General features: G+C 59.4%; 37 protein-coding genes and 2 tRNA genes. 8 read left to right on the top strand and 31 right to left on the bottom strand.

Annotated elements, in window-relative coordinates:
- Positions 1-644: 644 nt before the first annotated feature.
- Positions 645-1,745, top strand: coding sequence for an ATP-binding protein (locus tag G1C95_RS11095; protein WP_169173022.1), 1,101 nt, complete (start codon positions 645-647; stop codon positions 1,743-1,745).
- A gap of 62 nt (positions 1,746-1,807) precedes the next feature.
- On the opposite strand, the gene G1C95_RS12810 is transcribed toward G1C95_RS11095, so the two are convergent.
- The 7 genes from G1C95_RS12810 to G1C95_RS11130 all read right to left on the bottom strand — a co-directional run bounded on the left by G1C95_RS12810 (position 1,808) and on the right by G1C95_RS11130 (position 9,364).
- Entirely contained in the window at positions 1,808-1,933 is a 126-nt protein-coding gene (locus tag G1C95_RS12810) for a DUF6199 family natural product biosynthesis protein (RefSeq protein ID WP_417852276.1), read from the bottom strand.
- Between the two features lie 324 nt (positions 1,934-2,257).
- A complete protein-coding gene (locus G1C95_RS11105; RefSeq protein ID WP_169173023.1) occupies positions 2,258-5,005 on the bottom strand; it encodes a polyribonucleotide nucleotidyltransferase in 2,748 nt (915 codons plus the stop codon).
- 292 nt (positions 5,006-5,297) lie between these two features.
- Positions 5,298-5,567, bottom strand: coding sequence for a 30S ribosomal protein S15 (rpsO, locus tag G1C95_RS11110; protein WP_169173024.1), 270 nt, complete (start codon positions 5,565-5,567; stop codon positions 5,298-5,300).
- A gap of 163 nt (positions 5,568-5,730) precedes the next feature.
- Positions 5,731-6,411 (bottom strand): hypothetical protein, encoded by a 681-nt coding sequence (locus tag G1C95_RS11115; protein WP_169173025.1) that lies wholly within the window; start codon positions 6,409-6,411, stop codon positions 5,731-5,733.
- A 73-nt stretch (positions 6,412-6,484) separates the two neighbouring features.
- Positions 6,485-6,558, bottom strand: a tRNA-Gly gene (locus tag G1C95_RS11120).
- 266 nt (positions 6,559-6,824) lie between these two features.
- The gene (locus G1C95_RS11125) at positions 6,825-8,678 is read right to left on the bottom strand and encodes an alpha-amylase family protein (protein ID WP_169173026.1); all 1,854 of its coding nucleotides are present in this window, start codon (positions 8,676-8,678) and stop codon (positions 6,825-6,827) included.
- A gap of 146 nt (positions 8,679-8,824) precedes the next feature.
- On the bottom strand, positions 8,825-9,364 hold the full coding sequence (locus G1C95_RS11130; RefSeq protein WP_169173027.1) for a holo-ACP synthase: 540 nt from the start codon (positions 9,362-9,364) through the stop codon (positions 8,825-8,827).
- 679 nt (positions 9,365-10,043) lie between these two features.
- Between G1C95_RS11130 and G1C95_RS11135 the strand changes: the two genes are divergently transcribed.
- Entirely contained in the window at positions 10,044-11,108 is a 1,065-nt protein-coding gene (locus G1C95_RS11135; protein WP_169173028.1) for a LacI family DNA-binding transcriptional regulator, read from the top strand.
- 207 nt (positions 11,109-11,315) lie between these two features.
- Here G1C95_RS11135 and G1C95_RS11140 read toward each other — a convergent pair whose 3' ends face one another.
- From G1C95_RS11140 to G1C95_RS11165, 7 genes are all read right to left on the bottom strand, one after another.
- Positions 11,316-13,295: a glycoside hydrolase family 32 protein gene (locus G1C95_RS11140; protein WP_169173029.1), complete on the bottom strand. Its 1,980-nt coding sequence runs from the start codon at positions 13,293-13,295 to the stop codon at positions 11,316-11,318.
- A 63-nt stretch (positions 13,296-13,358) separates the two neighbouring features.
- A complete protein-coding gene (locus tag G1C95_RS12440; RefSeq protein WP_205832824.1) occupies positions 13,359-14,279 on the bottom strand; it encodes a carbohydrate ABC transporter permease in 921 nt (306 codons plus the stop codon).
- Positions 14,280-14,288: 9 nt separating this feature from the next.
- On the bottom strand, positions 14,289-15,272 hold the full coding sequence (locus G1C95_RS12445; RefSeq protein WP_205832825.1) for an ABC transporter permease: 984 nt from the start codon (positions 15,270-15,272) through the stop codon (positions 14,289-14,291).
- 74 nt (positions 15,273-15,346) lie between these two features.
- On the bottom strand, positions 15,347-16,957 hold the full coding sequence (locus tag G1C95_RS11150) for a type 2 periplasmic-binding domain-containing protein (protein WP_169173030.1): 1,611 nt from the start codon (positions 16,955-16,957) through the stop codon (positions 15,347-15,349).
- A gap of 405 nt (positions 16,958-17,362) precedes the next feature.
- On the bottom strand, positions 17,363-26,914 hold the full coding sequence (locus G1C95_RS11155; RefSeq protein WP_169173031.1) for a type I polyketide synthase: 9,552 nt from the start codon (positions 26,912-26,914) through the stop codon (positions 17,363-17,365).
- A gap of 161 nt (positions 26,915-27,075) precedes the next feature.
- Positions 27,076-28,704, bottom strand: coding sequence for an acyl-CoA carboxylase subunit beta (locus tag G1C95_RS11160; RefSeq protein ID WP_169173032.1), 1,629 nt, complete (start codon positions 28,702-28,704; stop codon positions 27,076-27,078).
- Positions 28,697-30,580 carry an ATP-binding protein gene (locus tag G1C95_RS11165; protein WP_169173033.1) on the bottom strand — a complete coding sequence of 628 codons (1,884 nt, stop codon included), beginning with the start codon at positions 30,578-30,580 and terminating at the stop codon, positions 28,697-28,699. The genes G1C95_RS11160 and G1C95_RS11165 overlap by 8 nt, the downstream gene beginning before the upstream one ends.
- A 142-nt stretch (positions 30,581-30,722) precedes the next feature.
- On the opposite strand from G1C95_RS11165, the gene G1C95_RS11170 reads away from it, so the two are divergent.
- Complete coding sequence (locus G1C95_RS11170) at positions 30,723-31,325, top strand: biotin transporter BioY (RefSeq protein ID WP_169173034.1); 603 nt, start codon at positions 30,723-30,725, stop codon at positions 31,323-31,325.
- Between the two features lie 24 nt (positions 31,326-31,349).
- On the opposite strand, the gene G1C95_RS11175 is transcribed toward G1C95_RS11170, so the two are convergent.
- Positions 31,350-32,273, bottom strand: coding sequence for a biotin--[acetyl-CoA-carboxylase] ligase (locus G1C95_RS11175; RefSeq protein WP_169173035.1), 924 nt, complete (start codon positions 32,271-32,273; stop codon positions 31,350-31,352).
- Positions 32,274-32,548: 275 nt separating this feature from the next.
- On the opposite strand from G1C95_RS11175, the gene G1C95_RS11180 reads away from it, so the two are divergent.
- Both G1C95_RS11180 and G1C95_RS11185 read left to right on the top strand, forming a co-directional pair.
- Positions 32,549-34,585 carry a DUF6020 family protein gene (locus G1C95_RS11180; protein ID WP_169173101.1) on the top strand — a complete coding sequence of 679 codons (2,037 nt, stop codon included), beginning with the start codon at positions 32,549-32,551 and terminating at the stop codon, positions 34,583-34,585.
- Entirely contained in the window at positions 34,582-35,562 is a 981-nt protein-coding gene (locus tag G1C95_RS11185; protein ID WP_169173036.1) for a PucR family transcriptional regulator, read from the top strand. The genes G1C95_RS11180 and G1C95_RS11185 overlap by 4 nt, the downstream gene beginning before the upstream one ends.
- Before the next feature lie 180 nt (positions 35,563-35,742).
- Here the strand turns inward: G1C95_RS11185 and G1C95_RS11190 are convergent, their stop codons facing one another.
- Positions 35,743-38,610, bottom strand: a complete 2,868-nt coding sequence (locus G1C95_RS11190; protein ID WP_169173037.1) for a glycoside hydrolase family 3 protein — start codon at positions 38,608-38,610, stop codon at positions 35,743-35,745.
- 199 nt (positions 38,611-38,809) lie between these two features.
- Here G1C95_RS11190 and G1C95_RS11195 point away from each other — a divergent pair, with 199 nt between their 5' ends.
- A complete protein-coding gene (locus G1C95_RS11195) occupies positions 38,810-39,517 on the top strand; it encodes a LytR/AlgR family response regulator transcription factor (RefSeq protein WP_169173038.1) in 708 nt (235 codons plus the stop codon).
- Positions 39,518-39,531: 14 nt separating this feature from the next.
- Positions 39,532-40,818 carry a sensor histidine kinase gene (locus tag G1C95_RS11200; protein WP_169173039.1) on the top strand — a complete coding sequence of 429 codons (1,287 nt, stop codon included), beginning with the start codon at positions 39,532-39,534 and terminating at the stop codon, positions 40,816-40,818.
- Between the two features lie 88 nt (positions 40,819-40,906).
- Here the strand turns inward: G1C95_RS11200 and rplA are convergent, their stop codons facing one another.
- The 12 genes from rplA to dapE all read right to left on the bottom strand — a co-directional run bounded on the left by rplA (position 40,907) and on the right by dapE (position 53,537).
- Entirely contained in the window at positions 40,907-41,599 is a 693-nt protein-coding gene (gene rplA, locus G1C95_RS11205) for a 50S ribosomal protein L1 (RefSeq protein WP_169173040.1), read from the bottom strand.
- A gap of 15 nt (positions 41,600-41,614) precedes the next feature.
- Positions 41,615-42,046 carry a 50S ribosomal protein L11 gene (rplK, locus tag G1C95_RS11210; protein ID WP_169173041.1) on the bottom strand — a complete coding sequence of 144 codons (432 nt, stop codon included), beginning with the start codon at positions 42,044-42,046 and terminating at the stop codon, positions 41,615-41,617.
- A 320-nt stretch (positions 42,047-42,366) separates the two neighbouring features.
- Positions 42,367-43,278 (bottom strand): transcription termination/antitermination protein NusG, encoded by a 912-nt coding sequence (gene nusG / locus G1C95_RS11215; protein WP_169173042.1) that lies wholly within the window; start codon positions 43,276-43,278, stop codon positions 42,367-42,369.
- Between the two features lie 28 nt (positions 43,279-43,306).
- Complete coding sequence (secE, locus tag G1C95_RS11220; protein WP_169173043.1) at positions 43,307-43,534, bottom strand: preprotein translocase subunit SecE; 228 nt, start codon at positions 43,532-43,534, stop codon at positions 43,307-43,309.
- Positions 43,535-43,573: 39 nt separating this feature from the next.
- Positions 43,574-43,649, bottom strand: a tRNA-Trp gene (locus tag G1C95_RS11225).
- Positions 43,650-43,769: 120 nt separating this feature from the next.
- A complete protein-coding gene (locus G1C95_RS11230) occupies positions 43,770-44,987 on the bottom strand; it encodes a pyridoxal phosphate-dependent aminotransferase (RefSeq protein WP_169173044.1) in 1,218 nt (405 codons plus the stop codon).
- Positions 44,988-45,048: 61 nt separating this feature from the next.
- A complete protein-coding gene (gene proB, locus G1C95_RS11235) occupies positions 45,049-46,182 on the bottom strand; it encodes a glutamate 5-kinase (RefSeq protein ID WP_169173045.1) in 1,134 nt (377 codons plus the stop codon).
- Entirely contained in the window at positions 46,182-47,879 is a 1,698-nt protein-coding gene (gene obgE, locus G1C95_RS11240) for a GTPase ObgE (protein WP_169173046.1), read from the bottom strand. Before obgE ends, proB begins: the two co-directional genes overlap by 1 nt.
- Before the next feature lie 119 nt (positions 47,880-47,998).
- A complete protein-coding gene (gene rpmA, locus G1C95_RS11245; protein ID WP_169173047.1) occupies positions 47,999-48,250 on the bottom strand; it encodes a 50S ribosomal protein L27 in 252 nt (83 codons plus the stop codon).
- A gap of 22 nt (positions 48,251-48,272) precedes the next feature.
- A complete protein-coding gene (gene rplU / locus G1C95_RS11250) occupies positions 48,273-48,581 on the bottom strand; it encodes a 50S ribosomal protein L21 (protein WP_169173048.1) in 309 nt (102 codons plus the stop codon).
- Between the two features lie 151 nt (positions 48,582-48,732).
- Positions 48,733-51,936 (bottom strand): Rne/Rng family ribonuclease, encoded by a 3,204-nt coding sequence (locus G1C95_RS11255; RefSeq protein ID WP_417852277.1) that lies wholly within the window; start codon positions 51,934-51,936, stop codon positions 48,733-48,735.
- A gap of 407 nt (positions 51,937-52,343) precedes the next feature.
- Positions 52,344-53,537: a succinyl-diaminopimelate desuccinylase gene (dapE, locus tag G1C95_RS11260; protein WP_169173049.1), complete on the bottom strand. Its 1,194-nt coding sequence runs from the start codon at positions 53,535-53,537 to the stop codon at positions 52,344-52,346.
- Between the two features lie 120 nt (positions 53,538-53,657).
- On the opposite strand from dapE, the gene G1C95_RS11265 reads away from it, so the two are divergent.
- Positions 53,658-54,602 carry an AEC family transporter gene (locus G1C95_RS11265; protein ID WP_169173050.1) on the top strand — a complete coding sequence of 315 codons (945 nt, stop codon included), beginning with the start codon at positions 53,658-53,660 and terminating at the stop codon, positions 54,600-54,602.
- A 33-nt stretch (positions 54,603-54,635) separates the two neighbouring features.
- Here the strand turns inward: G1C95_RS11265 and G1C95_RS11270 are convergent, their stop codons facing one another.
- The 3 genes from G1C95_RS11270 to G1C95_RS12815 all read right to left on the bottom strand — a co-directional run bounded on the left by G1C95_RS11270 (position 54,636) and on the right by G1C95_RS12815 (position 57,664).
- Positions 54,636-56,090: an FtsX-like permease family protein gene (locus G1C95_RS11270; protein ID WP_169173051.1), complete on the bottom strand. Its 1,455-nt coding sequence runs from the start codon at positions 56,088-56,090 to the stop codon at positions 54,636-54,638.
- Entirely contained in the window at positions 56,087-56,947 is an 861-nt protein-coding gene (locus tag G1C95_RS11275; RefSeq protein WP_417852278.1) for an ABC transporter ATP-binding protein, read from the bottom strand. The genes G1C95_RS11270 and G1C95_RS11275 overlap by 4 nt, the downstream gene beginning before the upstream one ends.
- A 216-nt stretch (positions 56,948-57,163) precedes the next feature.
- Positions 57,164-57,664, bottom strand: a complete 501-nt coding sequence (locus tag G1C95_RS12815; RefSeq protein ID WP_417852279.1) for an NUDIX domain-containing protein — start codon at positions 57,662-57,664, stop codon at positions 57,164-57,166.
- Between the last annotated feature and the right edge of the window lie 7 nt (positions 57,665-57,671).

The following is a 57,671-nucleotide window of genomic DNA, read 5'->3' on the forward strand; positions in this document are numbered from 1 at the left end:
CAAAAACCCCAACCCCCATCAACGCCCCTCGGCGACTCCCACCAACAGGCAGGAGCGGGGATCGGACTGGCAATCATTGACTATAAAGAAGTAGTACAAACACACTCTTGAGTTCTCAAACCACCACCACAACAGGCGCACAACACCCCGGAAACAATCAAGAACCGGAACCCCAGCGCCAAGCGGCAACAGATGAATAACCTACACCACCCCAAACCAAAACGCAAACCCACCCAACCAAAACAACCCCAAAACCACTGGAAACACTCACATCCACCGGCGTGTCGAAAACGGCCTTCTAAGAGCACACTCACACTCAAACAACGCCACCAAGCCACAAAAACCATCAAAAAACAAACCCAGGCATGTCAAATACGCCGAATAAAGGTCAATCCAGCACTTCTCCAGTAGCCACAGAGCGGCCCGCCATTGGTTCTCCACTTGAAACAAAAGGAACAATCATGTCAGCAAGTACGTTCTATTCGTTCTATTCGTTCTATTCGTTCTATTTCTGGCATCAGTAGTCTCAGAATCTTTGCTTAACAACACCACCAACACGAGTATTGGTTTTATCACCACATGTATTCTATTATTCTTCTAATTATTCTATTACGGTAGCAAACACGGATGGAAAGGATTCCTGTATGTCATTCCCGGCCAACCCATTCAAGCCAACAGCAGGCGTAATGCCACCCGTGCTCATCGGCCGAAGCCTGATATGTGAAGACTTTTCCGAAGGACTGGACGACGGCCCCGGTGCCCCAGATCGCCTCATGCTGATATCAGGCCCTCGTGGCAGTGGCAAAACCGTGATGTTAATAGAATTGCGCAAACTTGCCGAGCAACGTCATTGGTTCGTCATTGACGAAACCGCTAGTAGCGGCCTATGTGATCGGCTAATCGCACAAATCGCTCCGGATCATGGCATCTTCGCTGGCACCACCATCAAACCCTCACTCATGGGAGCAAGCCTCGGCGAGGTGTCAATCGCACCGGCCCTCCGCCCCTCCACGCTGCGCGACGCCATGAATGCCAGATTAAAAACGCTGGGGAAGGGCAAGGGATTGTTGATCACTATCGATGAAATCCAAGATGCCGACGACACAGACATCACTGCCATCGCAACAGCTGCACAGCATATGTTTCGTGAAAACGCAAATGTTGCGTTTGCGTTCGCAGGACTCCCTCAGGTTATTTCTGACTTGTTGAACGCCAAAGTAGTCACGTTTCTTCGCCGAGCATCCTTGAAAAAACTCGGTGATGTCCCACTGGATGACGTGCGCGAGTCATTTGCACATACCATCCGCAGCAGGGGCATCACGATAGACGACACCGCACTGGAAGAAGCCACGCAAGCTACGGAAGGATATCCGTACATGATTCAACTCGTTGGCTATCACATGTGGCGGGCAGCTCGGCGTCGCAAGACAAATGCCTCCAATGAAATCACGGCGGAAGACGTACAAACAGGCATTATCCAGGCAAGGGCCCGTCTTGGGGAAGGAGTGTGTGCACCGGTAATCGACAAGCTGCCTGAACGCGCGGTCGATTATCTCAAAGCCATGGCTAAAGACAACGGCCCCTCACGCACTCAGACCATCGCCAAACGCATGAATGCAACCATGGATTATGCCAACCAATATCGCGTCAAACTCATTGAAGAAAAAATCATCAACGCACCAGAACGCGGCACAGTGGACTTCACTATCCCCTATCTACGCGAATATCTGAGAATACGCGAGTAGTCTCACACTGCCGCTCAGCGACTGACCGGATGATATGACCTGCCTGCATCTATTGTCAGGTATTAAAAAAAGAAAATGGCTGAAGCAATGGCACAAATAATAAATATTATTCCACCTATGCGCATTGCAGCGATATAGAAATCAGTCGGCTCTCCATTCTTTACCCATAGAAAATTTCTATTTTCCATAACTTTTCAGGAAAACAAAGCATACCTATGCCCAATATTCCCAAAATAATCATCAAGATAACAGCCGGCATTAGGCCCATCCTTTCAGCTTGAAATCCCACCGTTGATCCCAAAACTAAAGTAAAAATAACCACTATAACAACAGTGTTATCTGTTTCAGTTTTTACCTGTTAATCGTTAATGATACAGCTGTATGTCTGGTATGGCAAAGCAATTATTGTCTGCGCTCTTATAGTTGTGGGACAACAAAAAATGGGCAACCCGTTGGGGTTGCCCATGGTGTTATCGCTTAGCGGCTAGGCTGCGATAGTAATCCGAAAGGACTCAGTCCTCGAACGGATCAAAGTCGCGACGCACGCGGCGACGCGGACGCTCGGAGCGCTCCTCGCGATCGGCGCGGTAATCGTCATAGTTGTCATCGGTGGCATAGCGCGGGTTACGATCCGAACCACGGCCACGGCCGGAGGAACGACGCTCGGAACGATCGTCATCGCGGTCAGCGGCGCGACGGCGACGCGGACGATCATCCTCATGGTCATCGCGGTCAAAATCACGATCATCACGGGAGCTGCGGCGATCGTCGCGATCATAGTCGCGGTCATCGCGGTCGGCACCACGACGACGGCGCGGACGATCATCACGATCATCGAAATCACGATCGTCACGATCAGAACGGCGACGACGCGGACGATCTTCGAAGTCATCATCGAAGTCATCGGAGCGGCGGCGACGCGGACGATCATCACGATCATCGAAATCACGATCGTCACGATCAGAACGGCGACGCTCCGGGCGACCACCACGGCGATCATCGCGACCGCCACGACGGTCGTCACGACCACCGCGACCGCCACGGGCACCGGATTCCTGATCCTCGAAACCGGGGATGGCCAGCGAAATCTTGCCGCGATCATCTACGCCCTGCACGACGACCTCAACGGTGTCGCCTTCCTTGAGCACATCCTCAACGGCGTCGATACGCTCACCGTTGGCGAGGTTGCGGATCTGGCTGATGTGCAGCAGACCATCGGTGCCGGGGGTGAGGTTCACGAACGCACCGAAGGAGGTGGTCTTAACGACCTTGCCGTTGTAGGTTTCGCCGGCTTCGGGAACGTGCGGGTTGGCGATGGAGTCGATGATCTCCTTGGCCTTGAGCGCAGCCTCGCCACCTTCGGAGGAGATGTAGACGGTGCCGTCATCTTCAATGGCGATTTCAGCGCCGGTATCTTCCTGGATCTGGTTGATCATCTTGCCCTTCGGGCCAATGACTTCGCCGATCTTGTCCACAGGCACGGTGGTGGTGATGATGCGCGGAGCAAACTCGCTCATCTCAGCCGGGCCGTCGATGCACTCGTTGATGACCTCGAGGATCGTGGTACGGGCTTCCTTGGCCTGCTGCAGGGCTGCGGCCAGGATGTCAGCGGGGATACCGTCAAGCTTGGTGTCAAGCTGCAGGGCGGTGATGAACTCGGCGGTGCCGGCCACCTTGAAGTCCATATCGCCGAAGGCATCCTCAGCGCCCAAGATATCGGTCAGCGTCTTGAAGATGTGCTTGCCATCCACATCGCCGGAGACCAGACCCATGGCGATGCCTGCGACCGGGGCCTTCAGCGGCACGCCGGCGGCCAGCAGCGACAGGGTGGAGGCGCACACGGAGCCCATGGAGGTGGAACCGTTGGAGCCGATAGCCTCGGAGACCTGGCGGATGGCGTAGGGGAACTCCTCGCGACCCGGCAGCACCGGCACAAGGGCCTTCTCCGCGAGGGCACCGTGGCCGATTTCACGACGCTTCGGGGAACCGACACGACCGGTTTCACCGGTGGAGTACGGCGGCATCTCATAGTTGTGCATGTAGCGCTTGGACTGCGGGCCGGACAGCGCGTCAATCTGCTGCTCCATCTTGAGCATGTTCAGGGTGGTGACGCCCAGAATCTGGGTTTCGCCGCGCTGGAACAGAGCGGAGCCGTGCACGCGGGGCACAATATCCACTTCGGCGGACAGGGTGCGGATGTCACGCAGGCCACGGCCATCGATGCGGTAGTCCTCGGTCAGGATGCGGCGACGCACAATCTGGCGCTGCAGCTCCTTGAAGGCGTTGCCGAGTTCCTTCTCCTTCTCGGCGTCGTCCATATCCTCGAACTCATTGGCGATGGTCTCGCGCACCACTTCCTTGATTTCGGCGATGCGGTCCTGACGCGGCAGCTTCTCGGCGATGGAGAGGGCCTCGTCGAGATCCTTGTGGGCGATCTCGTCGATGCGGGCGTACAGCTCGTCGGTGTACTCCGGGAAGAGCTGGAATTCCTTGGTCTCCTTGGCGGCGATCTTCTTGAGCTCGTTCTGGGCTTCGCAGATCACCTTGATGAACGGCTTGGCGGCTTCCAGACCACCGGCGACGACTTCCTCGTCCGGCTTGGTCTGGCCCTCGTCATAGATGAGGTGCCAGGCGTTCTTGCCAGCACCAGCCTCAATCATGGCGATGGCAACATCACCATTGTCGATCACACGGCCGGCAACAACGATTTCGAACACGGCGCGTTCGCGCTCGCTCCAGCGCGGGAAGGCAACCCACTGGCCGTCGATCAGGGCCAGACGAACACCGGAGACCGGGCCTTCGAACGGCAGACCGGAAATCATGGTGGAGGCGGAAGCGGCGTTCAGCGCGATCACATCGTACGCATCGTCAGGGTTGACGGCGAGCACGGTTTCGACGACCTGCACTTCGTTGCGCAGCGTGTGCGGGAACAGCGGGCGCAGCGGGCGGTCGATGATGCGGCAGGCAAGGATGGCTTCGGAGCTCGGACGGCCTTCGCGGCGGAAGAACGAGCCCGGAATCTTGCCGGCGGCGTACATCTTCTCTTCGACGTCGACAGTCAGCGGGAAGAAGTCATAGTTCTCCTTCGGGCTGGAGCCAGCGGTGGTGGTGGACAGAATCATGGAATCGTCGTCAAGATAAGCGGCCACAGCACCATCAGCCTGCTGTGCCAGACGACCGGTTTCGAAGCGCAGAGTGCGCGTACCGAACGATCCATTGTCGATTACGGCCTCAACGGCCTTGATTTCGGGACCCTCCATGGGGTTCCTCCTTCTTGAATTATCAGTGTTTCCTACATACTTGTCTCGCGGCTTGGCTTACAACCCCATGGCCGCGACTGTCCTCTTCAGCGGACAAAACATACCTTGGTTCCTTGTTTCGGCAGCCCCTTGGCCGCCGCCCCTCGTGTCAACCCCTCATTCGGGTTCTCTGTCGGCCTCGTCCTCACGTCTGTTCAGGCCTATCCTCTAACCCTCTTGCCGTTGTTGCCGTTGGCAGGCGATATGTAAAACGCCCGAGCACCATCCGGGGTGCTCGGGCGGAAGTCTTGAATTATCGACGCAGGCCCAGACGCTCAATCAGGGAACGATAACGGTTGATGTCGTTCTTCTTGAGGTAGTCAAGCAGACGACGACGGGAACCGATCATCAGCTGCATACCACGACGGGAGTGGTGATCGTGCTTGTGCTCCTTGAGGTGCTCGGTCAGGTCGGAGATGCGCTTGGACAGCAGGGCCACCTGAACCTCCGGGGAGCCGGTGTCGCCTTCGTGCGTTGCGTACTCGTTGATGATCTGGGTCTTTTCTTCAGCCGTCAGTGCCACGGCATCCTCCTTATGGTCGTTGCGCGGTGTCCCGAACAGGCTGCTCGAAACGCTCTCTATCCGCGGGCGTTTTACGCCAAAGGGAAACTATACGGTGAGGTCGCGACTAATCCTGCGAACTTGCGCGGCACCATACAAAACTGCACGGAAGTTACGTGGCTGCCTACACCGTGGTCAGCAGACCACCAAACAATACAACCAACAACGCAACGGCTTCGATAACAAAGCACAGGATGAAGCTGGCCCAACTTTTAGTCAGTACATTGAGTCGCGACTGCTTTTTAATCACCACCAGCAATCCGACGAACACTACGGCATACACGGCGATGCCGATGGCGGCGGCCATAATACCTATATTCGCGGCGTTCGCCAGATTGGCCTGATCGCCGTACACCACATAGGTCGAATACCAAAAGTTGAGTTTGAGCATGCTCAGACCGGCGACGAATTGCTCGGCGGCTAGCCCCGCGATAAAGACGATGAGCCACGGCCAGGAAGGCGAGACGACCACGGCCATCGCCAACCCCACATAGGCAACCAGAACCGTAACCCATCCGACGAAGGCGATGCCCTGCGGATTGAGGCCTCCCAACACAGCAATAACGGAAGCGGTGTCATGCACCGCCATCGTGCGACCTAACCAGTAGGGCGCGATAATGGCGACCAGCACAGCAAGCACAATTATGGCCCAGCGCAGTGGGTGGGAACGTCCGCGCTCGATATCTGCCAGCGACAAATCAGTTTCAGGAATGGATGCCTCGGGATGCTTGGATACCTTGACGGTTTCGATGCCGCCCCCGACAATTTCAGTAGCTGTATTGTTGTCGTTGCGTTCGCCGGTCATAGCGCCACCGTCCTCCGCAGTATCAATTCAGTTGCCCGATATGAAGAAAGCCGGATTGCTCCGGCCTCTCCCTTGGAGCGGATGACGGGAATCGAACCCGCGTAATCAGTTTGGAAGACTGAGGCTCTACCATTGAGCTACATCCGCGTATGGTGTCGCTTTTGGCGACTTCGATATTATACATGAGGGGCGGAGAACGTGCGAACATACGACACGTTCGGCAAATTATTCACGCATTTTTGCCACGTTGCTGTCACCTTTGCCGCCGCACACACAGGCTTGCCGACAGACGTAATAATGCTGCGATTACGCAGTATTACGCCATTTCACCATTGCATACGAAAAGGGCTTGGCGCACTGTTGCTCACACAACACGCCAAGCCCTTCTAGCGATGGCTCAGATCAACTGCAGATCAGCTGCAGACGATGACCTTCTCCTCATAGGCACCGAGCTCCACACGGGCAGGCAGATTCACGCCTTCGATGCTGATGAGTTCAGCAGTCTGCGCTTCTCCCGTGAAGTTGAACAGGCCCACGATCGTCCGCTCCCCCGCCTTGCGTACCACGGCCAGCACACCGTCATTGTCGGTATCCCACGTGGTCACCCAAGCGTCGGGCGCAAAGCAGGGATCGTTACGCATCGCACGCAGCGATGCCATGCCTTCCCACAACTCGTTCTGCAAAGTGCCAGGCTTGTTGCGTTCGGCAGCCTTGGTCCAATCGAACTTGCTGCGGTGCAGGTTGCGGCTATCGGCGATACGATCGGGATCCTCCTTATAATCCCAGCCGTTGAGCTGGCCGATTTCGTCGCCGCAGTTGAGCATCGGGAATCCACGCAGGAAGGCCATGGCATGGTGCAGCAGCAGATCGCGGCTCACTGCTGTTTCCAGCGCTGGCTTGTCATGCGTGATAATCGCCTTTTCAATGCCGCACAGGGAGGCTGCGGTGCCGCAGCTGCGGGCGTCTTTGCTGGCCTCGTCGTAGTTGTAGAGCTCACCCATGGCCCAGCTGCCGGGCATGGCACCCTCATAGAAGTGGTACAGGAATTCCTTGTGCTTGAGCGGATCGATGCTCAGGCGCACTTCCTCGTCCTCGTCAAGGCCCCAGCCGATGTCATCATGGCAGCGCAGATAGTTGACGAACCAGCAGTTGCTGGGCAGCGCGTTGAGCTTGTCGAGCTGATTCTTCAGCAGACGCACGTCGCCGCTGGCAAGTGCGCTCCACAGGTTGACCATGATGGACACGTTGTACAGCATGTGGCATTCAGGATGTTCGGGGGTGCCGAAGTAGGCGGCGAGCTCCTTTGGCGCCATGACGACCTCACCCTTGAGCACCACGGCCGGACAGACGATCTCCAGCATCATGCGCATCATGCGCACGATGGTGTGCACCTGCGGCAGGTTACGGCAGTTGGTGCCCAGCTGCTTCCAGATATAGGGCACGGCGTCAAGTCGCAGCACTTCCACACCAAGGTTCGCTAGGTTCATAACGCTTTGCATCATGGACACGAACACCTTGGGGTTGCGGTAGTTGAGATCCCACTGGAACGGGTAGAACTGGGTCATCACCCACTTGCCCATGCGTTCGTTCCAAGTAAAGTTGCCGGGTGCAGTGTTCGGGAACACCTGCGGTACGACGGCATCGTAGCGATCGGGCACAGTGCGATCGTCATAGCAGAAGTAATAGTCCTGGTACACCGGGTCGCCCGCCTGCGCGGCCCTGGCCCAACGGTGTGAGGATGCGGTGTGGTTCATGACGAAATCAAGGCACAGGCTGATGCCGGCTTCGCGCAGTTTGGCAGTGAGCGCAGCCAGATCCTCGTTGGTGCCGAACATTGGATCGACGGTGTCGAAATCCTCGACCGCGTAGCCGCCATCGTTATCGGGGTGCGGCATTTTCAGCAGCGGCATGAGGTGCAGATAGGTGAGCTTCTGCTCTTTGAAGTAGTCAATCTTGCCTGCCAGCTTCTTCAGATCGCCGGCGAACAGGTCGGTGTACATAGTCATACCGAACATGTCACCGCGCATGTACCATTCGGGATCGGCTTCACGAGCCAGATCAAGCTGTTTGAGATCGGCAGGGCGGGCGGCGAAGGCGTCGGCCATGGCACGCTCGAATGTGGAGAGTTCCGGCGAATCGCCGTAGATCATACGGAACAACGATTCGAGTTCATCACGGTGGCGGTCGAGGCGAGCGGCGAAAACGGCGTCATCAGCAGTTTCGCTTGTTGCTGCAGTGGTGGATTGAACTGTGGTCTGTTCGGCCATCGGAACTCCTTTGTGGTAGATGCCTAACTTCGTTGTTGCTATGTAATATATCGCGCGCGGGCGCGAATATCAAACCGGTTCGACACGTCGGCGTGTTCCTGCCACGACACATACGCTTCATCAGCGAATTTGTTCGATTCCGCCCGCTATTCGAGGATTACCACAGCACTGGCAACGGGGCCGTCGTGGCTCAGCGAAATGCGAAACACATGGGGCGTCTGTACATAATCGGACGGCGCAGACGAAAACCCAGGCCGACGGATCGCGGCAGACGCGCCTGCCATAGCTCCCGGCACTGGCATCGGCAGCGAGCGCGGCGACCTCTCACTTCTCACCGGCGGCAAACTGTCACGTAAGGTGCGCGCCACATCGGCAGCAAGCATCACCTGGGGGCGACCACGATCATCATCAAGGATTTCAATGCCGCGCCAGGGAAAATTGTCCAGCGTGTACGGGCTGGGATTGTCCCCTAGTGCCTGTTCCCAAGCCTTGAGCACAGCTTCTTTGCCTGCCCATTTTGCTGCCAGATGCACGGCCTCACCATCATGCTTAGCTTGAGCACGGGCCGTGGCCTGCCGCAGTTCACGCACCGAAAACAATCCTTTGATGCGCGAACCCGGCATCGCCAGCTGCTCGGCGAACGCCTCCACATCGACCACATCATGACCCACTGCCGCAATACCCATGCCAACCACCTTACAAGCTTGTCGGCCTACCGCATCCAACGGCTGTTAGCGTGGCATCCAATCCACACGTGGACTCAAAGCCACGCTGAGTGTTCCCCAGCCGTGGCAATCGATCCATGCCGTGGCGTCGGAGCCACACTGACGCGCTCAGCGATGCTTTCAATCCACACGTGGACTCAATACCACGCTGAGCGCACCATTAGCGTGGCAACCAATCCACATGTGGACTTAAGACCACACTGAGCGGCCCAGTGAAGCTTCCACACCACCAGATGGACTCAATGCCACGCTGAGATTACCGTCAGTGTGGTCTTCAATCCACACGTGGACTTAAGACCACGCTGAGGAATACGTAATAGAGCCTAAACAGTGCTTACACCACGATGGTATTGCCCGCCACAAACCTCATACGTCAACATTTGACGTCAATAGAATCAAGAGTTTTCACATCGACACCCTGAAGCCCTCACAAGCTGTACGTCAAACGTTTGACTGACTACTGTGGTCAGCAAATGGATGTCATATGCCACCGCAACGGCGAGCAATGACTTACAACAGTGATGTACGTATCCAGCACAGGCTGGGCCCGTGACGAATCGCCGCACACGATCAGCACCGTATCGCTGACGGCTGCTGACGATTGCTGACGACCATCCGGGCAGCAAGGGGGAACAACATTATGGTTACCATGAGAAATATCGCCGAACAAGTCGGCGTCTCTATCTCCACTGTTTCCTTGGTACTCAGCGACAAGGATCGAGGACGGGTTCGCTCAGACATCGCTCAGCGCATCCGCCAAGCCGCACTTGAGCTCGGATATCAGCCGAATCGTCTTGCCAGCGGGCTTCGCACCAACCACAGCCGCATCATCGGTTTTCTTAGCAACGAAGTAGCAACCACACCATTTGCTGGCCGCATGCTCGAAGGCGCACAGGATGCTGCTCTGGCTTTAGGCTATATGCTGCTTACCATCAATGTGCACGATAACGACAGAGAAACCGACCGCGAAATCACCGCACTTAAGCAATACGGCACGGATGGGTTTATCTACGCTCGCATGTTCAACCAGTCCACCGTGCTGCCCGCGCCACTGGACGGATGCCGAACCGTAATCGCCAACGGCACCGACGCCGAAGGGCAAGCGCCATCCATCATCCCTGACGAATACCACATCGGCTTGTGTGCCACCAATCACCTAATCGAGACTGGCTGCAAACGCATTGCCTACATAGGCACCGTGCATACCATGATTGCCCAATCTGGTCGCGTTGCCGGATATCTTGACGCCTTGTCAGCACATGGCATTCCTTTTGATCCGGAAATCATGATCAATGTGGATGACGGTGCCGACGCTGCAGCACGATTGCCTGCGTTCTTCAATGCGCATACCGATCTCGACGGCTTTTTCTGTTTCAACGATACTCGCGCGTGGGGCGTGTACGAAGAAGCAGCCCATCGCGGATTGGTTATCGGCAAAGACATTGCGGTGGTTGGCGTGGACAATCACGAGGTTATCGCCGAAGCAATCGATCCGCCGCTCTCATCAGTGGAGTTGCCACACTATGAAATGGGATATTGGGCAGTCGGCAAGCTGGTTTCAATGCTGCAAGGCGAAACGCCGGAGCCGTTCCCCTGCGCCGGATACCCCATTAATCGTGCGCAGCTGCCACCGCTGACGGATAATCATGCAAAAATCACCTGCCAGCTGCGCATCAAGCAATCTTGGTTCCGTCGCAGGCCCTGAAAAACTATGTGCAATATAGCTATACGATAATCCCGCACGATAACCGGTGACTATATAGCCTGCGCTATATAGTCACCCCATATACAAAAAGGTTCCGTAACCAACCTATTTATGTTGGTTACGGAACCTAGTATGTCGCGCGTTCGGCAGGGAAACAGCACACCGCGCGACAGCTTTGATCAGTCCAGCAGCGGTTCGGGTATGGCATCACTGCCAAATACTGTTTAACGAACGCGCCGTGAACTCGTTGGCCTGACCTTTGGTGCGCAATGTGCAGCGGATAGGCCCAGCTGTTGGTTGGAACAGCATACTGCCTGCGGATTCACCGTCATTCAGAAACACTTCTGCGATATTGCGATCAAAGAACACTTCCACATGACGCACTTCGTCGATACCGCTGTCAAAGTCGACATCGTCGACGCGCAAACCATGCGTCACTATGGCGGTGGCACCATTGCGACGCGTCAGGCGCACGTATGATGCGTCGCCGTCATGCGCTGGCGCACCAGTCGCCAGCGTCATCTCGAAGTCGGCGTCATCAGCCATATGCAAATCGGCATAATAGGCACCACTGGCCGCAAGGAAGGAGCGTTCGCCATCCCCAATCTCCACATCAATCGGGGCACCGAGCAGATGCTCATACACTTCGGCGACAGGTTTGGCATACAGTCGGCCCTCCCACATATGCAGCTCGCGAGGCAACGACATCGCGCCATTGGCGGCATACAGACGTTCGGTACGAGCGCCGGGAAAGTCGGTATACCAAGCGATGACGATGCGACGGCCGCGATCATCGCGGAAGCTTTGCGTGGCATAGTAGCCACTGCCGAAATCAACCCACCCGCTGGATGTGACAGACAAGCGCGGCTTGCCTTCAACGGCCTGCAAATCGCCCGCATACCAGCGCACCGGCTGGAAACGGCCTTGCTGATCACGGTAATGCATCAACGCACCAACCGCCACAGTCGAGCCGTCCAAGGCGAACAGATCAGGGCATTCGAACGTGCGGGCAAGTGCATGGCCGGCATCGGCAAGCACCGGACCCTCATAGCGCCAGGTGGCGTTACGCGCCAGCGGCTTGGCGCTGGAATACAGCATCATCGCCGGCATGCTCGTAGTATCAGAAGGCTGCTGGCCAGCAACACCATCCTGCATGGTGGTGTACCATCCACGCGTCGAACGCGAGGCGACACCGGGCAGGCCGGGATTCTCTCGATCCTGGAACATGGGAGCCGTTGCTGCATCCAAGACATCGCCGGCACCGGGAATGCTTGCCGCCGGCAGATTCGAGGCAATCACCATATAGGCGCGATCGCCATGCACAGCATCGCCAGACAAACCGCATTCCACCTTCGGATCACGGAAATCCAAACCGCAATCATCATTCGGGCGCACCACAATCGGCGATTCGACGGAGACATGTACGCCGTCCTCACACAGGCAAGTGGTTTGGTATTCGGTGACGGTTTCCTCATGGCCGCGGTTTTCCAAATGCCTGGTGAGGAACAGTCTGATGGCCACAGCCTGATCGCCCTCACAGGGCATACCGTCGGCATCCACGGTCACTGCAGAACCAGAGAACGCTCCGCCGGTCAGTTCAGGGTCATCGGCGAACTCGGGCTGTGGTTCAAGCACCACAGGCAGGTGCGTCCAATGAACGAGATCACGGCTGACCGCATGCCCCCAGTGCATGCAGTCCCATCCCCATCCGTATGGATTGAACTGGTAGAACATGTGGTAACGGCCCTGGAATCGACATAATCCATTCGGATCGTTCATCCAATGCACGAACGGTTCGAAATGCGCCCCGGATCGGCCTTCGCCGCCATAGATTTGCGCAGTGGTCGGCAGCACTGGCCACTCGGATTCGGCCGGGTTGAGATTGACATATTGAACGCCGCGATCAATAAGGTCATCACACTCGCTGAGGTAGGCGAAACGTATATCCATATTGTCGAATGCGATTGCGATATCGGATTCGGAGGGCACCGTTATCCGGAAATGATGCCGCCGATGCCCCTCAGGCATGTAGTACATGCGCTGATTGCCATTCGCCGAGATGCCAACATATGCATCTGCGGATGCTGCGGATTCCGCAGGCTCCGCAAATCCCTTGCGTTCGACGAACAGCTCCAGCACCGTGTACGGGCCCGTGCTGAACGTGACTGTTTCGCATGTTGTAGTCATAGTTATTGTTTCCCTTTCACACCAAGTTCGCGTCAAGCCGTTCACATGCACCATGCATGCAAATCAGCCCTTGACCGCACCAAGCATCACGCCCTTGTCGAAGTACTTCTGCAGGAACGGATAGGCGACCAGCAGCGGCAGCGTCGAGACGATGATGATGCCGAATTTGATCTGATCGGCCGCCTGCTGCTGTGCTGCGGCATCCACATTCGTACCCGTGCCCTGTGCCACCAGCAGCAGCTGCTGAAGTACCACCTGCAATGGCTGTTTGGTGTCATCAGTGATGAAGATAAGACCTGTCATGAAGTCGTTCCAATGACCGACGAAATAGTACAGACCGATCACCGCCAGAATCGCGGAACTGAGCGGCAGAACGATCTTCACGAAGTAGCCGATGTAGCTCAGACCGTCGATTTGCGCAGCATCATGTAGTTCCTCAGGAATGGAGGTGTCGAAGAAGGAGCGGGCGACGATGACGTTGTACACGCTTACCGCACCGGGCAGGATGAACACCCACATGGTGTTGTTGATGCCGAGGTTCTTGTACAGAATGTAGCTCGGCACCAAGCCGCCAGCGATGAACATCGTGACGGTGAAGAGGAACATGATCAGACGCCGTGCCTTGAATTCTCGGCGGCTGAGCGCGAAGGCAACAGGAATGGTGACCAGCATATTCACCGCAGTACCGACCACGGAATAAATGATGGTGTTCACATAGCCCTGCCAGATACGTGCGTTGGCGAATACTTTTTGATAGCCAATAAATGTGACATCTTTGGGCAGCAACGTCACCGAACCGGCCGCAACCGAATTCGGATTCGAAATCGATGCCATGACCACGAACCACAACGGGTAGACGGTGGCAATCACCACCAGAATAATCAGACCATTGATAGTGACGGTCGCCGCCCAGTCGCCAACCGTTTTCTTCTGGCGAACCGGTTTGTTCCAAGGAATATCAGTTCCGGTAGTTGCAACAGACATGATGCGCTCCTAGAAAATGCTCGAATCCGAAACCCGCTTCGAAATCGCGTTCGCCGTGATCAGGAAGAGGAAGTTAATGATGGTGTTGAACAGGCCGATAGCCGTCGAGTATGAATACTGACCGTTGAGAATACCGATTTTGTACACATATGTGGAGATGACTTCGGTGGCCGGCATATTCAACGCATTCTGCATCAGGTAGATTTTGTCGAATCCGACGTTCAGCACCGAGCCCATATTCATAATGAGCAGGATCGAGCAGGTCGGCAGAATCGTCGGAAAATCAACGTAACGAATCAGCTGCATGCGCCCGGCACCGTCGATTTTGGCGGCCTCGTACAGCGACGTGTCCACCGAGCTCAGCGCGGCCAAATAGATAATCGAATTCCAGCCGACGTGCTGCCAGACTTCAGAGATCCAGTAGACGGCGGTAATCGCCGTGGTGCTGCCCATCAAACTTTCATCGCCGAAGAAGCGACCGATGATGCCGGAGCCTGGGGATAGGAAAATGTTCAGCATGGAAACGATCACCACCACCGAAATGAAGTGCGGCATATAGGTGATAGTCTGCACAAATCCTTTGATGCGCTTGGAATGAATCTGGTTGATCAGCAGCGCGAGGATGATCGGGAAGATGAATCCCATAACCAACGTCCACAACGAAATGCGGATGGTGTTGGTCATGATTTCGCCGAACAGCGGGTTATGGAAGAAGTCGAGGAAATACTGCCATCCTATGAACTTGCCTCCGGTCAGTCCCTTGCTCGGATCGAATTCGCGGAAGGCAAGCTGAATACCCCACATGGGCACATAGGCGAACAATCCCACAAAAATCAGCGCGGGCAAGCTCAGCAGCCACAGCTGCCAATACCGAGACCAATAGAAGGCAATACGATTGGCGATTCCCTTTTTGCCACGGCGTGGAGCGTTGCCTTCCAAACGTGTTGCGGCGGGCGTTCCCTGAGTATGCGAAGAAGAAGCACTGGCTGTCATGATAATCCTTAGAACCTGAGGGATGAAGCGAGGGCCGGGCCCCGGCCAATGGATGCCGAGGCCCGGCCGTAATGTCACTTGGTGTACTGGTCGTACCACTTCTGCCAAATCTGGATGTTCTCATCGAGACCCAGGCTCGGCTCGCTCACCTTGGAGACGTAGCTATCCCATTCCTTGTCGACGCCGCCGCTCTGCACCCATTTGGCGAGCTGGTTGTTCGCATAGTTGGCGATGGCAGTGTTGTTGTTCTGCAAGATATTGGTGTCTTCGGTGTTCGGACGCACATAAATCGGCACCACATCGTTGATAGGATCAACATGTTCGCGGGCGGGACGCACCGCCTGATCGGAGGCCGTTACCTGATCAGCGTTGGTATCGTTGACCATGGTCACATCATCGCGAATCCAACCGCCGAAGCGATCCTGCAGTGCGATGGAGCGAGTATCCGGGTATTCGGCGTAAGCCTTGTCTTTATTGATGGTGTACTGGTGGTTGCCATCGTTGGAGACGATATCGGGGATGGAGCCGAAGTAGCCCTGAACCGAGCCTTCTTCGCTATACATGGCATCGATGACCTTATAAATGGCATCCTGGTTGGCGGCGTTCGGGTTCACACTCAATCCGGCACCGGCGTAGGCCCAGCGTGCAGCGTTCTGCGAATAATCCCACTTCACATCCTCATCAGGCGTGGAAGCATCCTTCTTCAGCGGCGGCAACGTGACATACTGTTCGCCCAAGGCATCGCCGAATTCGCTGAAGTTGGACCAGCCGAAGGTGACGCCGGTCAGTGCAGTCTTACCGTCGCTGATGGTCTGCGCGTTATATTGTGAGGCATCACGCGTCAGCACGTCCTTGGGGATGAGGCCTCCGGCCATCAGTTCGTGCAGGTAGGAGATGACATCCTTCAGCGCGTCGGAAGTGTAGTAGCTCTTAATTTTGCCGTTCTCCACATAGAAGCCCTGTTCGGAGGCACTGCCGCCCATGAACGAAGTGACAACCCCCTCGGAGTTCATCAGCGTAAGCGGGCTCCACAGCTGGAAACCAAGGCTGCGGATGTTCATCGGAATCTCATCGGCCTTGCCATTGCCGTTCGGATCCTGGGTTTTGAACGCCTTGAGCACGGTTTCAAGCTCGTCCCACGTGGTCGGCATGTCAAGCCCGAGCTTATCCAACCAAGTTTTGTTAATGAACATATGTGTGCCGGACACTTCGTAGCCCTTGCCACGGTCAGAAGGCAGCAGCGGAATCTTTTTGCCATCCTCAACATACTTCAGCGCATCGGGCTGAGCCTTGAAGAAAGCCTTGACGTTCGGCATCTCGTTCAGGTGCGGCTTAAGATCCTCGAAGTAATCCTTGTACTTGGCGGCGTCAACGGAGCTGAACAACGACAGACCAATGTCCGGAAACTCGCTGGCGGCCATTTTCGCACTCTTCTGCTGGCCCCAAGCGTTATCGGAGACTTCCTGCCACTGGATCGTGCAATCGCACTGGGCCTCAAGATACTTGGAATACTGCGTATCCTTCATGGGGTGATCCGTCACGTTACGGCGAACCATGATGTTGACAATCGGCTTGCCATTCGCATCGGTGGTGGGCTGGCTGTTGCCTCCGCAGGCGGACAGTGGAATAATCATCGCCAACGCAGCCGCAGCGGCAACGGCAATACGCACACTTCCTCGTGCCATGATGTTCTTCTTTCCTTCGTAATAATCCAATCCCCGCACGCAAACGATCAGTCTTGGAACGATGATCATGCGTCCTTGACTGTGCTGTATTCGTTGTGCGGTAGTTTCAAGTGTATGAAGGAGGGCCAGTAGCATCAATCGTTTGACGTAATGACGTCAAACGATTTGGCCTGTGTTTTCGAGCCACAACAATATCGTTGCGGCGTGTTGCATTCGTCAACAATTTGACGTCAATTACCGTCATATATAACGCGACCATAGCGTAACAAAAAACGGTGCCCGTGCTGTGCGCGATGATGCATTATGCATATCATCGCGCACGGCACGGGCACCGTAGGTTTTGCCGGTTTGATTCAGATTGCAGCAAGGCAGCCTGAATCACACCGAGTCATTGTTCTGAAGCTGTTACGCCTCGAAGTAGCCGCTGGCGCCCAGACGAGCGTTCGGATCCAGCAGCATGGCTTTCTCGACCTCGTGGTGGTCGTAGCGCTTGGAATCCTCGCGGAAGCGACGGTTGTCGATCGGCTCGTAGAGCGCGGCGCGTCCCATCATGCCTTCCTCAAGGTGGCGCTGGCCGGCGGCAAGGCGAGCGTTGGCACGCTCACGCCATGCGTTCAGCGCCTCTTCGCCATCCGCGTGGGCCACGGCAGCCTCGAAGGCACCGGGGTGCACGAGGGCCACGAAGCCGCTCACATGGCCGAAGCCGAGCGAGGTGGCCAAGCCGGCCTTCACCGGGCGGCCCGGCACGATGCCGGTTGCGTTCGCAGCATTATCAGCACCGTCCACACTGGCCACGACTTCACCACCGCCGATGCGCAGGGGCTGGCGCAGCCAGACCATGTGATCGTCCTTGGCAAGCTTGGGATCCACGCAGTCAAGCGCCGCGTTCGCCGGCACCACACCGGACTTGAACAGCTGCGTCAGGCCGTTGACCTGGAAGATGCAGGCACCACCCTTGGCATGGCCGGTCAGCGTCTTCTGCGAAATCACGAACAGCGGGTTGCCGTCGGTGCGGCCGATGGCATGCGCCAGCGTGTTGTGTAGTTCGGATTCGTTCGGATCATTGGCGTTCGTGGAGGTATCGTGCTTGGACACCACGGCGATGTCATCCGGGGTGACGCCCAGCTTGGCCAGATCGTGCACCAGCTTGGAGTCGCGTCCGCCAAGACCAGCGGCCAACGCACCCAGACCCGGTGCCGGGATGGAGGTGTGCGCGCCATCGGCATAGGAGTGGATAAAGCCGACCACGGCCGCCACCGGCAGACCAAGCTTCAGGGCAATGTCGCCACGGGTCACGAGGATCGTGCCGCCACCCTGCGATTCCAGGAAGCCGCCACGGCGACGATCGTTCGCACGCGAGAAGAAGCGTGCGTCGATGCCCTTGCCGTACATTTCAGCGGAGTTGGCGGTGGCGTTCATGTTGCCGAAGCCGATCACCGATTCCACACCGATGTCGTCGATTGCACCGGTGACCACGAAGTCGGCCTTGCCGAGGGCGATCTTGTCAACGCCCTCTTCCAACGACACCGCGGCGGTGGCGCAGGCGGAAACCGGCTGGATCATGTTGCCGTAGCCGCCGATGTAGCTTTGCATCACGTGCGCGGCCACCACGTTCGGCAGGGCCTCCTGCAGGATATCGGTCGGAATCTCGTGGTTGAGGAAGCGATCGAGGTACAGCTTGCGCATGGAGCTCATGCCGCCGAAGCCAGTGCCCTGCGTGGACGCGACCAGCGAGGGATGAATGGACTGCAGAATCTCGCTTGGCGTGAAGCCGGCGTTCAGATAGGCGTCCACAGTGGTGACGATGTTCCACAGCGCGATCTCGTCCACGTCGCCGACCATCGAGGCGGGGATGCCCCAGCGGGTCGGGTCGAAGCCGGTCGGGAACTGACCGCCGACCGTACGGGTCATGGCGGCGCGGCGCGGCACGCGGATCATCGAACCAGCATGGCGGGTCACATTCCATTCGCCGGACTCAGGGTCGGCTGCGATGGAGGTGTGTGCCTCGTCCATCTTGACGTATTCCTTGGCCACGTCCTCGCTGGGCACGGCGAAGGTCACGTCATGGTCGAGGAACACCTCGGCTTCTTCTTCGTCGGCACCGTCCTTATAGTCGGAGCCCATGCCAACCTCGAAGGGGCGCACGCCGGAGCGGGCCACGACTTCGTCGCGGTAGCGCTCGGCGATGTCTTCTTCGGGCACAAGGTTGCCGTCAACGTCGTACCAGCCCGGCTTCGGGGAATCCTGCCAGTTCAGCAGGCCCATGTTCCAAGCCAGCTCCAGCACGGCACCGGCGCTCAGATCAACGGTGCCGTCCGAATGGATGCCCAGCTCGGCTTCGAAACGGGTACGTCCCGAACCCCACGGGCCAAGTTCGCCGATGGAGACGATGACGATTTCGTCTTCCGGGCGAGCGGTGACGGACTGCCAGTCGGCAAGGTCAACGATCGCCTGCTTCGGCACTTCCGGCGTAGGCAGAGCCTTGAGCGAAGCGCCCGGCAGAGCCTTGCCCTGAGACTGTGCGTCGGCAGACTCGCCTGCCTGCTTTGCCGCAGTATCCTGCATCGCTTCAGCGCGCAGAGCCTTGATATCGATCGGATCGTCGCCAAGTCCGCCGGTCAGATCCACATCCAGCGGGTGGATGGCGGCCTGCTCACGGGATTCGGCGGTGCACAGATCCAGCAGACGAACGGCGATCTGCTCGGTGGAGTAGGTCTTGATGCCGTGGCGCTCCACAACCTCGACCAGCGGATCGTTGCCGCCCATCAGGCCAGTGCCGCGCACCCAGCCGATCTTCGGGTGGGCGAAGGTCACGCGACCGGACCACACCTTTTCGGCGCGGGCGCGGTTGACAATGGCGTCGAAGGCGCTCTTGACTTCGCCGTAGGCACCGTCTCCGCCGAAGATGCCGCGGTTCGGGGAGCCGGGCAGCACCACGTGCAGCTTGTGCTGCACATCGGTGTCGGCACCGATCTTCGACAGGCCAGCAATGGCGCGTTCCACGCCCCACAGCATGAGTCGTGCCTGGGATTCGAACAGGTCACCCGCATCGGCAAGCGTGCCGTGCACCGGCGGCGCAGCGAACGGGAAGAACAGGGTCGGTTCATAGGCCGGCTTCAGGATGGTGGTGGAGGCACCAGAAGTCTTCTTCTGCACGTCACCGATCCACGCAACCAGCGCATCCACGTCACGATAGCTGGACAGATTGGCAGGCACCAGCCAAAGCTTGGCATCGCCTGCGGCATGCTCGCGATAGGTCTGCTTGGCCCACGCCTTGACGCTCGGCTTGAAGCTATGCGAAGTGGCGATAACGGTTGCGCCACCAGCCAGCAGGCCATTGACCACCTGCGCGGCGATAGAATTCGGTGCCACACCGGTCACCACAGCGATATCACCGGCGAAACGCTCGCCAGCAACAGTCGTCTTGTCCAGTGCTTCAGCGGCAATACGCTGGTATGCAGCCTTCAGCTCGGCATCGTCGATCTTGCCGGCGAACCATTCAGCTTCGCTGGCCACAGCCTGGCCGAGACCGGCGAAGGAACCCTTAAGCGCATTCGCATCATGGCCATGGAAGGCACGAGCCAGATCTTCACGGGCGGAAGCCCAGCGGTCGTCGAAGAGGATGGCCTTATTGGCATCGAAGCGCGGCTCAACCTGCTTGGGCCAATCGGCACCCAGCTCGGCGTTGACGGCCTCGACCACGGCGGCGTTCTCATCGACGCCTTCTTCAGCGGCCGGAGCGGCCACGCCGAGTTCGTTCAGCACAAAGCGCGCGGTAGCGGCGAGCACGCCGTTGGCACCGGTCACCTTCTCGGCGAAAGCGTCGAGTGCAGCGGAGTCGACCACGGCACCGCCGGCTGCGCCACCGGCGCTCGGCAGGGCCACGTTCACACCGTGCGCGGCGGCCACAGCCTGCACCGCCTGGTCGATCAGCGCGTTGGCAGCGGCGGCGTTCGACACGGATTCGGTGGGCAGAGCAGCGAGATCGCCACCGCGGGAGCTGGCGCCCTCGCGGGTGTCCAGCACCAGCGCGGCCACCACGCTGGAGGCCCAGCCGGTGCCAAGCTGCCAGGTGTCGGTCACGCGCTTTTCGATGGCGTTGACCTTCACGCCGGCCGCACCGAACAGACCGCGGATGCGGTCACGCACGATGTCGGACAGCACCGGACCGAATGCCTTGTAGTTCGGGGCCACCTTGTTGACCAAAGCCTTCAGCGCGTCCACGCTGGCCTCGGCGGCACCGTCCACGCTGGCCACGCCCAGCTCCGAGCTGATGTCCATCAGCAGCTGGTTGCGACGTGAGGACACACCGTTGGTCAGGGTGTCGGTGGTGTCGGAACCACCGATCTGATCCGGGCGCACCTTGGCCGAGTAGGCCAGCAGCATGGCGATGGCGTCTGCGGCCTTGAAGGGGATATCGGCCACGGATGCACCGGACACGCCGCCTTCAGCCGGAGCAGCGGCGGCCGGGGCAGGAGCTGCCGCCTGGGCGGCGGGCGCAGCGGCAACATCGGCAGGAGCGGCGGATGCGGCAGTCGTTTCGGCGACAGGAGCTTCATCAACTTCCGATTCCTCGTCAGCGACCAGCGAATCGGAGTCGGTCATATACACGCGGCCTTCGTCGCGGCCCACGTTGTACACCGTGGTATCCACGCCGGCGAATTCGGGCAGACGCAGGGTCTTGGCACCGAGGTTAGCCAGGGTCGGGGCATTGCCAAGACCGACCTCGACGTATTCCTCAACGCCAAGACCACCCTTGGCGCTGGGGTTGAACATCAGCGCCTGGGTTTCGATCCAACGCACCGGGGAGGCGAACTGCCAGGACAGCAGTTCGGTCAGCAGCAGTCGGCCAAGCTTCTGATCGTCTTCGGCATAGGACTGCCAGACCTTGTCATCATCCAGCGCAGCCTTGATGCGTTCGGAGGGCACCACTTCGAGAATCTTGGCGGCGAACTCCTTGGTCATTTCGAACGGCACGGCCACTAGGTTCGGTATGTAGCGGCCGCACAGACGCCCGCGGTAATCGATAACCTGCGGCAGCAGCGCGTCAAGCTTGTCGCGGAATTCCGGCACACCCTTGCGCAGCAGCGTGGAGTGGAACGGCACATCGATGCCGGGCACCAGCATGAACGGCGGCTTGCCACCATATTCCTTAGCACGCTTGGAAGCATCGGCCTGCAGGGCCTTGAGGCCTGCGATGGTGCCGGCGATGGCGTACTGCTGGCCGGCGAGGTTGTAGTTCACGATTTCCATGAACTCGCCGGTTGCCTTCGACACGGATTCGACGTACTGCTTGACGTGCGCGTCGTCCACGCCGAACTGGTTCGGGCGCAGCGCACCCATGCGGTAGTTGGAGCGGCCCTGAGCGTCGCGCTCGATCAGATGATGCATGGTGGAGCCGCGGTGGAACACAAGTTCGAGCACGGTTTCCAGCGGAATCACATCGGCGAAGGCGGAAAGCGCGTTGTATTCGCCGAGCGAATGGCCGGCGAAGTAGGCGGGCCAGATGTCTGAGCCGGCTTCGCGCAGGCGAGCGGTCTGGGCGAAAGCCACGGTGGCGAGCGCCACCTGCGTGAACTGCGTCAGATTGAGCAGGCCTTCGGGGTGACGGTAGGTGACACCGTTGGCGGTGAGTTCCTTGGGGTTGTCACGCACGACGGCGAGGATCGAGAAGCCCAGCTTGGAGCGGGTGAGCTTATCGGCGCGCTCCCACACATCGCGGGCGGCGGCGGACTTGGCGCGTTCGTCGAGCACCATGCCCTGCTTCTGGATGCCTTGGCCCGGGTAGACGAAGGCGGCGCGCGGGGCGCGCACCAGTGCGGTGCCGCGGGAGACGAGCTGACCGGCGATACGGCAGGTGACTTCGAAGGTCATGCCGCCGTGGCGCACTTTGCCGACGCGTTCAACGGAGATTTCAACCTCGTCGTCCAGCTGCACCATGCCGTACATGTTGTAGGTCCAACCGGCGATTTCGTAATGCGCGCCCTTGTCGTCCAGCGCCTGCACGGCGTGCTGGGCGGTGGCGGACAGCCACATGCCGTGCACGAGCGGGGCGGCGAGTCCGGAGATGGCCGCACCACGCGTGGAGGTGTGGATCGGATTGAAATCGCCCGAGGTGCGTGCGAAGGCGGTCATATCGTGGGGTGCGGTGATCTTGACGCGGCGCAGCAGGCGTCGCGGAGTGGCCTGCAGTCCGCCATCCGCTGTTTCAAGAGCATCAAACACTCCGCCGAATTCGGGCGCGTCCGCCGGCAGTGCGTCGGAGTAGACGCGGCCGCGAATGGCGAAACGCTCGGTTTCACGGGCGAGCAGGGTGCCGTCGGCGGCGGTATGGGTCACGTGGATGGTGACCACACGGCCGGAGGCGGATTCGAAGTAGTCTTCGGCCCAGCTGGTCAGGGTGATTTCCTCACCGACGTGACCGAGCAGTTCGTCTTCGGTGGTTTCCAGTTCGATGAGATGGTCGAGGTGGACAGCGTTGAGCAGACCTTCGATCACCGGGTAGCCGTCAACGTACACGGAGCCGAGCGCCGCATAAATCGCAGGCCAAGCCGGTCCGACCAGCGCATCGGGGGCGATGCGGGAGGCACGCAGGGTGCCGGGCAGTGCGCCGCCGGTGGCCGCTTCATGGTCGTAGCCAAGGTTGGCGGACAAGGTGTAGTGGGCGGTCGCCTTGCCGAACGGTGCGTTGACATCAGCGCTGCTCGCTGCGCCAACATAATGGTGGTTCTCATCGGCCACGCCGCCGGCCACTTCAGGCATGGCGGTGAGCTTGTCGCCGGTGATGGCGGTGTTGCCGATGCCGGCGGTTGCGGCGAGCATCGCATACACGTCGGGCACCAGACGTTCGCGGTTGACGATCGGCATGGCACCGGTGGCGTTGGTCGGCACGGTGAGCGGGATGACGATGTCACGCACGGCGTGCTTGGATGCACCGCCGTCCGGATCGTTGTCCCAGTAGGTGTCGAGGTGAATATCCAGATCGTATTCACCGGCGGCCTCGTCCACGGCGATGATTTCGTAGGTCTTATCGCCAAGCGCAGTGCCGTAGGCCGGGTTGTCGGTTACATGGCCCACCCAGGAGATGTTCGGCGACTTGCGGATGAAGTCTTCGGCGCTCACGGCGTTGGACAGCGTAGCGTATTCGCTGCGGATAGCCGTTTCGGCACCCTCTGCCGTCTTGGCGCGCTGCAATGCGGCGGCTTCGAAGCGTGCGAGGATATCAGCCACCGGTTCGTCCACAGTGGTGATGCCGCCCACGGCGATCGGGCCGGGGATTACGCGCACGGAATCGGCAGAATAGCGCGGATCTTCGGACTGCCAGAGCTGATCCTGGCCCCACCAGCGCAGCAGATCGTTGTCGATAACCGGCACGAAGGGCATAGGCTTGGGGTATTCGCGCACAAGCACCGGGAACCACGCCTCGTCGGCGGGCACCACCTTGAGTTCGCTGGCCTGCGGATAGGCGGCGGCGAGCTTGGCGATGGCGGCTGCGGGATCGGCCGCAATGGCTGCCGGGGTAAGCAGATCGTCGTTCTGCTGCGCCTGGCCGTCAGCGTTTTCGGCGGCGAACAACTTGGAGGTGAATTCGCCGGAGTCCACGGTGCTGACACGAGCTTCGATACGCTCCAGCAAATGACGGAAGCGATCGGCATAGGTCGGGTCGACCCACGGGAAGGACAGTTCAGCAAAGCGCTGCGCCCACTCGACATAAGTCATGGAGGACAGATCACCAAAGTAGGGCTTGGCGGTTTTGTTCAGGGCTTCGATGATTTCGGAACGACGGGTTTGCAGCTCCTCCGGGTGCTTCATCACGCGCACCAGCAGTCGACCGCATTCGGCGGAGGAGTTCTCCACCTCGTAGATATCGGCGTGCAGGTGGCTCAGGCCGGAGCCCACGCCGCCCACGGACTTGCCCGCCGGCACCCACTGGTCGGCCTGCGGGGCGAAGGGATCGCTACCGGTAGCAGCGGCTTCACTGGAGCGGGCGACGGAACCGTCCGCCTCGCGCTCGATATGCACAGCAATACCCGGCGTCTTAACCAGCAGCTGCTTGACCTCAGGGCTGGTGTGCGCCTCTTTGGCGGTCATCACGGCGGTGCCGACGAGCACGCCGTCCACCGGCATATCCGGCAGATCATAGGCGCGAGCCCACTGACCGGAGATGTAGTCGGCCGCACGCTCGGGCGTACCGATGCCGCCACCGGCGACAAGCACCAGGTTGCTTTGCGCGCGCACTTCGGCGTAGGTGTCGATCAGCAGATCATCCAGCGATTCCCAAGAGTGGTGGCCGCCAGCGGAACCGCCTTCGACCTGCACCAGAATCGTGGTCGGCGCCACAGCCTTGGCAATGCGCACCACTTGGCGGATCTGGTCGACGGTGCCGGGCTTGAAGCTCACATACGGCAGACCGTCCTTGCGCAAGGATTCGATCAGCGCCACGGCCTCGTCAACCTCAGGGATGCCGGCGGAGACGACCACGCCGTCGATCGGGGCACCGGACTGACGCTTCTTGGGGACGATGCGCTGGCCGCCGAACTGCAAGTTCCACAGGTAGCGATCCATGAACATCGCATTGAATTCCACGGTGCGGCCCTCATCAAGCAGCTCCTCGAGACGTGCAACGTGACGGTCGAACACTTCGGCGGTAACCTGACCGCCGCCGGCCAGCTCAGCCCAGTAGCCCGCGTTCGCGGCGGCGGCCACGATTTCAGGATCCACGGTGGTAGGGGTCATGCCGGGCAGCAGCACCGGCGGCTTGCCAGTCAGTTCGGAGAATTTGGTGACGATTTTCTCGCCGGCGGGCGTGGCGACCACGCGCGGGGCGAACTGCTTCCAGTTCTGGGTGCGGGCGGGATCCGCCTCAAGCGTGGAGAGTGCGCCGCGTTCGACAACGCTGGTCGCTTCGACCACGCCAATGCCGGTGCCCTGCACCAGATTGCCGATCAGCTTGCCGAGCGTGGTGCCGGGGCCCATATCCAGCACCCACAGCTTGGCCGGATCGGTGCTGTTCAGCGTAGCGGCAACGCGAGCGGCCCAATCCACATGGTTGAGTAGCACTTCGTCGGCGAGCGCGCGGGCACGATCCGCGTCGAAACCGCAGGCGGTGGCCCAGGCCACGGTCTGATCGACGGCCGGTGCCATCAGCGGAGAGTGGAACGGCAGGGTGACGTCCAGGTATTCGAGCGTGGGGGCGAACACTGCACCGCCGCGCAGCTTCTCTTCGCGCAGTTTGGCCTGCTTCTTGTGTTCCTTCTCGACCTCGACGGCGAAGGAGGCCAAATCGTCCGGGAAGCCGGAGAGCACGTGATGGTTGGCGGAGTTGGTTACGGCGATGGCGATCGGGCCGCGCGGGTTGCTCACGTGCTTGGCGAGCGTTTCGACCTGCACGCGGGTTGCGCCCTTCACCGACAGCATCGGGGTGGCGTCGCCGTGAATCGGGTTCAGGGCCAGTTCGCGGGCCCTGCGGGTGCCGGCTGCACCGATCAGGGCTGCGGTGGCGAGGATTTCGTCAATCTGTGCGGCGGCGGCTTCGATGGAGCCGGCCTCTTCGATGGCCTTAACCATGTGCACGGCGAGCACGCCCTGTGAGTGGCCGAGCACTGCCACGGGCTTGGCGCTGGCAACGTCATAGCCGAGGTTGTCCAAATCGATAAGCGCACCGAGTTGGGTGAGCGCGATGCCTTCCACGGAGGCGGTGGCGTCGGCGGCCGGACCCAGCTTGGCCGGGTTCGGCGTGAAGGCGAACAAATCCACAGGGCGGCCGGTGGTGGCCAGCAGTTCCGCGTTCACCGGGGTGAGCAGGCGGGCGGCGGCATCGGCGTGGGTGTGCAGTGCTTCGGCGAGCGAGGGATCGCCGGTCTGGTCGGCGAGCGCCACCGGCCAGGGGGTGGATTGGCCGGCGAAGGCGAGCGCATGCGGTTCGGCGGCGAGGCGGTTGAGGAAGAAGGTGGTCATCTGGTTATTCCTTACTTCTATTGGTTGGTTACTACGTCTTGTTGTTGTTATCTTGAGCGGACTTCTCTTTGTCATCCCGAGCGGAGCCCATAGGGCGGAGTCGAGGGATCTTGTATCGGTTGGGGACAAGATGCTTCGACTACGCTCAGCATGACGACCGATCAGAGCGGTTGGTTGCCGTGATGTTTGGTCGTGCGTTTGACACGTCGCTTGGTGGCGAGCGTGGCCAAGGACTGCACGATTACCTCACGCGTTTGCTCGGGGTCGATCATGGCGTCGATCTGCCCGATTTCGAGCGAGAGGTTCGCGTTAACCGTGCTGGTTTCGTAGTCCTTGATGTATTTGGCGCGCAGCGCCTCCACATCCTGGCCGGCAGCTTTGGCTTTGTTGAGGTCGTGACGGTGGATGATGTTCACCGCACCGGCCGCGCCAAGCACTGCGATCTGCGAGCTGGGCCACGCGAAGTTGAAGTCCGCGCCGATGGCCTTGGATCCCATCACGATGTATGCGCCGCCGAAGGCCTTGCGCAGCACCACGGTGATCAGCGGCACCTGCGCGTTGGCATAGGCGTAGATCACTTTGGCGCCACGGCGAATGATGCCGGCATGCTCCTGGTCGCTGCCGGGCTTGTAGCCGGGCACGTCCACCAGGGTGATGACGGGCAGGTTGAAGGCATCGCACAGGCGCACGAAGCGGGCCACCTTTTCGGAGGAGTTCACGTCGAGAATGCCGGCGCGCACATTCGGCTGGTTGGCCACGATACCGACCGGCTTGCCTTCGATGCAGGCGAAGCCGACCACGGCGGAGGCGCCGAACAGTTCCTGCACCTGCACAAATTCACCGTAGTCCACGATGCAGCGGATCACGTCAAGCATGTCGTAAGGCTGGCGATCGTTGTCGGGCACAATGGTGGCGAGTCGCTTGGCCGTGTCGCGTTCGGCGCGAGTGGCGGCGTAGGCGTAGGTCGGCGGCTGACTGTCGGCGCTGGACGGCAGGTAGGCGAGCACGGTGCGCGCATAGTCGATGGCGTCGGACTCATCCTCACCGAGGTAGTGGGCCACACCGGAGACGGTGTTGTGCACGAGCCCGCCGCCGAGATCGGCCATGGAGATGGTCTCTCCGGTGGCGGCTTTGACTACATCCGGGCCTGTGACAAACATATTCGAGTTCTCACGGGTCATGATGATCAGGTCGGTCAGGGCCGGGCAGTAGACCGCACCGCCGGCGCAGGGACCGAGGATCAGGCTGATCTGCGGCACAAAACCGGAGGCTTCGCAGGTTTTTCTGAAGATGCGACCGTATTGGGTGAGGGCTGCGACTCCCTGCTGGATGCGTGCGCCGCCGGAATCCACGATGGCGACAACCGGCACCTTCAAGTCGATGGCCATATCCATCAGACGGCAGATTTTCTCGCCTTCGGCGGTACCAAGCGTGCCGCCCTTGACGGAGAAGTCCTGGGCGTAGACGGCCACTTTGCGTCCGTATACCAGTCCGAAACCGGTGATTACCGCTGCTCCGGCGTTGCCTCCCTGGATGTTGCCGCCTTGGAAGCGGCCGATTTCTTCGAAGGAGCCGGTGTCGAAGAGCAGGTCGAGGCGTTCGCGAGCGGTTTTCTTGCCTTTGGCATGCTGGCGTTCGCGCGCATGATCCTCGGCGTCACGCGCCAGTTCGGCAGCACGCACCACAGCGGTGCGCAGGGGCTGTTCGCCGCCGTTCGATTCAGCAGCAGACGCCTGCGGACCGCGAGAGCCGGCCGGTGAGACGGCAACAGTGTCCAAAACGTCAGTCATGCTGTTCCTCCTTACCGGATGTGCCAGCCGCGCCGGAGGCACCCGCCACATCCATGGTCACGAGCGTGTCGCCGGCTTCCACACCATCGGCCGGTCCGACGAAGATCTTGGTGATGCTACCCGCGGCCGGTGCGTAGACGTAGTTTTCCATCTTCATCGACTCGAGCACGACCAAAAGATCGCCCTTGGCAACCTGCTGGCCTTCGGACACGTTGATACGCGTGACCACGGCCTGCATCGGCGAGGCGATAACACCGGATTTTGCGGCGTCACCGGATTTGGGCGTGATTCCTGCGGCGGCACCGGCGTGGCCTGCACCACGCAGCGGCTGGACGGGGCGTTTGACACCGCGTGAGCGCGCCGAGCCGGTGATGTTCTCGACGATGTCGAGCGGCACGGTGAGCTTGACGCGACGGTTGTTCATTTCGATGACGAAGGATTCCGTCTGAGGCTTGTCCGCCGGCGCAGCAGACTGTCCGGCAGCCAGCGAAGCGGGCTGGCCGGCTGCGGCGGCGCTGGGGGCACGGTTGAGATAGGTACGTTCCAGCCATTTGGTGGTAGTGGCGAACGGATGGCCGTGCTCGGCGGTGAAGTCATCGTCGCGGAAGATCTGCTTGTACAGCGAAATCGGGGTGGGCACGCCTTCGATAACGAGTTCGTCGAGCACGCGGCGCACGCGAGCCACGGCGGCCTCGCGGTTTTGCGCGGTGACAATAACCTTGCCCATCATCGAGTCGAATTTCGGAGAGACCGTATCGCCCTCAACCACACCGGTGTCGATGCGCACGCCGGGGCCGGAAGGCCAGACGATGCGTTCCAGCGTGCCCGCGCCCGGGGTCAGGTTGGTGGCAGGATCTTCGGAGGTGATGCGCAGTTCGAAGCTGTGGCCGCGCGGGGCAGGCGCCGGCGTCAGTTCGCCGCCTGCGGCGATGGTCAGTTGTTCGCGCACCAGATCAAGGCCGCACACCTCTTCGGATACGGTGTGCTCGACTTGCAGGCGCGGATTGACTTCGAGGAAGTAGACCTTATCGTTCGGGGTGACCATGAATTCGCAGGTGCCCAAGCCAGTATAGCCCACAGTTTCGAACAGGCGACGGGAATATTCCTCCAGCGTGGCGACGATCGAGGGCTTGAGGAACGGTGCCGGCGCCTCTTCGATAAGCTTCTGATTGCGACGCTGTACCGAGCAGTCACGCGTGGAATAGACGGTGAAGTTGCCGCGAGAATCGCGTCCGGACTGCGTTTCGACGTGGCGGGCCTTGTCGACGAATTTCTCGATGAAGTATTCGTTCAAATCGCCGCCCTGCAGCGCGTCATGATTCGCATAGAAACGGCGCAGTTCCTCATCGGCGCGCACCACGGTGATGCCGTGACCGCCACCGCCATCAGTGCGCTTCATCATAATCGGATAGCCGTGGGTGTGTGCGAAGTCAAGCAGCGTGCGCACGTCGGTAACCGGCTCGGAAATGCCGGGCACCGGCGGTACCTTGGCGCGCATGGCCACGCGGCGGGCGGTGATTTTGTCGCCCAGTTCGGTCAGCGCATGATGATGCGGGCCGACCCAAATAGCGCCGGCTGCTTCGACTTTCTGTGCGAATCCCGGCACTTCGGAGAGGAATCCATAGCCTGGGTGCACGGCATTAGCACCGGATCGGCGAAGGATGTCGATGAGCAGATCCTCGTTCAGGTAGGTGTCTTTGTAGGTGTCGCCGGACAGCAGGTACGCTTCGTCGGCCATGTCCACATATTGGCTGTCGCGATCCTGTTCGGCGTAGACGGCCACGGTGGAGATGCCCATCTCCTTGGCCGTGCGCACTACGCGCAGCGCGATTTCGCCGCGGTTAGCGATCAGCAGTTTCTTGACGGTTTGAGCCATACCGTCAAATACTTCTCTTTTATATTGACGTTTTCAACCGATTCATCTACAAAACCCCATGTCGGTTTTTGTTATGTTCCACAAACGTCACCGTAACTGAACTCGCCTAGCCTGAACACGAACCTACGAGAAGGGACCAATCATGACATTCAAACCCAGCACAACCGTAGCCGCTTCCCCGGCACGCACACTCCCCCGCCGCATTATCGCTGCCTCCTGGAAGCCCGCGATGTTCGCCGTGCTGCTGTGGCTCGCCTCCGCTGCCGGCGAGATTCCTGTTCCAGGCACTCCCGTGCCGATCACCCTGCAAACGCTGGTGGTGATGATGGCAGGTCTGATGCTCCCCTGGCGCCAGGCTGGCGCAGCCGTCGCTGCCTATCTGGCCGCCGGTGCGATCGGCTTGCCGGTGTTCGCAGGCGGTGCCTCCACCATGGCGTTGGTCGGGCCGACCGCCGGCTTCCTGGTCGGTTTCTTGCCCGGTGCGATTATGATCGCGCTGCTGCGCGGTGAGGCGAATCTGACGTCGCCGCTCGCCGCGGCAATCAGTGCCGCACGGTATTTGTTCGCAGCACTGGTCGGCGGCGTGGCTGTGGTATACGCCTTCGGATTCCTGATTCAGTCCGCCCTCACCGGCGTTCCGCTGAACGTGGTGGCGCTGGCTTCGATGGGCTTCGTGGCCGGCGACGCCGTTAAGGCCGTGGTGGCCGCACTGGCCGCCACCGGTTTAAGCAAGCTGGGACGCTGACCATAACGCCCACGTCGCATACGCCTACAGCACGCCCACGTCGGCGGTGCGGACAGTGTGGTCCGTGCCGTCGGGCGTGCGCAGGATCAGCGAAGCGTCTTCATTCAGGCCAATCGCCTCACCAACCAATGTTGAACCGTCGGTGAAGTGCGCCTCGACTTCACGTCCACGAGCCCAGCACACGGCGCGCATCTCTTCACGCAACTGTTCGGCCTGGCCTTCGGGGTCGGCAATAAATGCCGCAAGGCGAGTGGCAAAACCTTCCACCTCATATGCCGCAACCGCATCGCGCATAAGCTCGAATGCAGGCAGACCTGTGACATGCAGCTGCAGTGAGGTGGAATTCGGGGTTGGCAAACGGCATGCGCCAAGCGCAAGGTTGAGACCGATGCCGAACACCAAAGCCACATCGTCTCCATGCGCATCGTCGGCCGCATCCGACGGTGCATCAGCCGGTGAATTCTGCGGCAGCATCACCAATTCCGAAAGCAGACCGCCGAGTTTCAGCCCGTGGCAGAACACATCATTGGGCCACTTCAATTCCAGCAGACAATCGGGCTGATTGGGCTTGGCACCGAACTCGTCCATCGCGCGGTTCATTGCATCCAGGGTCACCAAGCCGGAAATCATCTGCAGCCAACCGTTAAGACGTTCGTCAAGCGCGAGCGCGCACGGCATGCGAACGGCATACGAAATCGTGGAGCAGCGGCCGGGCTGGCTTACCCACTTATGCCCCATACGTCCACGGCCTGCCGTCTGGCGATCGGCCGCCACTACGGATACGCCCAGCGTGCCGTCCTGGTGGACGGGCAGGTCAAGCGAACCGTCGGCAATCATCCGCGCGGCAAGCGCATTGGTTGAATCCGTCTCGGCGACGGCGACCACTTGGTCGGCAATGGTTTCGGTACGCGGCAACTGCGGCGTTGCGGCTTTCAGTGCAAGCATCATAAGGCTCTACGTTACCCCCGTTCGCGATTTAGTTACACCGTTAAACCGTCTCAAATCCGCACAATGGCAACCTTTTTCGCACATCGGGTACTTGTTATCGTTAACAGCCGCCTCTTTGTGCGCAACATCACAATCTCAACTGTCCACTATGCGTACGCGCAGTGCATGCACAATACATAAGCAGTGCGCCTGTGTCGTTGTGGCTCACGCAAACCCACGCATGCAGCCGTTTGTGCATACGGCTACCATGGTCAACCATGACCATCACCACCAGCATGCAACCTGAAGCCGCCGTGTCGATACCACGTCCGCTGCCCAAGCATCCGCATCTGGCGCGCGTAGCTGCGGCATCGCGCTGGACGCTGGCCATACTGGCCTGTTTATGGATGGGACTATGCACGGCAGTGGGGCCGTTGTATTGGCAGGAAGGTTCGCTGGCCGACTGGTCGTGGCTGAACACCGCATACTTTCTGCTGTCAACGGCAATCTACTTCGGTTTGATCGTGGCGCTGGTACGTTACGCAGGTCATACCAAGTCGGCATCTCGCCGCAAACAAACGGCTGATAGCAAGCGCACAAGCGGCAAAACCGGTGGCGCGGACGATACCTCAACTGCTGCACAGCTTCACGCACAAGTACCAGTATCAGTGCAACCAACAAAACAACAAGCAACGCACACATCGCGCGTCCGCGAACGACTGCTATTCGTATGGACGGTGATCCGTCGCGGACTGCGCATCGCGTTCACAACGGCCGGCCGATGGATTACGCGCGCCACAAATCGCACGTGGAAAATCGCGCTAATCCTCTTCATCGGCTGGCTGTGGGCACCCACCACCCTATTGGCGGCGTTCGGTGCGGATATTCGCTCGCAAATCCGCGAATTCAGTTGGGCGTGGAACCAGTGGACCGGACTTGAACAGCCATATATCGGCTTCTTCTCGTTCGTGCCGATGGATATCTACCCCACCGCGCATTATCTGTGGCCGGACAACCCCACGTATCTGACGGACCAGCATAATGTGGTGCTTACCGTGTATTACGGCGCTACCGCCGCATTCTCCCGGTACCTCACCGGTTCGAACGATGCCGGCATTGTGGTGCTCGCCGCCACCCAAATGCTGTTCGCCGTATTCTGCTGCGCTGCTGCGGCCAACCGTTTCCTGAATCTGCCATGGAACACATCGCAATCTCCCGCCGGCGGACTGGCACGATTCCTTATCCTGCTGTTTTTCCTCATCTGCCCGCTTGCAGTGTTCTCCACCATTTCGATTACGAAATCGCCGCTGTTCGCATTCGCATTCGTCTGGTGGTTCAGCATATGGTATGAGCTGCGCTGCACCTGGTCCAAGGCCACGCACGCGCCCAAGCGCCTGCCACGCCACAGCATGATCGCCTTCATCCTGTCCACCTGTGTGATGCTTATCGCCGCCAAATACGCGTGGTACATCATCGCATTGCAGATTGTGCTCGCGCTTATCGCCGATCGCCGCCGCTGGGGCACCTACGTCGTGGCCCTGCTGATTCCCACTGTGCTCATTCATGGCGGCATCGTCTATGCCATCAACTCCGGCGCGATTATCGGCGGCGATCCCATCGAAAGCCGCGGCGTGCAATTGCAGATGATCGCGCGCGTGGCCGCACGCAATCCGGACGGCATCAGTCAGGAGGCACGCGACGCGCTCGAACCAGTGTTCAATCTCGACCAGATGGCCGACGCCTACTTCCAGCAGGATGCCGATCCGGTGAAATCATCAGGCATTCAGTCGAAGAAGGTGAGCTACAAGTGGCGCTCCGTCACCCCTGAAGACATGGAAAACTTCAATAAGGCATGGATTGAAATCGTCAAAGACAATCCGGTGATCGCCATCGATGCGCTGCTGGCCAAATGTTTCGGCTATTTCAACGTAACCGACCATCCATACGTGGCGATGGATTATTACGTGAACAGCGACTATGTGCAGAAGAATTCCACGTGGATCAAATCCTATAACCACGAATGGCGCGAGAAGGTGGCTCAATTCGCTGACGACTGGGGGCATATTCCGGTGCTCGGCTGGTTCACCCACGGCAATTTTTATGTGGTGCTGACGTTGATTATCGGAGCTGCCGAAGTCATCCGCCGCCGCTGGCTCACGCTGGTGACGCATATGCCACTGCTGCTACTGATGGGCGTAATGATCACCGCACCGGCCAATAATTTCGAGCGCCATATGCTGCCTGTCGCCTTCGTATTCGGGTTCGTGGCGCTGACGTTCTGGCGTGAATCCAAAGCCGAACGCGCCCAGAGTGCAGCTAGACTGGAAGCATGACCGTCGATTTTCTCGAACTGCTGAACACCGCACCTCTGGACGGTGACGGTACTGCTGCCGACACCATTGGCTCCAGCGAGGCCGGCAGCAGCGTCATCGATGCCGGTGGCACCGTCGATGCCATCGATGAGCGCGTGCGCCGCGTGCTGTTCGAGTGCCTGTTCTCAGGACTGTCCGATGAACGTGTGGCCTCACTATTCCGTGTGATTGGTTGGCCTGACGGCTTCGACTGCTACGCCATCGCCGGTTACCCGGCACAATCTGCCATCCGCTGCCGTACTGATATCGAGCGTATCGTCACTGATTTTGCCGGCAACTGTCTGACCGCTGAATATGCTATGCCTATCAATGGCGGTATCGGTGCCGAACGTATGACGCGTGCCCAAACCGATGATTCACGCCAACCTTCCGCCGATCAACCCCACACTGGCCAGACAACCGCTGACCAGACAGTAATCGTGGCGCTGGTTCGCCCGGTTGGCGCGGCCACCCCCGAAGTTATCTGCAACAGCGTTGCTGTGGCGTTTGACGGTAATCGTCCGTTGGCATTGGGCCCCACGCTGGCCGGCGCCGATGGTGCCCGACAATCAATCAGCACTGCCCTGTTCTGTCTGAAAGCCGCCCCGGCGCTGACTGCCACGGTGCAGCAGCTGCCTCGCCCCTTGCGGGCTATGGATGCACTGCCTGAACGGGCTTTAATCGGCGATACCAGCGCCCGCGACGAACTAGTTAATGTGGTCTATGGTTCGTTGGCCGCCGCCGGCAGCGACGATCCAACGCTGACCACAGTCTCCACTTTTTTGAAATTCGGCGGCTCGTTGGAAGCCTGTGCCAAGGCACTGAATGTGCATCCCAATACCATTCGTTATCGGTTGAAGCGTGCCGCCGAAACCACCGGCTGGGACGCCACCGACCCGCGCGAAGCCTACGTACTCACCTGCGCCATCGCCCTGGGCCACATCCAGTCCGCACACTGAGCGAGATACGCATCCGTCACCACTCCTCTTCTCTCCTCTTCTCTTCTCTCGTCATCCCGAACGGAGTCGAGGGATCTCAATGCTTCGACTTCGCTCCGCTTCACCCAGCATGATGAAGGACTGCGAATATGCGAAGACCCCCGACACCGGAAGGGTATTGGGGGTCTTGGTTTACGTCAGCTATTTGACAATCACCTTGTCTTTGCGACGGGACAGGTAACGCTTGATGGTCAGCACTTCAAGTCCCACGACCAGCACTGCGATAACACCGATGGCCGCATAGGCGATGGTCTTCCACACCGGAGTGACCGTTTCCGGCTCGCCATCCGCGTACATCCAGCTGTTGGCGGTGGTGTACAGGATGTTGTGGGCCGCGGTGCGCATTGCCTTCACCGAGGTGGCCGACGTGTCGGTCACGTGGTTGCCGATGCCGATGGTGGAGAGCATAGCATCGTTGCCGTTGCGGATCTCATGGTCGGGATTCTGGTACGAATCGAAGTAGCCGAAGAAGTCGGTGAGCACCATGCCACGGAAGTTCCATTCACCACGCAGCACCGTGTTCAACAGCGGCGAGTGAGCCGCGGCATAGGTGGTGCCGATATAGTTGAATGCGCTCATGGCTGCGGTAGCGCCGCCTTCCTTCACGCTCATCTCGAAGGGCTTCAGATAGATCTCGCGGATTGCCTGCTCGTTGGCCCAGGTGCACAGCATGTTGTTGCGGTTGGCTTCCTGATCGTTGAGGGCGAAGTGCTTGATAAACGCATACACGCCTTCCTGCTGAGCGGCTTCGATTTCTTTGGTCGCCATCACACCGGACAGCGTGGGATCTTCGGAGAAATACTCGAAGTTACGGCCGCCAAACGCGCTGCGGTGGATGTTCATAGCGGGAGCGTACCAGCCGGACACATGCATGTCATGCGCCATCTGGGCGATCATCTCACCGAACCGTGTCGCAAGGTCGACGTTCCAGGTGCAGGCGAATGCGGTGGATGAGGGGAAGCCGATGGATCCGACGCCGGTGAAGTTGTTGTTCAGCGCAGCTGGACCGTCCGCATCCACCATCTGAATCTTACCGATGGAATCAACTGCGGCGCTGCCGAAACCGGCATTGGCGATGAGGTTGTCCATGTCGTTGAAGGTCAGTTGGTCGAGCAGATCGTCCCACAGCGGATCGTCATAATCCTTGTCGTACAGGTCGGCCAGACGCACGCCGTTCTTCGCGCCGGTGGTCGGCATCTCATCCGAATCGTCGTTGTAGTCGACGGGATCGTAGTTCGAGTTGTTAACAAAGGTTGCTTTGACCTCGTCGCTCATGCTGTAGCTGGTCGGGGCGGCAGTGGCCTCGACATAGTTGGCGAAGTGGTCGGCGCGGGACAGGTAGGTCAGGTCGCCGTTCGCATCGTCGAACTGGTTGGTCGCCACCACGGCGTCGCCGCCGTGCGTGTTGTCCTCGGAATCATAGGTGATGGTCTCGGCCACGTTGATGGTCTGCTCGTCGATCACCGTGTGGGAGTCCGAGTTGATGGACACTACGTAGTCGCCGGCCTCGAGCACGTATGCCTTCGCATCCTCGTAGTCGTAGGACGCCATGTCGTCGTCCTCGAACTCGATCGAAACGGTCTGGGACTCTCCCGGCTCAAGCAGATCGGTCTTGGCGAAGTCCACCAGGTTCACGCTGGACTTCTCGACGCCGCCGTTGGTGTACGGCGGGTTGTAGTAGACCTCGACGATGTCCTTGCCGGCCTTCTCGCCGGTGTTGGTCACGGTCACGTCGAAGCTCACCTTGCCGTCCGCGTAGGTCACGTCGCCCATCTCTTGGGAGAAGGTGGTGTACGACAGACCATAACCGAATGGGAACGCGACCATATCGTCGTAGTCGATCAAGCCCTCGTCGTCGGCGGTCTCATAGAACTTGTAGCCCACATAGATACCCTCCGTGTAATTCACGAAGCTGGGCGTGCGCTCATCCAACTCGAATTCCTGCATATTGTCATACTTGAAGCTTCCGAAGTTATTCCACACCGGAGTCTGGGTGAGGTCCTTCACGAAGGTGTCGGAAGTCTTGCCGGAGGGGTTCACTTCGCCCGTGAGAATCTCGCCCAAGGCCACAAAGCCACTTTGGCCTGCCGGAGGCACCCACAACACAGACGAAATCTGCGGATATTCATCCAGGAAATCGAATTCCAAGGCGTTCGCACCGTTGTAGACCAGCGTCACGTTCTCGAAGTTCTCGGTGACCAACTTGATCATGTCCTCTTCGGTCTGGCTCAGCTGCAGGAAGTGGTCACCGGCTTCAAAGTCCTCATACTTGTCGGAATTATTGACATAGGTGATTTCATCGGACTTCATATCAATCGGCAAATCGACGCCCTCGCCACCGATGCGTGTGATCACCACAAGAGCCTCGTCGGAGAACTCCTGAGCATCAGCAATCAACGTATCGGAGTACTGGTCGGCTGGAACTTCGGGAAGGGTCCAATCAACAACCCAAATCTTCGCCTCCGGGCGGCCCTCGCGATATTCGGTATACATATCGGTCAGTGAGTCGTTCGTTTCGATTCCGGCCTGAGCCAGACCCTCAAGCAAAGAGACTTTCTCATAACTATCGCTTAGCGAGCCCGATCCGGTACCGCCGTACACAGGATTGGTGGATCCCCAGCCGAATACATTGACTTTCTTGCTGGAGAGCGGCAAATTCGCATTGTCATTCTTGAGCATGGTGATGGCTTCGGACTCCACCTCTTCAGCCAACTCATCCGCCGCCGCGACAGTTGCATCCGACAACTCGTATTTAATCGTCGTAGCGTTGTTCAGCAACGTGGAAAGAGGCCCGAACAGCATCATGCAAACCGCCACTATTGTGGCAACCAAAGCGACAATCCATGATTCGGAGTGGACGATCTTGCGCAACGCAGTATCAGTGATGGTTTTCTTATTCACCGCAACAGTGATGACGCAAGCTAGCACAAGCACAACGCCGATGACAATAAGCTGCGGCAGCACCGACTGCACAGCCGAAACGACATCATCCATATTGATGCCTATCATGGTGGATCCTTCCTATTCTCTGTCAGTGTCTTTCTATGAACGGCACCTCATTGAAGCCGTACCTTGATTTCAGCAAAACGCGGAGCTCTTTGAGAACCGACAACATATCCGGGCGGTTCCACAGCACAACCCGCTTCGGCAGGATGACGCGATTAGACAGTCAAGCCACTAGAATCGGAACCATTGGTCAAGGAGGAACATGCTGCACATCGCCATCGTCGAAGACTCGCCGATTGATCAAGAGCATCTCTGCAGAATTCTGGAATCATACGCGAACGACATCGCCTTGCAATACCAAATCTCGATGTTCGCCAACGCCGATATGTTTCTCGATCGCTATCGTCCCGTTTGGGATTTGATTTTCATGGATATCGAAATGCCCGGGCTGGACGGAATGAGCGCCGCACGTCAATTGCGGAACATGGACGAGGACGTTCCGTTGGTATTCCTCACGCATGTGGCCAGCCTGGCGACCGACGGGTACGATGTCAACGCACTCTCGTACATCATCAAACCCGTGTCACCGGAAGTGTTCGCGCTAAAGATGCGCAACGTGCTGAACCACATCAACAGACGTGACAAGGCGTACGTCACCATCACCGGACGCAGCGGAACCATGCGCGTGACGGTCGACTCCATCTCCTATGTGGAGGTCAGCAAACACAGTCTTATCTTCCATACCAGCCAGGGCAATGCGGTCGCCTACGGAACTCTGAAAGCCGTCGAGGAACAGCTGTCACCCCACGGATTCCTTCGTTGCGGGCAGAGCTTTTTGGTCAACCCGCGCCATGTGAGCGGAATCCACGGCGATGAGGCATTGGTAGGGGGCGAGCGTCTGCCCATCAGCCGGGCACGCAAACGCGAGTTCATGGAGGCTCTCACCGCTTACCTTGGCAGTATGCAGTAGACGGGTGTTTCATAATGACAGGAATCACGACTTTGATCATGGCCGGACGATTCCCGGTCGAGCTTATCTTCGCCGAGGCGATATGCTGCCGGAATCTGCCACGTAGGCCGCTGTTCTTTCTTCGCGTCATCGTCTGTGTCGCAGCAAGCATCGCACTGAGCTGGGTCATGTTCATCATGCCGTCTCCGGGATGGTTCGGCATCACTCGGTTCTTCGTCGTTTTCGCATGCACCGTCATAGGCATCGTCTGGTGCTGCTCCGCCACCATACGGGAAGCGCTGTTTTATGGAGTGGCGGCCTATGCGATCCAGTACTGCGCCGAAAGCATCATCTATCTTGCCAGCGCGATTCCGCAGATCAATCCGCTGGAACCCATATGGGTGATGCTGTTGGGATATCCGTTTGCGGCGCTGGCACTGAGTATCCCATTCACTCGTTCGATGCTGCATAACGCCGGCGAGAAGGTCAATGACACCGCGCTGCTCGCCGTATCCGCCACCATATTGACCATCACCATGGTAATCAGTTTCGCCAAACTCATGTATTTCAGCACAGATGACCAAGCGATCAACATCATCTGCCTGATATATGCGATTCTCTGCTCTCTTCTGGCTTTGACGATTCAATCCGGGCTTCTCGTCCAATCGCATTGGAAACGCGAAGCGGAATTTGCCGATCGCATGTGGAAGCTCAATCAGCAGCAGTACGAACTCAGCCGCAACACCATCGACCTGATCAACGTCAAAAGCCATGATCTCAAGAAACAAATCAACCTGCTGAGAAACAGCTCCACGACTGTGCCCGCCAGTCAGGCGTTGGATTCCATCGAGCAGGCTGTGGACCGCTACGATTCGCTGGCCAAAACCGGAAATCCCACGTTGGACGTCTTGCTGACGGACAAGCTGCTTTCGGCGCAGCATCAGAATGTCACATTGCATTATCTGGTGGACGGCAAGGCATTCGACCAGCTTGACGCCATCGATTTGTATGCGCTATTCGGCAATATCCTCGACAATGCGTTCGAGGCGGTTGCGCAACTGCCCGAGCAACTGCGCGTCATCGATCTCAAAGCCACCCGTTCCGGCAGTATGGCGGTGATTCGCTGCAGCAACTACCGCGCGCCTTCCCCCATCCTTCTTACCGACGAGCATCTGCCGGCGACCACCAAGCCAGACAAGGACTGGCACGGATTCGGTCTCGCCAGCATTCGCATGACCGCGGAACGCCACAGCGGCAGCGCCGCAGTGGATGCCAGCGACGACATGTTCACCATCACCGTGATGATCCCACTCAACGCCTAGGTCGACGGCCAGATACGTAAAAAGCCTCGGTACCGTAAAACAAACGGTACCGAGGCTTTCGTTACGCGCTTAACGCTGCAAACAGCGATCAGGCGAAGGTGTTCGGGTCAACCGGAACGCCGGGGTTCATCGTGGAGGTGATGGTCGCCTTGGTAACGTAGCGGCCCTTCACGGTGGACGGCTTGAGACGCTTGACTTCGTCGGCCACAGCCTTGAAGTTCTCGTCCAGAGCGGACTCATCGAAGCTCAGCTTGCCGATGAGGAAGCTCAGGTTGCCGTTCTTGTCCACGCGGAACTCGATCTTGCCGCCCTTGATGTCGGCAACAGCCTTGGCCACATCCATGGTCACGGTGCCGGTCTTCGGGTTCGGCATGAGGCCACGGGGGCCGAGCACGCGGCCCAGACGGCCGACCTTGCCCATCATGTCCGGAGTGGCAACGACGGCGTCGAAGTCGAGGAAGCCGTCAGCAACCTTGGCGATCAGATCGTCATCGCCGACGATGTCGGCGCCGGCCTCGGTGGCTTCGGTGGCCTTCGGACCACGAGCGAACACGAGAACCTTGGCGGTCTTACCAGTGCCGTGAGGCAGGTTGACGGTGCCACGCACGAGCTGATCGGCCTTGCGCGGATCAACGTTCAGACGGAGCACAGCTTCGACGGTCTGGTCGAAGTTGTAGGAGGGCATGCTCTTGATCAGAGCGATGGCCTCGTTGGCGGTGTAGAGGTTGTTGCGATCGACGCGCTCAGCGGCTTCGCGGTACTTCTTGGAACGCTTTACCATCTGTCCTTCTCCTTATCAGTCCGTGACCGTGATGCCCATCGAACGGGCGGTGCCCTCGATGATCTTCATGCCGGCTTCGATGTCGCGGGCGGACAGGTCTTCCATCTTGATCTCAGCGATCTCCTTGACCTGGGCCTTGGTGACAGAGCCGACCTTGTGGGTCAGCGGGTTCTCGGTGCCCTTTTCGATGCCAGCGGCCTTGAGCAGCAGAGCTGCGGCCGGCGGGGTCTTGAGCACGAAGGTGAAGGAACGGTCTTCGTAGACGGTGATCTCAACAGGGATGACCTGACCCATCTTGTCCTGCGTCTGGGCATTGTATGCCTTGCAGAAGTCCATGATGTTCACGCCATGGGAGCCGAGGGCCGGACCCAGCGGCGGGGCCGGGTTGGCCTTGCCAGCCTGAATCTGGAGCTTGATCAGCGCCGAGACTTTCTTCTTGGGAGCCATATTATGGTTCTTCTTTCTATAACGCGGTACTGTCGGTCGCCGCTGGCGCTGCTACTTGGCGTACGTCGCCTGCCATGACGCTTGACTCGTTATTTCATCATGCCGGGCGGCCGTCACTGCTCAGGTCGAACCTAGCAGGTGCCGTATGCGCGCGGGCGGTCTCCTCCCGCAACTTATATTGCTGTGCTGTGATGGCGGGTCTCCCCTCCAGACACAAGCTTTCCTATTATGTCTATTCCAGTGGACAATTGAAATACCAGCGGAAACAAGAAAACCCAGCCATGAAGGCTGGGTTTTCGTAACGACTGTAATCAGGACAATCAGGCGAGCTTTTCGACCTGGTTGAAGCCGAGCTCCACCGGCGTATCGCGGCCAAAGATGGAGACCAGCACGGTGAGCTTCTGGGTGGTCGGCTCCACATCGGAGACGACAGCGGCCATAGTGGCGAAAGGACCGTCGGTGACAGTAACCTGATCGCCCACAGCGTAGGAAACCTCAACCGTACGCTTCTTAGCGGCAGCAGGCTTATCACCGGCCTTCTTAAGCGCTTCGGAAGCGATCATCGGTGCCATCATCGCCACGACTTCCTTGCGGGAAAGCGGCGCAGGATCCTTGGTCGGGCCCACAAAACCGGTCACACCTTCGGTTTCACGCACGATACGGCGGGCGTTCTCATCCGGCCACATGCGAATCAGCACATAGCCCGGCACACGCACACGGGTGATGACCTTCTTGCCCTTTTCGGTGTGCTTCTCCACCTCTTCCATCGGCACCTCGACTTGGAAGATCTGATCTTCCATGCCGAAGGAGGCGACGCGGGATTCGATGTTGGTCTTCACACGCTTCTCATAGCCGGAGTAGGTGTGCAGCACATACCACTTGCCTTCAAGGGCGCGTAGGGACTTGGAGAACTCATCAACAGCCAGCTGACCGGCATCGGTGGTTTCGGCCTGTTCCGAGTCGTTGATTTCTTCGTCCTCGTCATCAACAAACGGATGCTCAGCCTCGGCAGCGACAGGTGCAGACTCCTCAGGCTGCTGCGGATCCTCGGCTTGTGCGGCTTCGCTTTCACCGGCTTCAGTCGATGCGATATCTTCGGATTCGGGCACAGCAGATTCAGTAGCTTCGACAGCCGCAGCATCATCGTTCAGATGCTCAGCCACAGCTTCATCAGACTGTTCTTGCCCTTCAAGAGCGGCGTCCAGATTGTCGAGATTCAGTTCATCAGTCATGCGTAAGTTCACCTTCAGGTTGTGCGGATCAGCCGAACAGCCACAGCACGAGCTTGCCCAGACCGAAGTCCATGCCCGTGACCAAGGCCATCAGCAGCAGCACGAAGATGAACACGGCCAGCGACCAGAAGAAAAGCTCTTTGGCGGTGGGAGTCACAACCTTACGGAGCTCATCGATGATCTGCTTGATGAACAGACCAATGCGCATGAAGACATTCGGCTTGACTACCTTTTCGCTTGTGCTCGACTTAGCCATTTCATTACCTCGTGTCAGCTGCTTGATTGTAAAAATAATTGGCAGGGAAGGCGGGACTCGAACCCACAACCTACGGTTTTGGAGACCGTTGCGCTACCAATTGCGCCACTTCCCTAGGTGAACTTCACCTTGGCGTTGCATCCCGTAGGGGACGCTTCGCTTAGCGAAAACCGCCAAGGTGAGACTTTAGCAGCATGCTCGGATTATGGCAAATCCGCGACGCGCCGATGCCCGATCAGGCATCGTGGCGGGTTGCCCACTGCTTAAAGCGACGCATGCCTTCGGCCAGATCCTCATCGGCCAAGGCGTAGGAGAATCGCAGATAGCCGGGAGCACCGAAGGCTTCGCCGGGCACAGCGGCCACATGGGCCTCGTCCAGCAGCGCAGCCGCGAACTCGGAGGAGGTGTCACTCACGGTACCGTTGGGGCCGAGCGGCTTGCCGAGCAGCGCGGTGATATCCGCAAAGGCATAGAACGCGCCGGTCGGCGTCGGGCAAACAACGCCTTCGATGTCGTTCAGCGCGGCCACGATGGCGCGGCGGCGCGCGTCAAAGGCTCGGCGCATCTCATGCACTTCATCCAGCGGACCGGACACGGCTGCCAGCGCAGCACGCTGGGAGACGTTGGCCACATTGGAAGTCATATGACCCTGCAGCTTGGACGCAGCCTTGGCCACTTCGACGGGACCGACCAGCCAGCCCACTCGCCAGCCGGGCATAGCGTAAGTCTTGGCCACGCCGTTGAGCACAATAAGCTGATTACGCACTTCGGGCACTACCGCACCAATGTAGGTGGTGTGCGCCTCGTCGTAGTTGAGATGCTCATAGATTTCGTCGGAAATCACCCAAATATGGTGTTCGACGGCCCATTCGCCGATGGCCTTCACGGTTTCTGGGCTCCACACAGCACCGGTGGGATTATTCGGCGAATTGACGATAATCGCCTTGGTGCGCTCGGTGCGCGCAGCTTCCAGCGCTTCGATGCTCGGCTCAAAGTTCACATCGCCGCCGGCAAACACGGTGACGGGCACGCCACCGGCCAGCTTGACGGCCTCAGGATAGCTGGTCCAGTAAGGAGTGGGAATGATGACTTCGTCGCCATCGTTAAGCAGCACCTGGAATGTGGAATACACAGCCTGCTTGCCGCCGTTGGTCACCACCACCTGATCGGCGGTTACCTCATAGCCGGAATCGCGCAGCATTTTTGCCGCGATGGCCTCACGCAGTTCAGGCAGGCCGGGAGTGGGCGTGTACTTGTAGTTCTTCGGGTCAAGGCACGCCTCAGCGGCGGCCTTGACCACGTTCGCCGGGGTCGGGAAATTCGGCTCTCCAGCGCCAAAACCGATGACGTCCAGACCAGAGGCCTTCATGGCCTTGGCCTTGGAGTCGACGGCGAGTGTGGCACTCGGGGTCACATGATTGATACGGTCGGAAAACGTCTGCCAGTCAGCCATAGTCATGCTGCCTATGCTAAACCCAGCACCGCACAACATGACCACGCACGACCACACACGATTACACCAATACCAGGTTGTCGCGGTGAACCAACGGATGGGCGTATTGCTCGCCGAGGAAGCGCTTGAGCTGGGCGGTGGTGCGCCCAAGCATCTGTGGGATTTCCTCGGAATCGAAGCCGGCAAGACCGCGGGCCAAATGCTCGCCGGATTCGTCGTCCACCCATACCGGATCGCCGGCGGAGAACTCCCCGCGCACCTCCAGTGCGCCAGCGGCAAGCAGTGAGGCACGCCCACCACGCACAGCCTGGGCCGCGCCGGCATCGACCACAATGATGCCTCTCGGTTCGGCCGCGAAACCGATCCACAGGCGGCGCGAGGAGCCGCGCGCCTTGACGGGTGCGAATACAGTGCCCACCGGGTCACCCATCAGCGCGGGCCCTGCCTGTGCGGCGCAGGTGAGCACAGTGGGAATGCCGGAAACCGCAGCCACGCGAGCGGCCTCAAGTTTGGTGACCATGCCGCCGGTACCAACTTTGGAGCCGGAACCGCCGACGGTGATGTCTTCGAGCGCATCAATCACGTTGGGCACGTATGCCACACGCTTGGAGTCGGGTTGCGATGGAGGCGCGGTATACAGCGCGTCCACGTCGGTGAGCAGCACCAACGCGTCCGCGCGCACCAAGTTGGCCACCAATGCGGAAAGCCGGTCGTTGTCGCCGAAGCGAATCTCGTTGGAGGCCAGCGAATCGTTTTCGTTGATAATCGGCACCACGCCAAGGTCAAGCAGACGTGTCAGCGTACGTTCCACGTTGCGATACTGCTGCGGGCGAATCGTATCTTCGGCAGTGATCAGAATCTGCCCCACGCGAACGCCGAAACGGGCGAATGCGGTCTCGTACCGGGCCATCAATAGCCCCTGTCCCACGGCAGCGGTGGCCTGCTGCGTGGCCACATCGCTGGGTCTGGCGTCGAAGCCGAGCGGGCCGAAACCTGCCGCGATAGCACCGGAAGAAACCAGTACCACGCGCGCACCCTGCATATGGGCGGCGGCCAGTGCACAGACCAGTGCATCAAGACGCTCGGGATCAAGGTGGCCGCTCGGTTGGGTCAGCGAACTGGAACCAACTTTGACGACGACGGTTTGTGCGCCGGCAATCGCGCGGCGCACGTCAACCTGACTTGGTGTGGACATTATTCTTCGTTTGCTTCTTCCTGTGACTGCACATCCTCACCGCGGCCGAACAACGAGGTTTCGTCGTGACGGTCGTCGTCGATGGTGGGATCGGCCCAGTGGCCGGCCTTGCGTTCGGCGGCCATGGCGTCACGCACTGCGGCACGTGCATCCATCATCTCGTGGTATTGCGCTCGGCGCTCGGTGTTGGTGCGACGGTGCGCACGGCCGTCCTGTTCGGACAGGCGCAAATCCTTGCCGCGTGCGCCCAAATTGGAGCCGTCCAGCATTTCGGCACCGGCGGAAATGGTCGGATCCCAATCGAAATCGACCATGCGGCTGCCGCGACCAATGCGAATCTCGTCGCCGGGCTTGGCACCCTTGCGGCGCAGTTCGTCTTCCACACCGAGCTTGGCCAGACGGTCGGCCAGATAGCCGACGGCCTCGTCGTTGTCGAAGTTGGTTTGCATCACCCAACGTTCGGGCTTGGCACCGCGCACCTCATAGAACATCTCACCATTGCCAAGTTCGCGGCGTTCCACGGTGAATTCAAGCGCATTGCCACCCTCATCCGCACGGCGCGGACGGCGACCGGAGACTTCCAGCGGCTTGATCACCACGCGGGCCTCTTCCTCAGCCTCTTCGCGTGCGGCGACTTCCTTGCGCATATCGGCGACCAGCGCGCACAGCGCGAAGTTCAGCTCCTTCAAGCCTTCGTGCGAGGCGGTGGAAATGATATACACCTTCAGCCCCATCTTTTCGAATTCGGGTTTGACGAATTCGGCAAGTTCCTTGGCCTCCGGCACATCCACCTTGTTAAGGATTACAATACGCGGGCGTTCGGGGATCGGAATCGCACCCAGCGGCAGTTCCAGTTTGTCGGCGTACAGTGCAAGTTCCTGTTCCAGCGCCTGATAATCGCTTATCGGATCACGGTCAGGTTCCAGCGTGGCGCAATCGATCACATGGGCGATGATTTCGGTGCGTTCGATATGACGCAGGAATTCCAGGCCCAGGCCCTTGCCTTCGGAAGCGCCGGGAATCAGACCCGGCACATCGGCGATGGTGTAGCGCGACTCCCCCGCGACCACAACGCCCAGATTCGGCACCAGCGTGGTGAAGGGGTAGTCGGCGATTTTCGGCTTGGCCGAGCTCATCGCAGCGATCAGGCTGGATTTGCCCGCCGAGGGGAAGCCGACCAACGCCACATCGGCGATGGACTTCAATTCGAGGATAACGTCGCGTTCCTCACCGGGCTCGCCCAACAGTGCGAAACCTGGGGCACGGCGGGTTCGGTTGGCCAACGCAATATTGCCAAGGCCGCCGGCACCGCCCTTAGCGATAACGCAACGGTCGCCTTCATGGCGCAAGTCGGCAAGTTGTTCGCCGGGATGCTTGGAAGCTCCGACGGCACCACGCGCTTGGAAAACAACGGTGCCGCAGGGCACAGGCAGAATCAGATCGTCACCTTTGGAGCCATCTTTGTTGTCGCCAAGGCCCATGGTGCCATTGCCAGCCACACGATGCGGCATAAAACGATAATCCAACAGGCTCGTGGCGTTACGATCGGCCACGAAAATCACCGAACCGCCGTCGCCACCATTACCGCCGTTCGGACCAGCCAGTGGCTTGAACTTCTCGCGGCGAATACCTGCCGAACCATTGCCGCCGTCGCCGCCCTTGACATGAACGGTTACTCTATCCACAAAATCACTCATGCTGCACTACTGTACGCGATTGTCTGGTCTCGCAGTTTCGCTTACTACTGAACGCAAAAACCGCACCGGCGCAATATGCGCACGGTGCGGTTTGAAAGTTTTAAGTCGAAGACTTACGCTCAGGCAGCGATAACGTCCACAACCTTGCGGTCGCGGCGCACGCCGAACTTCACGGAGCCGTCGGTCAGAGCGAACAAGGTGTGATCCTTGCCCATGCCGACGTTGTTGCCCGGGTGGAAGTTGGTGCCACGCTGGCGAACGATGATGTTGCCGGCCACGACAGCCTCACCGCCGAACTTCTTCACGCCAAGGTATTGGGGATTTGAATCGCGACCGTTGCGAGAGCTGGACGCACCCTTCTTATGTGCCATGATTCATGGTCCTTTCTGGTTCTCAGGCGATCGCCGTGATCTTGACGGCGGTCAGCGGCTGGCGGTGACCCTTGCGACGGGCAACGCCGGTCTTGTTCTTGTACTTCTGGATGCTGATCTTCGGACCCTTGGCCTCATCATCAACAACTTCGGCCTTGACAGACATCTTAGCCAGATCAGCGGCGGCCAGGGTGACCTGAGTGCCGTCGACCACGAGAGCAACCGGGAATTCCACGGTCTCGCCCTTCTTGGCGTCGAGACGGTTGACGAGGATGGTGTCGCCGACCTCGACCTTTTCCTGATGGCCACCGGCCTTCACAATCGCGTACATATTCGTTCCTTTATTAACTTGGAAAGCTTCTTGCCCGACACGCCGAGCTCGCGGTCAGACACCAAACGTCAAAGTTACACCCACCGGGCGACTAACGCAACCCAATTCCTGAGCGTGTCAAACCTGACACGCCGCAGGATTGTTGTCGGTCTCAGTTTTCCGTGCTGTTCGCGGCCACCGCGGCGGCTGCGATCTGGGCGAGCTTGGCTTTGACATCCGCGCTGGAACCGGCGGGTTCCGGTGCGGGAGATGTGCCACGGCCGTGCTTGTTCGTGCGCACGAACGGATCGCCGCCGCGCATGGCGTAGGGATCGTCATAGTCGGCCGAGACGGTGGGCTTGTCATGCAGGATGAAGCCACGGCCCTTACAGGTCGGGCACTCCTCGGAGAACGCTTCGACCAGACCCTGGCCGATGCGCTTGCGGGTCATCTGCACCAGACCAAGGCTGGTGACCTCCGCCACCTGATGCTTGGTGCGGTCGCGTGCCAGGCATTCCACCAGGCGACGCAGCACCAGATCACGGTTGGCGGGCATAACCATGTCCACAAAATCAATCATTACCATGCCGCCAATGTCGCGCAGACGCAACTGGCGCGCGATCTCCTCGCTGGCTTCAAGGTTGCAGCGGGTGACTGTCTCCTCCAACGACTTGCCCCTGCCGATAAAACGGCCGGTGTTCACGTCGATGGTGGTCATGGCTTCGGTGCGGTCAATCACAATCGAACCGCCGGAGGGCAGGTAGACCTGACGCTCCATGCCCTTCCTGAGCTGGGAGTCGATCTGCCACTTGTCGAACACATCCTTGCCTTCGTGTTCGGCCGGATCCCAACGCTCCAGCTTGTCCTTCAAGTCAGGGGCCATGGTATCAAGGTATTCCTCGATGCGATCGTAGACCTTGTCACCTTCGACGATCAGCTTGTTGAAGTCGTCGTTGAAGATGTCACGCACCACGCGGATTGCCACATCCGGTTCGCCCTGCAACAGCTTGGGGCGCTTGCCATGCCAGAACTCCTCACGCTTGGCATTGATACGCTCCCACTGGCGCACCAGGGATTCCAGATCCTTGGTGATGGCCTCTTCGGAGGCACCTTCAGCAGCGGTACGGATAATCACGCCCATATCCTTGGGGGCGATTTTGCTCACGATATTCTTCAGCCTGCTGCGTTCGCGTTCGCTCAGCTTGCGGCTGACGCCGGTCATACCGCCGGAGGGCACGAGCACCAGGAAACGGCCGGCGAGCGTGACCTGGGAGGTCAGACGTGCGCCCTTGTGGCCAATCGGATCCTTGGTAACCTGCACCAGCACCGGATCACCGGACTTGAATGCCAGTTCGATGCGGCGCGGCTGGCCTTCGAGACGAGCTGCATCCCAGTTCACCTCGCCGGCGTACAGCACGCCGTTGCGCGCCTGGCCGATGTCGACGAACGCGGCCTCCATGCTAGGCAGCACATTCTGCACGCGGCCCAGATAGATATTGCCGACGGTTTGCACCTCTTGAATATCGGACACGTAATGCTCGACGAGCACATTGTCTTCGACCACAGAAATCTGGGTGTGCTGTTCCTTTTCGCGCACCACCATCAAACGATCCACGTTTTCGCGGCGTGCGAGGAAATCCTGCTCCATGAGCTGGCTTTGACGGCTGCGTTCGCGGCGGTTGTCGCGACGGCGCTGCTTCTTGGCTTCTAGGCGCGTGGAGCCTTCGACGTCGGTGATTTCGTCGATGTACTGCTGCTTGCGCGAACGACGCACCAACGGCTGCTCGTTCTCGTCTTCGGACTCCGCCTTGGCACCGCGGCGACGGCGACGGCGACGGGTCACGGTTTGCTCGTCGTCCTCCTCATCCTCGCTGCGACGGCGAGAACGTGTGGAAACTGCAGATTCCTCGTCTGCGTTGTCGTCAGCTTCACTGTTTTCAGTATTGGATTCAGTGGCGCGAGCGGCAGCTTCCGTACGTGAACCACGGCGACGGCGACGGCGAGAACGACGCGAGGAATCACCCTCGTCATCGGACTCACCCTCGGCAATCGGCATATAGGCGATGTCGTCCAGCTCAAGGTCTTCCTCAATCTGTTCGACCTCGGCCGCGGCGCGGCGCTCCTGAGCGTTCAGACGGCGCGAGCGGCGAGAACGGCCACGCCCCGTAGCCTCAGTATCATCAGCATCGTCGTGCTCGGTATGGTCATCACGATCATCATGAGCATCATGATCCATCCGATTCGCGCGATTGTCGACTTCGATATCATCATCAACCGGCCGACGCACGGGAAGCACTGGTTCCTGGAACAGCAACGAGGTCATCGGACGGCCCTGGCGCGTGGGCTCATGCCCCACCGGCAGCATGTCAACGGCATCAAGCAGACGCTCATCGGCGTCTGCGTTGCGTGTGCTGCGACGGCGAATCTGGCGCGGCTCGTCATCATCATCATCGTCATCCATATCATGCGCAAGCGTGCGGGAACGACGACGCACAGACGGGCGGTCATCGTCGTCATCGGTCAGGCGAGCGCGGCGGTGTGAAGACGGACGATCATCATCGCGCACATCATCATCGTCATCGGACACACGGGAGCGACGACGTGCGGTTGGGCGATCGTCGTCACGCATATCGTCGTCATCGGTTACGCGCGAACGGCGGCGCGCGGACGGACGATCATCATGATCGTCGTGATCATCGCGATCCATATCGTCGTCCATGGCACGGGTGCGACGGCGTGTGGGCCGCGCTTCGTCACGCTCATCGGCATCGTCATCAGACACACGGGTGGAGCGACGACGCGTGCGAGGAGCTGCATGATCATCACCATCATCGTCGGACGCGGCGGCTGCGGCACGCGTGCGACGAGTGCGGCGCGGGGCTGCGGGCTCTTCGGCCTTCGTGTCATCCTGATGATCATGCTGATTGGTCTCAGTTGTATCGGCCTTATCAGCTGTATTGGCTTTGGCGGTTTTATCGGCGGCATTGTCAACCGACGGTTCAGGCAGCACAGGCGCCTCGAATAGTGGCGTGGCAGGATGCTCCTGCACATGCAGCTCAAGGGAGGCACCGGCGGCACCGGCACCACGCACCACGCGGCGGCCTCCGCGGCGACGGCGCGGCGCAGGATTGGCATTCACCGCAGAGCCGGCAGACTCCTGAGCGGAAGGTTGGGAATCCTGAGCCAACTGAGATGACTGCGTTGCCGGAGCAGGCTGAGTTGAAGCAGTCTGAGCTGCAGCAGTCTGCGCACTCCGGCTGTTCTTTGCGGGCGGCAGCGGCGGCTCAGCGTTCACGGCTGCGGACGCAACGGATTCAGATGCTGTTGAATTATTGGTTTCGTCGCCGACGAAACCCTCACGGTTCTTGGTGGGCACAATGCTCCTTCGGCGCGCGCTGCATCGGCACGTCGCTGTATCAGGCCTCACGGCTCTCACACCACGCTCTCACCGTGGCCGCGCACACGAATAGTGCGCTTCCGTAGAGGCAACTTCGTCCAAAGTCTCTCTGTGGACGGCGGACACCGGCGCTCACGTTGTCTCGCTTTCGAGAGCCGCGAGGGGATCGACGCCATCTCACACGCTGACGGTTATGCAGAACCGCCGTCTTTCAGTATGCCACAATAACTGCCCCGCCCGCGACACTATAGGCAAAGTCGCGAGTCTCGCTCTAGGCAGTTCCTAGCTGGTTTATGACCCAGCTGTGTAATCCGGCTGCATGATCCGGCTGGAGTAATCGAACTGACGTACCCCAGCCGAATCATCTTAGAACCATCTCAGCTGACTTACCCCAGCCACTCCTGCAGAATATCGGCGAGCTGCACAAGGTCGGATTCGGGAACCTGCTCATCATGCTTATGCGCCAGCAACGGATCGCCGGCACCAAGGTTCACCGCCGGCACACCAAGCTGGGAGAATCGCGCCACATCGGTCCAGCCGAGCTTGGCCAGCGGATCGCGCCCAGTACGTTCCTTAACCAGGCGCACCAGATCGGCGGCAAGCGGGGCAGTCAGACCAGGACGTGCAGAGGGGCTTTCGTCCTTCATTTCAATGCCGTAGCCGGCGAACATACCACCGGTGGCCTCGTGTTCGCCGTTGCCCAACTGTGCAGCGGCGGCCGTCTCCTCGCCCATCATCAGGGCTTTGGCTTCGGCCAGTGTTTTGTCGGGGGCGAAACGGTAGTTGACGTGCACACGGCACCAATCGGGAATCACATTCGTGCCGTTGCCACCGGAAATCAGCGTGGCGTTAACGCCTTCGCGATAGGTCAGCCCATCCACTTCAATATCGGCCGGCTCGTAGGCGTTAAGACGGTTGAGCACATCGGCCACCTTATGGATGGCATTATCGCCCATCCATGCGCGGGCGGAGTGTGCGGCAACGCCGTGGGCAATCACATCGAAGCGCATCGTGCCGTTGCAACCGCCTTCGATGCCGCAGCCGGTGGGCTCGCCAATAATGGCGAAATCGCCCTGAATCCAATCGGGGTGCGCCTCGGCCACCTTACGCAGGCCGTTCTTTTCAGCGGCGACCTCTTCGTGATCGTAGAACACATAGGTCAGGTCGACCTTAGGCTCGGTGAGCGTGGCAGCAAGATACAGCATCACCGCGTCGGACGATTTCATATCGGTGGCACCGCGCCCCCACATCACGCGGTCGTTGGGGTGCGCTTCAGCGATTTCGGAGCGGATCGCCGGGTCTCCCGGTTCCAGCCAACGCGGCGGGAAGTTGTCAATCACCGGCACAGTGTCAAGGTGACCGGCAAGAATCACGCGGTTCTGCCGCCCCAAATTGGTGCTGGCCACCACCGTGTCGCCGTGCCGGCGCACGGTCAAATGAGGTTGGGCGGCAAGGAATGCCTCAACCTCGTCGGTGAGGGGGCCTTCCTCGTCGGAGACGGAATACTGCTCCATAATCTGGGTGAGCAGGGCGTTCAGCTGGTTGCCCTGAGCCTCGGTGTTGTCAAGCGTAATGGTCATAGGCCTTATCTTACGCAACGCAGCGGCCCTATCACACCGATATATTCCGCCAATAGGTGAGATGGAAGCGCCACTTACTTTGGACTATGCCACACTGGTGAGGTCAGGGAGGAACAGCATATGCCAGGTTTGATCAGCGCCATGCAGGGATTCTGCGTAATCGGCATCGTTATTGCGGTGGGGTACGCAGCCGCACGTTTGCGCATCGGAGGCCCGACCGCACAAATGGTGCTCAACCGGTTCTCGTTCTTCGTGTCCAGCCCGTGCCTGATGTTCGCGATTCTGGCCAAAGAACCGATTTTCGATATCTTCCATCCCTCGATTATCGTGGCGTTTTTCTCGGCCGTGCTGGTCGGTGTGGTGTTTCTGCTGCTCAATCGCATGTTTTTCCATCTGAAGGCCCCGGATGCCACCATCGGCGCGCTGAATTCGCTGTATCTGAATTCAAACAACATCGGTCTGCCGATTGCCACCTATATTCTGGGCAATCCGGCGCTTGTCGCGCCGATTCTGGTGATGCAGCAGGCCATTTTCACGCCTGTTGGCCTAACCGTGCTAGACGTAACCACCAAAGGCAAGGTGTCGGTTAAGGAGATTGCCAAGCAGCCGCTGCACCAACCGTTGCTGATCGGTTCGCTCGGCGGCATTTTGATCTCCGCGATTTCCGCCAAAGCCGGCTGGTTCGTGGTGCCGAACTTCATATTCGACCCCATCGATATGATCGGTGATTCTGCCGTGCCGATGATCCTGATGGCCTTCGGCATGTCGTTGCACGGCACCAAGCCGTTGCAGCAGAAGGGCGATCGTCCGGCCATTTTCACCGTGGCCGTTTTGAAGAACGTGGTGATGCCGGTGATCGCCTTCCTGCTGGCCTACTTCGTGATGGGCTTCCGTGGTGCGGAACTGTACGCCTGCGTGGTGCTCGCCGCCCTGCCCACCGGACAGAACGTCTACAACTATGCGGCGCGTTACAACGTGGGTCTCACCTTCGCTCGCGACGGCATCCTGATCTCCACGATGACCAGCCCGATCTTTATCGCACTTGTTGCAGTGCTGCTTGGCTGATGCCAGCACACACCGTTAAAGGTTCAGACAGGCTCAGTCGTCAGCACGATAATCCATAAGATTAAGGCTGGCCGCCACACGGTTCGAAGCGAGAGCGCCGACAGCGACCAGTGCATAGCATAAGGCGACGCCGCCGAAGAAGCTCAGCAATGTAATCGGATGGGTCATATCTTGGGCCATCAGCGGGAACATCAGCAGCATCGAGCAGGCACCTGCCACCACAACCACCACATTCAGCGGCGTCAGCACCTCTATGAAACGCGCCTTGTTCAGCGTGGCCGTATCCGTGCCCTCCAGCACCAGCATGCGGTATTCATTGACCTGATCGTAAACAGAACCTGCCTGCATCACGCCCGATGACACCGCCGCCAACACCGCGGCGAACACCAAGGTCAGCAGTCCGCCGGTGCCGATGTCGCGCAGCATCAGCATGTTCGGATCAATGCCGTTCGCGTCGGCACCCGCAACGCTATCGCCAAACATGCCACATACCGACGTGATGCCGGCGATGAACACGGCCAACGCGATGCCGGAAACGTTGCGCCAGGCGCGTTTGGGATTGTCCAGAATACGACGCATGGCAATCATCGTGGCAGCATCCTTGGGCCTGCGAGCGCGGGATTTCGCCCGTGTGGACACCGTCCACGCACCGATGAGATTGACCAGCGCAAACGGCAGGGCAATGAACGCAAAGATGATGCCATATATCACAGCGGTGCCCAGTCCGGCGAACAGTTGCAGGTTGGACAGCCCCGCTATCGCAACCAGCAGCACGCCGACGAACAGCAGCGCACGGCTGCCTGCAGGCAACGGCTGAGCTTGGCGAGATGTGACGCCAAGTGGTGTGATAGCGACGCGACGCAACGTCAGCAGCGCGGAGACCAGTGCCAGTATTGTCACCGCAAGCAGCACCACGATAAGAGCCCAAGGGCCTACCCACAATTGTTCGAAAGTGAAATGCTGGTTTTGGAAGTTCAGCAGCATAATCAGCGGCATGAGGGCAAGATAGCCGACAATGCCGATCAGTGCGCCGATCAACGCCTGTCCTGCAGCTTCCAGGGCGGTGAGTTTTACTACCTGCGATTGTGTCGCGCCGGCCAGTCTCAGCGCGGCAAGACGCTGATCGCGACGCGAGGCGGCGAGACGGGCGGCTGAACCGGCGAGCGCCACGAACGGGACAACCAGTAGTATGCAGGCGAAAGCCGCAAGCATCACATACATACTGGCGTACATGGCTGGATCGTTGGCGTCGGCAAGACGCTTGGCCCAAAGAGCGTAGGTGCCGGGCGCGCATTGTGCCGGTTCGAATAGACAGCCGATGGTATGGTCGGCGGAAGCGCGCCAGATAAAGCCGTGCACGCCGCCAAGCACGGTGAGGAATATTGCGGTGGCAGCGGCGAAGGCGATGATGGCGAGCACCGATGTGTGGCCGGCATTGCCGCGTGTGCCCGGACGATGGAACAGACGCCAAAGTGCGAACGTGCTCATTGCAGCACTCCATCCTGCATGGTGACGGTGCGTGAGCAGAAAGCCGCCACATTCGGATCGTGAGTTACCACCACCACGGCGGCACCGTTGCCGCGCGCGACATCGATAAGCATGGACATGACTTCGCGGCCGGTAGTTTGGTCGAGTGCGCCGGTTGGTTCGTCGGCGAACACCACGGCCGGGCGCATGGCAAGGGCGCGGGCGATGGCGATGCGTTGCATCTGGCCACCGCTCATTTCGCCGGGGCGTTGCGCGGCGAGGGCGCGCAGACCGAGTCGTTCCAGCCAGAGCACCGCAACATCAGTGGCCTGTCGATAATCGGCACCGCTTAGCATCATGGGCAGGGCGATGTTTTCAATGGCTGGCAATTCGGGCAGCAGCTGGCCGGATTGGAATACGAAGCCGAAGGCGCTGCGGCGCAGTTTGGTGCGATCGGCATCGCTCATATGCGTCACATCCGTGCCTCGGAAGGTTACCGTGCCGCTGGTGGGGCGGATGATGCCGGCGAGCGCGTGCAATAGTGTGGATTTTCCGGAGCCGGAGGGGCCCATCACGGCCACGGTCTCACCTTCTGCCAGCTGGAAGTTGACATGGTTCAATGCGAGGGTGTGGCCGGGGTAGATGGTGCCGACCGGCGCATGCCCGGCCTGTGCTCGGGGCATGTTGGCGGTGTAGTCCATCACCAGGTCGGTGGCCGCGAGGATTGGTCGGGGCGCGGCTGTTCCGGTGTAATGCGCCGGCTGTGCCGGCTGAACAAGTTGCGTAGGTTGCGCGGGTTGCGCAGCCTGCGGGGAACGTGAAGTTTGGGAAGACTGCGGGTTGCCGAACATCGTCGGCTGCGGTACTGGTGTGCTCATAGTTCCAAGGCTATGAGCAGCGGGATTCCGGGACTATCGGGCCTTCGGACGATTCGCGAACGCCCCTTCATCCTTAAGGATTAGGGGCGTTGCGTATGTGTGCAGGTTGCACCAGTCTATAGTCCGGCAGTCTGTGGGCTGGCTTTATGCCAGATGACGAACAGGTACAAGATCAGGTGCTGGTTAGCGCCTGCCAACCATCGTCAGACACCACCGTCAAGCACCACGGTGGGCGGCGGCGAGATGGTCCAGACGTGCCCGGAAATTAGGCCAGTCGGTTTTCATAGCGGTCAGCAGCCTGCGGTTCGGCACGTCGTCGATCGGCACCCATTCGATATTCATGGATTCATCGTCGTTGGCCTTCGGTTCCACACTATGGCCGGGCTTTTCGAATGCGAATACCGTGGTGTAGGCCCACGGTCCGTGGTCCTCACGGTAGGAGCCGACCACTTCGATGTCTTCGGGGGTGATGTTCGCCTCTTCATAGCTTTCGCGCAACGCGCCTTCGATCGGCGATTCGCCGTCGGCGCTGGCACCGCCCGGAATGCCCCAGGTGCCGCCTTCGGCCGACCATGCGGCGCGATGCTGCATCACCACGTGGGTCACTTCGCCGCTCGACGGGTCACGGCGGGCCAACAGGATGCCGGAAGCGCCATTGGTGCCCCAGTGCTTGCGTCCGCAGGCGCAATCAATCCAACCGTCGCCGGGCTGATGCACGTTTTCG

It is taken from the genome of Bifidobacterium oedipodis (assembly GCF_012932425.1).
Lineage (GTDB): Bacteria > Actinomycetota > Actinomycetes > Actinomycetales > Bifidobacteriaceae > Bifidobacterium > Bifidobacterium oedipodis.

What these genes read in the sequence shown, in the direction of transcription:
- G1C95_RS11095 (WP_169173022.1), top strand. Translation starts at nt 645, where the DNA reads ATGTCATTCCCGGCCAACCCATTCAAGCCAACAGCAGGCGTAATGCCA.
- G1C95_RS12810 (WP_417852276.1), bottom strand. Translation starts at nt 1,933, where the DNA reads ATGGAAAATAGAAATTTTCTATGGGTAAAGAATGGAGAGCCGACTGAT.
- G1C95_RS11105 (WP_169173023.1), bottom strand. Translation starts at nt 5,005, where the DNA reads ATGGAGGGTCCCGAAATCAAGGCCGTTGAGGCCGTAATCGACAATGGA.
- G1C95_RS11115 (WP_169173025.1), bottom strand. Translation starts at nt 6,411, where the DNA reads ATGACCGGCGAACGCAACGACAACAATACAGCTACTGAAATTGTCGGG.
- G1C95_RS11125 (WP_169173026.1), bottom strand. Translation starts at nt 8,678, where the DNA reads ATGGCCGAACAGACCACAGTTCAATCCACCACTGCAGCAACAAGCGAA.
- G1C95_RS11130 (WP_169173027.1), bottom strand. Translation starts at nt 9,364, where the DNA reads ATGGGTATTGCGGCAGTGGGTCATGATGTGGTCGATGTGGAGGCGTTC.
- G1C95_RS11135 (WP_169173028.1), top strand. Translation starts at nt 10,044, where the DNA reads ATGGTTACCATGAGAAATATCGCCGAACAAGTCGGCGTCTCTATCTCC.
- G1C95_RS11140 (WP_169173029.1), bottom strand. Translation starts at nt 13,295, where the DNA reads ATGACTACAACATGCGAAACAGTCACGTTCAGCACGGGCCCGTACACG.
- G1C95_RS12440 (WP_205832824.1), bottom strand. Translation starts at nt 14,279, where the DNA reads ATGTCTGTTGCAACTACCGGAACTGATATTCCTTGGAACAAACCGGTT.
- G1C95_RS12445 (WP_205832825.1), bottom strand. Translation starts at nt 15,272, where the DNA reads ATGACAGCCAGTGCTTCTTCTTCGCATACTCAGGGAACGCCCGCCGCA.
- G1C95_RS11150 (WP_169173030.1), bottom strand. Translation starts at nt 16,957, where the DNA reads ATGGCACGAGGAAGTGTGCGTATTGCCGTTGCCGCTGCGGCTGCGTTG.
- G1C95_RS11155 (WP_169173031.1), bottom strand. Translation starts at nt 26,914, where the DNA reads ATGACCACCTTCTTCCTCAACCGCCTCGCCGCCGAACCGCATGCGCTC.
- G1C95_RS11160 (WP_169173032.1), bottom strand. Translation starts at nt 28,704, where the DNA reads ATGACTGACGTTTTGGACACTGTTGCCGTCTCACCGGCCGGCTCTCGC.
- G1C95_RS11165 (WP_169173033.1), bottom strand. Translation starts at nt 30,580, where the DNA reads ATGGCTCAAACCGTCAAGAAACTGCTGATCGCTAACCGCGGCGAAATC.
- G1C95_RS11170 (WP_169173034.1), top strand. Translation starts at nt 30,723, where the DNA reads ATGACATTCAAACCCAGCACAACCGTAGCCGCTTCCCCGGCACGCACA.
- G1C95_RS11175 (WP_169173035.1), bottom strand. Translation starts at nt 32,273, where the DNA reads ATGATGCTTGCACTGAAAGCCGCAACGCCGCAGTTGCCGCGTACCGAA.
- G1C95_RS11180 (WP_169173101.1), top strand. Translation starts at nt 32,549, where the DNA reads ATGCAACCTGAAGCCGCCGTGTCGATACCACGTCCGCTGCCCAAGCAT.
- G1C95_RS11185 (WP_169173036.1), top strand. Translation starts at nt 34,582, where the DNA reads ATGACCGTCGATTTTCTCGAACTGCTGAACACCGCACCTCTGGACGGT.
- G1C95_RS11190 (WP_169173037.1), bottom strand. Translation starts at nt 38,610, where the DNA reads ATGATAGGCATCAATATGGATGATGTCGTTTCGGCTGTGCAGTCGGTG.
- G1C95_RS11195 (WP_169173038.1), top strand. Translation starts at nt 38,810, where the DNA reads ATGCTGCACATCGCCATCGTCGAAGACTCGCCGATTGATCAAGAGCAT.
- G1C95_RS11200 (WP_169173039.1), top strand. Translation starts at nt 39,532, where the DNA reads ATGACAGGAATCACGACTTTGATCATGGCCGGACGATTCCCGGTCGAG.
- rplA (WP_169173040.1), bottom strand. Translation starts at nt 41,599, where the DNA reads ATGGTAAAGCGTTCCAAGAAGTACCGCGAAGCCGCTGAGCGCGTCGAT.
- rplK (WP_169173041.1), bottom strand. Translation starts at nt 42,046, where the DNA reads ATGGCTCCCAAGAAGAAAGTCTCGGCGCTGATCAAGCTCCAGATTCAG.
- nusG (WP_169173042.1), bottom strand. Translation starts at nt 43,278, where the DNA reads ATGACTGATGAACTGAATCTCGACAATCTGGACGCCGCTCTTGAAGGG.
- secE (WP_169173043.1), bottom strand. Translation starts at nt 43,534, where the DNA reads ATGGCTAAGTCGAGCACAAGCGAAAAGGTAGTCAAGCCGAATGTCTTC.
- G1C95_RS11230 (WP_169173044.1), bottom strand. Translation starts at nt 44,987, where the DNA reads ATGGCTGACTGGCAGACGTTTTCCGACCGTATCAATCATGTGACCCCG.
- proB (WP_169173045.1), bottom strand. Translation starts at nt 46,182, where the DNA reads ATGTCCACACCAAGTCAGGTTGACGTGCGCCGCGCGATTGCCGGCGCA.
- obgE (WP_169173046.1), bottom strand. Translation starts at nt 47,879, where the DNA reads ATGAGTGATTTTGTGGATAGAGTAACCGTTCATGTCAAGGGCGGCGAC.
- rpmA (WP_169173047.1), bottom strand. Translation starts at nt 48,250, where the DNA reads ATGGCACATAAGAAGGGTGCGTCCAGCTCTCGCAACGGTCGCGATTCA.
- rplU (WP_169173048.1), bottom strand. Translation starts at nt 48,581, where the DNA reads ATGTACGCGATTGTGAAGGCCGGTGGCCATCAGGAAAAGGTCGAGGTC.
- dapE (WP_169173049.1), bottom strand. Translation starts at nt 53,537, where the DNA reads ATGACCATTACGCTTGACAACACCGAGGCTCAGGGCAACCAGCTGAAC.
- G1C95_RS11265 (WP_169173050.1), top strand. Translation starts at nt 53,658, where the DNA reads ATGCCAGGTTTGATCAGCGCCATGCAGGGATTCTGCGTAATCGGCATC.
- G1C95_RS11270 (WP_169173051.1), bottom strand. Translation starts at nt 56,090, where the DNA reads ATGAGCACGTTCGCACTTTGGCGTCTGTTCCATCGTCCGGGCACACGC.
- G1C95_RS11275 (WP_417852278.1), bottom strand. Translation starts at nt 56,947, where the DNA reads ATGAGCACACCAGTACCGCAGCCGACGATGTTCGGCAACCCGCAGTCT.